This is a genomic window from uncultured Aliiroseovarius sp. (assembly GCF_947497285.1).
Taxonomy (GTDB): domain Bacteria; phylum Pseudomonadota; class Alphaproteobacteria; order Rhodobacterales; family Rhodobacteraceae; genus Aliiroseovarius.
In genome coordinates this window covers 57080-114750 of record NZ_CANMFT010000007.1, presented here as the reverse complement: position 1 = coordinate 114750, position 57671 = coordinate 57080, and the positions used below count along the sequence as shown (strand labels likewise).

Here is a 57671-nt window from a genome sequence, read left to right as displayed (position 1 = left end):
AAAAAAGCGATGTCGTCGACAAGGGAGCTTGGGTCTGCCACGCCGCGGACGATCAGGGTATCCCCGTTGTCGAAGGTAATTGTGGTGTCGGTTCCATCGGACTGGGCGCTATTTGCGATCAGATCGGCCGCATCCGTCACGACAACCAGATCAGCGTCGATGCTGATCGAATCCCCCCCGATGTCCGAGAAATCAGCGATGACATCATTGCCGCTTTCAAAGATAAACTCGTCTGCGCCAGAGCCGCCATGCAACAGGTCATCCCCCGCGCCGCCCGCCAACACATCATTCCCGGCACCGCCATAAAGCCTATCTGCCCCGCCCATACCTTGCAAAACATCATCGCCAGAACGGCCGGAAACCCAGTTGGCGGCTGCGTTGCCGATCAGGTTATCAGCGTGAACGGACCCTTCCACCCCTTCGATGGAGAGGAAGGTATCGCCTGACGCTCCGCGTCCAGACTGACCAGTTGTCAGATTGACATCCACGCCCGTAGCTTCGTAGCGATAAGACACACTGTCGAAGCCTGACCCGCCATTCAACACATCGGCGCCTTTGCCGCCCCGCAGTAAGTCATTGCCCAGGCCACCGATAAGCTTGTCTTTGCCATCGTTCCCATACAGGCGATCGTTCCCACCATTGCCGACAAGAATATCAGCCCCGGAATACCCGATCAGCTTGTTGACCAGCTTGTTGCCAATCAGCACGTCCGCTCCCTGCCCACCAATGGCGTTTTCAATCCAGGTTCCCTTTTCGATCTGCAGGTTTTTGGATTTCCCAAGGACATTCGAAAAGCTACCCGGATTCAGGTCAATCCGCTGGGATTTGCTGGTTTTGGACATGTTGATCGCGTCCGTGCCGCCTTGGTCAAAGATGGTGAAAGCGCCAACTGATTTCTGTTTGGTCAGATGCTTCACCGGCCCCTTCGCCTTTGAGCCAAACCCGTAGGTTGTCGAACCGGTGTTCACTTTTTTCGATCCGGACGGCCGACCATACAGATCGTGAATCGCCTCCAGGTCCGCGGGCATCGGGGTCAGGATGAACGCTTTCGACCCGCTGACCTTGGTGTTCTCGGTCTGCGAGAAATACGACATGACGCTCATTTGCCAGCTGTCGTTGGCAAACTTCGCGTCTTTAGGAAATCGGGCATTGCCGTTGTAATTTCCCGCGTGGCCAAGCCCCAGCGCGTGACCGGTTTCATGCAAGAAGGTCTGATAGCTATAGCTGGCAAGTTTGTAGGCCTCGCCTTTGTGCCACCACTTCGGAATATTCACCTTCGCCTTGGTGATATCGCCCTTCGAATTATAGTTCGTCACGGTGTAGGCGCCATCCTGATCACCTTGGACGTACTTGATGTCAGCCTTTGCAAACGGCACTTTCTTGAACTTGATACCCGTCGCCGCAGACCACGCCTGCAAGGACTTGTGCGCGAACCATTTCCCAGCCTTGGACAATTTATCGTGGTTGTAAGTCAGAACGCGACCAGGCCGCAGCTTGAACGACGCATCGACCGGCTCTCCGACATACCGCGAGAACCCGGTGGTCAATTGATGGGCAAACTGGTCAACGGACCCATAGGAACGGGCGTATTGGACCGATTGAGATCCAGAACCAAAAAAGTCTAGCGTATGTGCCGTCATTTGATCTTCCCTGCCCGGTTTGCGTTAGGCGCTATGAGTTCAAGCTCTCCGCTATAGAGCAACCGACTCTGGCTATATTAGGGAATATTGTTGTCAGCCGCAGTGTCACGGCTTTTTGACAATTGCGCTTAACAGACATTAACAACAAGTTGTCACCAAACTCCCAATTCAGGACGCATTTCCCAAAGTAGCCGTTAAGCCTTCTGAAGCACCTTAGTCATGCAAGTTTTTGCGTGGGTGAAAATCGGGGTGGTTGGGGTGACCAGTTTCGTGTTTTCCGGAACCCTTGTCGGGTCCGGGTTAGATTATGTATCAGGGGTGACCGATCTTGAAATCGTGTGGACGGGTGGCGCAGCTTACCTGTATTCCACCACCGGTTTCGGAGGCGGCGCCACTGCATTTTCCATCGCCTTGGATGGAACCACACAGGTCGTTCACCAGACCGCGTTCGACTATTCCCTTATGTCATCGTCCACGGCCCAGATTGAAATCGTAGAACATGACGGGCTGACCAAATTCGTGGCTTTTGGCCACCACGATTGGCTTCTGGATGGCTATACGGTCAACGCCAACGGCACGCTGACAACGCCCACGCAGTTTGATTGGGGCACCGGAGGGGAGGGCAACCTGTCAGGCTTCCACTCCCTTTCAATTGACGGCACAACGCATGTCTTTGGTGCAAGCGCGTGGGGTAGCGGTTTCAAACATTACGAGATCACGGGCGATTCCGTGTTCACGTTGCAAACCGACTTAACGACCAGCTCGGGCCAGAACAAAGCCGATATCGTTGCGTTCGAAAGCTTGGTGATCGACGGCGCTACGGTGTTGCTTGCGGCCTCAACGCATATCGACGGCTTGAAAAGCTACACGCTTGGCACCGATGGCAAACCTGTCGAGGCAAATGCGCTTAGCTCGGCCCAGGCGTTGCCAATTTCGTCACCGACAGCGATGGCAACCGGGTTTGTCGGCGACAAGGCCTTTGTTGTTGTTGCCGGCGCCGGCAGTTCATCGTTAACCGTGCTGGAGGTTGACGGGTTGGGCAACCTCGACCCCGTAGACCACGTGATCGACAACAAATGGACGCGCTTTTCAAAGGTGACCGAAGTCGAAACCGTGCAGGTTGGCGACCAGCTTTTTGTGATCGCAGGGGGGGCGGATGACGGGCTGTCGTTGTTCACCCTCATGCCGGACGGCTCTTTGGTTCATTTGGACACAATTGCCGATACGAACAACACCGCGTTGCAGAATATTGCATCACTTGAAGCGACCTATCTGAACGGCAAAATCCAGATTTATGCGACCAGTGAAACCGAAGCCGGGATCACTCAATTCGAGGTCGATCCGGGGTCGATCGGTCAGAACATAGTGGGCACCAATACCGCCGACACCCTGACCGGTGGGTCGGCAAACGACCTGATCGAAGGCGGCATGGGCAACGACACCCTGATCGGTGGGGCCGGCGACGACATCTTGCGCGACGGAACCGGGCAAGACCAATTGACCGGTGGCGCGGGCGCTGATGTCTTTGCGCTGGTCGCCGACAACGCGGCGGACACGATCACCGACTTTCAAGCGGGCGTCGATACGTTGGATCTGTCGGGCTACTACATGCTCTATGACGCCCGTCAGATGACCGTTCAGACGCGGTCCTGGGGCGCAGAGGTCACCTATCGAAACGAGGTCATCTATGTCCACAGCGCTGGCGGTGGTCCACTGACCGCCTCTCATTTCTCGACCGAGGGCACATTGTCCTTGGACCGTCCGCCAAATGGTTTCCAATTCATTCCCGAGGTGGTGAATGGCACCAATGGCAATGATGTTCTGGTCGGTGACGAAGGCACGGATACGCTGAACGGGCTGGACGGCGACGACATCATGTCGTGGTCCGAGGGGGCAGATATCTTCAACGGTGGCGCTGGCACCGATTGCGTATCCTACGCAGGTGCCTCGCTGGGCGCCGTCGTCAATTTGGAAAGCGGTCACGCCGATGGTGCTGCAGTTGGCGATCAGTTTGACGACATCGAAAACCTGGTCGGGTCCGATCACAAAGACGTCCTGATCGGGGACGCTGGTGCAAACGTTATTGAGGGCGGTCTTGACAAGGACCGTCTAGAGGGCGGCGACGGAGACGATCACCTGCTGGGCGGCGACGGAAACGACACCTTGGTCGGCGGAGCTGGGGCGGACATACTGGATGGCGGCGAGAACCGCGACACCGTCGGCTATTTCGACGCCACGCAGGGTGTCGAGGTTTCGCTTCTCACCGGCATGACGGCCGGTGGGGCAGCAGGCGATACGCTGATTGGGATCGAAATGCTTGAGGGCAGCAATCACGACGACACTCTGGAAGGCGACAATTCGAACAACAAGCTGTCCGGCAACAGCGGAGACGACACTCTGCACGGGCTGAATGGCCACGACGACTTGTTTGGGGGCGACGGCGATGACCACCTTGATGGTGGCACCGGGAATGATACCTTGTTTGGCGGGGGCGGGAACGATGTCCTGATCGCTGGCGATGGAAGCGACTATCTAGACGGCGGCGACGGGTTTGACTGGGTCGATTATCGCGCAAGCACGGCACAGGTCACTGTAAACCTCTTAACCGGACAAGGCAGCGACGCCGCCGCGGGTGACACCTTTGTTTCGATCGAAAACATATACGGAAGCCAATATTCCGACACGCTCCATGGTGACGCGTCAGACAACCGGATCATCGGCATGGAAGGTGATGATCTTCTGTTCGGGGGCGCGGGCAATGACACGCTGGAGGGCGGCGCGGGTGGCGATACGCTGGACGGCGGCGAGGGTTGGGACTGGGTGGACTATCGCAACAGCGGCGGCCCAATCATCCTTGACCTGCAGTCAGGACGGTCAGACGGCGCGGCGTTGGGCGACACGCTGATCTCGGTTGAAAACCTGGTAGGGAGTTTAGGCAGCGATTTCATCTTGGCGGATGAGGCCAACAACCGGATCCTTGGCCAAAGTGGCAATGACGTGATCGCTGGCAGGCATGGGCATGACCGTGTGGAAGGCGGCTCCGGGAATGATCGCCTGTATGGCAACGACGGCAATGATATTCTGATCGGTGGCAGCGGACGCGATAAGCTTAGCGGTGGGGCAGGATTTGATATCGCCAGCTATGAAGATATGTCGCGAAGCGTAGGGGTGAACCTTGCCAGAAACAAACACTGGGCCGGCGCTGCTGGTGACCGCCTTTATTCAATCGAAGGCGTCAAAGGCGGAAGCGGAAGTGATGCGCTTTTGGGCAACCGCAGGGCCAACTGGCTGTCCGGCGAGGCTGGCAATGACCGGCTGAAAGGGCAAAGCGGTCACGACAAGCTTTATGGTGGGTCAGGAAGCGACAGGCTTTATGGTGGCAATGGTAACGACCGACTTTATGGTGGGTCGGGGAGTGACCGGCTGGATGGCGGTAAAGGCAGCGACCGGCTGTATGGTGGCACAGCAAGCGACAGGCTGAACGGTGGCAACGGCAACGATCGGCTGTATGGTGGGTCAGGAAACGAAGTTATCCGTGGGGGCAGGGGCCGCGACGTGCTTAGCGGCGACGCCGGCAACGATCTTATGATTGGCGGTCAGGGTGCAGATACGTTCCTGTTCAGCGACGGTCGTGATCGCATCAAGGATTTCAACACCAGATCAGACACGCTTTTGTTTTCTTCCGACCTATGGGGCGGCGGCGCGATGTCAGTGCGCAAAATCATGTCCTACGCCAAAATTCAAAAGGGCAATGCTGTTTTCGACTTTGGACACGGAGATAAGATCATCGTCGAAAATGTCTCTAGCTTGTCCGACATACGTGACGATATCGGCTGGTATTGACCTGTTGCGTCGTGCGCTATGGGCGAACGCAGCCCCGACGGCAAATTAACCTATTCAACAGATCACTCAACCGGGAGTCCTAACACTGCGGAGACCCTTGATGACCGACACCTCTACTGTGCTGTCCCTGCCCCTGATCCAGCCCGCGCAGGCCCAGAAACACGTCACCCACAATGAAGCCATTCGCCTGCTGGATATACTCGTCCAGCTGGTCGTCAACAGCGCCGACGACACAACCCCGCCGCCCGGTGCCACCGATGGTGATCGCCATATCGTGCCTGTCGGGGCAACAGGGGACTGGTCAGGCAAAGATCATGACATTGCCTTTCTGGAAGCGGGCACTTGGCAGTTCGTTACCCCCCAGCCTGGTTGGCGGGCTGATGTGATCGCGACTGCGGGCCAAATGCGGTTCGATGGAAGCCAATGGTTGGCCGTCGTGCCACCCACCAACAACCTGAACATGGTGGGCATCAACACCTCGGCTGACCTGACAAACCGGCTGGCAGTTGCCGCGGATGCAAGTTTGCTGTCGCATGATGGTGCCTCGCATCAGCTAAAGATCAACAAGGCCAGCGCAGGCGACACCTCGACCTTGTTGTTTCAATCCAACTGGTCAGGACGGGCGGAAATGGGTTTGGCTGGTGGGGACGATTTTTCCATCAAGACCAGCGCGGATGGCAGCACATGGCAAGACACACTGGTCGCCACGGGTGATGGCGATGTTGGCATCGGCAAGTCACCTGCCGCGAAACTTGATATCGATGGTGTGATGCGACTGACACCCGTTGTCACCGCAAACCTTCCGGCAGCAGGCACCATCGGTGCGGGGGGGATCGCTTTTGTCTCAGACGCGACGGGTGGCGCTCAACTGGCCTATTGCGATGGCACCTCATGGCTGAAAGTCGCAGACGGCACCGCCATCTGACAAAAGCCTACTGGCGCGGGCCTTGGCGCAAAGCGTCAATCACGGCCTGCGCCAGATTACCTTCCATCTTGATGACATTCCCATTGTGCGCGGTTCGCACCGCATCGCCCTGCGCCCCAATGTCGAAAGCAAAGACGGGTAGACCCGTCGCCAGACATTCATGCGTTGAGTAGCTGAATGTCTCGGGCCAGATCGAAGGGATCAGCCAATCCGTGACCCCATAGCGACCGGCAAGTTCGGCGATTTCAGCGATCTGATAGGGACCATGGACGGTCAGACCGCGCGGCTTTGCAACCGCGGGGTCAAGCGTGCCGATAATGACAAACTTGATGTCGTCTCCAGAAGATGCAAGCCGTGCGGCTTTCGCCACCACCTCGGCCCCTTTGTGCAGGTTGATGCTGCCCAGAACCCCCACGACGCGGGTCTTCCCCTTCGGTCTGTCCAACGCGGGAAGCGGTTCCAGAATGCTGTGGGGTCGCACGTTGATGCGCGCGTCAGGAAAAGCCGCAGCCACCAATTTTGCACTGTTGTCTGAAAACACCGTGACCGCGTCTGCGCGCGCGATCAATGCGCCCCACGCCGCGCGCCATTCGGCCAGATTGACCCACGTCCCATCCGGACGGATGGCGATATGCGCTTTGTCCGTGTGGTCTGCGTCAAACGGGCCACGATAGATATTGTCGTGATCAAGCAGCGTTTGCGATGGGGAAAGGGGTAGGAAATCGTGGATCAACACCTCGACCCGATCCGACGACCCGGCCCAGTTTGACAAGATTGAGGGCAGCTCAACCGGATCAGAATCACCGACCCCGCAAGAATAGACAACATGCCGGAGGGTCAGGGGGCGCAGAATGTCGTCAACAATCGCAAGATCATCAGTTTCACCCAGTGTGGTCCCAAAGGGGGTCACAAGTTCGATCTGCCACCGCTTTGCACCACCAACGCGCACGACGATCGCGCCTCCGGTGTCGTGCAGGTCGGTCGCGAGCTTGCTTTGCAGCCACATCTCGGCCCCGCCACCCAGCGAGTGCGCCAGATAGACCGGAACAGCTTTCTTCGCGACAGTCGCCAACCAGCCAATGCCAAGGGTCAGACGGGGGGTGATCAGGGGGTCATTGCGCAAAAACGCCTGAACCTCACGATCGTAGGTGGGATAACGGGTCGAAATGACCGCGCCATTGGCCTGAATCAATCGCTGTTTTTCTGCTGACCCGAAGCTCTCTCCGCCCCGGTGTTCGACGAACAGCCACGGGCAGGCGACGTGACGCCCGCCCAGCGCGCGGGCTCTCTGGCACCAATCAACCTCTTCGCCATACCCGCGCCCGAAAACGGTATCCAACGCGGGGATCTTGTCGATGAAGGACGCGTTCATAGCCATGCAAAAGCCAACGCCTGTCGGGGCCTCGACCAGATCCGCGTTTTGGTCAAACGTGCAGGCGATCCGGTCAAGCGCATCCCCATGGCCGGGCGCAATCGTATGGCGTTGGCAAATCACCGGCGCGGTGAAGATCTCGGCATCGTTGGACAGGGGCGTGACGGTCGCCACATCGGCGTGCCGTGTGATTGGCAGAAGAAGGCGTGACGCCCAGTTTGCGGGAACCAAGGCATCCGAGTTCAAAAGCACGACATGGTCGCCATAGATTTGCGCGCGCTCCAGCGCCCGGTTCACGCTGCCGATGAAACCGCGATTGGTTTCGTTCTCAAGCAGTTCTACTTCCGCCCCACCATCAACCACATTTGCCACCCAGTCGCGCAACCATGGGCGCACGCTTTGATCGGTCGAACAATCTTCGACAATGATCAGGCGCCAAGGCAGTTCGGTATGGGCTGCAACACGGGACAAACAGTCCTTCACCAGATCGAAAGCGTTGTAGACCGGAAGGATGATCGTGATGGGCGCTGTGGGCGCGTCTTGCGGTTTCCCAGCAGCCCCATAGGGCGAGCTGCGTAACAAGTGATGTTCAGAGCGTTGTCCGAACCCCAATGCAGGCCCGATCTGCGACCGCAATACCGGGTCTTTGGTTCTGGAATACCGCCAAAGCAGCGGGAAAGATTTCAACAAGGCCGCCGCAAAGCCCATAGCGATACGCGCTTTGGCGAAGTTCAACGACGGGCCTGACCAACTGGGAACAGCAAAACGCGATGTCGTGCCGTCCGCAAAAGTTAGCTCGATCGTGGGGCTAGACCGACCAGCGGTCCGGGACAGGTGAAACTGCCGCGGCGCATCGGCCGAACCGACAAGAACGGCGGGCACCGTGCGTGTTTCATCCACAAGGGCGATCTGCTCTGCCGTTGTCCAGCCTTCAAGGTCCAGCCGCCCCGATCTCAGCTGTGCCTGTTCAACACGCCCGTCCGCACCTAAATCGAACGCACCGAAATCATGTTCAAGATGTTCGTCGAGATACCGAAGGAAGACACCCCTTATTCTGCTCAGCACAGCCGCCCCCTTAATGGCCAGAGCCAGGCCGGTTCGTCGTATCAAGCAGGCTGGTCAGATAACGACCATAGTCGTTCTTGTGAAACAGCTTGGCACGGGCGCGCAACTCATCCCGCGTGATCCAGCCTTTGCTGAACGCGGCTTCTTCCGGGCAACCGGTTTGCATTCCCTGGCGTTTTTGCAGGGTGCGCACGAAGTTTCCCGCATCCAGCAGGTTTCCATGCGTCCCGGTGTCCAGCCACGCGAAACCGCGGCCCATATGTTCGACCGTCAGTTCGTCTGACTCAAGATACATCTGAAGCAGCGCGGTGATCTCAAGCTCGGCACGCTTGGAGGGCATGACGCGACGTGCACGCTCTGGCGCTTTACCGTCCAACAGATACAGCCCCGTCACCGCGTAGTGCGACGGCGGAACTTTGGGTTTCTCGATAATCGCGATGGCTTTGCCATGGTCGTCGAAATCCACAACGCCATAGTTTTCAGGGTCTGCCACGTGATACCCAAAGACGGTGCCACCGGTGTCTTTGGCCGAGGCCCGGATCAGCATTTCGGGCAGCCCATGCCCGAAGAAAATGTTATCCCCAAGCACCATCGCCGAGGCAGCGCCATCCAGAAATTCTTCTGCGATAATATAGGCTTGCGCCAGACCTTCAGGCTTGGGCTGCACAAGGAAGGTCAGCGAAATACCCCATTGGCGGCCATCACCCAGAAGACGCTGGAACTGTTCTTGGTCTTCCGGCGTGGTAATCACGGCGATTTCACGAATGCCCGCCAGCATCAGCACCGACAAGGGATAGAAGATCATCGGCTTGTCATAAATCGGCATCAACTGCTTCGACACGCCTTGTGTGATCGGATACAGCCGTGTGCCCGAACCACCCGCCAGAATGATGCCCTTACGGTGTTTTGTCATGACTTCCCTCTTCCATCGCAAGCAGCACCTCGTCAAGCCCAACCCGCCAATCTGGTCGTTCAATACCGAACGCTTCAGTCGTGGTCGCGCACGCCATTCGCGAATTCAAAGGCCGCTTTGCTGGCGTGGGATACGCACTGGACGGAATGCGCGTCACTTCGACATCAAGGCCCGCACGGTCAAAGATATGGGTCGCAAAATCTGCCCAACTGCAATCAGGCGCACCTGCATAGTGATAGGTCCCCGACAGGCTGGGATCGTCCAGCAACGCGCGCACCATACGCAATGCCGTCGCCGCAATATCCCGCGCCGGTGTCGGCCCGCCATGCTGATCATCAACAATGGACAAGGCCGCCCGCTCGGCCCCCAACTTTAGCATCGTTTTCACGAAATTCGTGCCGGTTTCCGAAAACACCCAGCTTGTTCGCAATACGACATGCGCGCTGCCCACCTCGCGCACCGCGCGCTCGCCAGCCTCTTTGCTGCGCCCATATGCACCAAGTGGCGCAACCGGGTCAGAGGGGTTGAACGGCGTGTCACCGTCGCCCGCAAACACATAATCGGTCGAGATGTGGACCAGCGGAATGCCCAGCGCAGCACAAGCCCGCGCCATTTCACCGGGCGCATCGCCGTTGATCGCAGTCGCCAAAGCCTCGTCGCTTTCAGCCTGATCAACCGCGGTATAGGCGGCTGCATTGATCACCGCGACCGGCTTGAATTCGTCGATTGCCTGCGCGCATTTCCCCGGTATCGACAGATCGGCCTCTGCCCGCGACAGCACCGTCACTCCCTCAAGCCTCGCAAGCGCGGTGCCGACCTGACCGTTGGCACCGAAGGCCAGGACCGTCATGCGCCTGTCCCCAAACGTTTGCCGCCACCCGCGCGCCTTTGCGCGTCTTCGACCCATTCAGGGTTGTCGAAATACCAGTCCAAGGTGGCTTTCAAGCCCTCTTCAAGCGTGACGGATGGTTCCCAACCCAGTTCGTCCTTGATACGGCTGGCATCAATCGCATACCGGAAATCATGGCCCGGTCGATCGGTGACAAAACGGATCAGATCCGCATGCGGCGCAGCCTTGGGCGCGCGAGCATCCAAATAGGCGCAGATCAGGTGGACAATTTCGATATTCGATCGTTCCTCGTTGCCACCCACGTTATAGCTGCGGCCCAACGTCCCTTGGTCCAGAATACGCAAGAGCGCGGATGCATGGTCTTCCACGAAAAGCCAGTCGCGCACGTTTTCACCCGCGCCATAGACCGGCATTTCTTTACCAGCCATCGCTTTTAGCAGCATCAAGGGGATCAGCTTTTCAGTCAGTTGGTAGGGGCCATAATTGTTCGAGCAATTCGACAACACGACCGGCAGTCCATATGTCTCGCCCCACGCGCGCACCAGATGGTCAGACGCAGCCTTGGACGAAGAATAGGGCGAATTTGGCGCATAGGGGGTTGTCTCGTGAAACGCCCCGTCCTTGCCCAGCGTTCCGAACACTTCGTCGGTCGAGATATGGTGGAACCTGAACACGTCAGGTTGACCGCGGCGCTGCCAATAGGCCCGCGCAGCTTCAAGCAAATTATAGGTGCCGACAATGTTGGTCTGGATGAAGTCGCCAGGTCCATCAATTGACCGGTCGACATGGCTTTCGGCCGCCAGATGCATGATGGCATCGGGCGCATGATCCGCCAGCGCCGCATCTACGGCATGGCGGTCGCGGATATCCGCCTTAACAAGCACGTGGCGCGGGTTGTTGGCCACGTCCATCAAATTCATCTCGCTGCCCGCATAGGTCAGCGCATCCAACGTCACCACCTCGTCGCCCCGAGCGATGGCTTGGCGCACCACGGCTGACCCGATAAACCCTGCCCCACCTGTGACCAGTATCTTCATGTCGCCAGCCCTTCGTTCATGTCAAAGGGGGTTTCGAACGCCGCAAGCGATCCAGCTTGCGCGTCCTTTTCGCTAAGCGTTACCGTTGCCGGATCTACGCCCCAATCGATGGCAAGATCGGGATCGTCAAAGCGCACCGACATCTCGGTGTCGGGCGCATAATGGTCCGAGCATTTATAGAAAACGTCCACATCATCTGTCAGCGTTGCAAAACCATGCAGAAATCCCTGAGGCACCAAAAGTGCCGCACCATTGTCGTCGGACAACTCGACCCCAACCCATTCACCATAGGTCTCTGAGCCCGCGCGCACATCGACCGCAACATCCATGATCGCCCCTTTCAGGCATCGCACAAGTTTGGCCTGTGCGTGCGGTGGCGCCTGACAATGCAACCCGCGCACCGTGCCTTTAACGGCCGAGCGCGACAGGTTGTCCTGAACGAAAAGCAAGGGCAGACCAGCGGCCTCCATCGCGCGGGTCGAGAAGGTTTCGCTGAAAAACCCGCGATTGTCACCGAACCGCTGAGGGGTCACGATGACCACGCCTTGAAGCTTGGTTTCTTCTACCTTCACGCCTTGCATCCGCCTGTCTGCTCGCCCGTTTCGGGCGCATTGTCCATTGGTTTACTGGTTAAAGCGGATGGGCTGTGAAGGAAAGGCTTATCCCCGGATGCGCGCGGCGCGGCGCCCCGGCAAGGGAACGATTTTCGCTGCCGTCAGGTAGAGAATATAGATGTCCAGACGGATCGATTTGTTGTCGTGATAAATCCGATCAAGCCGCGCCTTGCGTGGAATGCAGCGGCGAATATAGACCGCCTCGGCCTGCGCCTGCGTTTTGCATTTGGCCAGCATCCGCTCTTCGTGCTTGTGAAAGATGATCGAGGCAAGCCCGGTAATCCCCGGCCGATCCTCCAGCACCACGCGATAAACCTCTGGGCAGGCTTTCACATAGCGCGGTTCAGGTGGGCGAGGTCCGACAAAGCTGATCTCGCCTTTGAGGACGTTCCAGACCTGTGGCAGCTCATCCAGACGGCGCGCGCGAAGCCAGTGCCCCACAGGGGTGATTCGATTCTTCTTGTGACCGCCAGTGATGCCAATGTTTTCGTGGGCAGGCACCGTCCGCATCGTGCGGATCTTGATCAGATCAAATTCCTTGTCCATCGTCGAATTGCGACGGGACCGGAACATAAAGGGCCTGCCATCCTTGGTGATGACAACGACATACAAAACTCCCAACGCTGGCAGGACCAACACGCACAAGGCAAGCGCCAGGACAATGTCGAATAGACGTTTCATCGTCAGTCGTTTCCGCTCGTTGGTCCCGTCGTTGCGGGGGTCTTAGCTGTCCCAGCCGTCGGGCCCGAAACCACGCCGGCCAACGGCACAATAGGCCTCGAATCCCGCACGTTTCGCATCCTTGGGCGAATATATATTGCGCAGATCGGCCATCCTTGGGGTTTCCATCCGTTTGGCCAGACGTTTCAGGTCCAGCGCACGGAATTCATTCCATTCGGTCAAGAGAACAACCGCATCTGCGTTCTGAGCCGCCTTATACGCATCTTCAAGCCAATGTGCACCCGGCAAAAGCGCCTCACCTTCAGCAAGCCCTTGCGGGTCAACCACCCGCACCTTGGCGCCCTGGCCAATCAGCGCGGGCACAATGGTCAGGCTGGGGGCATCGCGCATGTCATCTGTGTTGGGCTTGAAGGTGACGCCTAGAACCGCAATGGTTTTGCCCAAAACAGAGCCACCACAAAGATCAAGGATCTTGTCCACCATGCGTCGCTTGGCTTCCTCATTAACGGTGATGACGGCTTCGGTGATTTGCATCGGCATACCGTGTTCCTGACCGATCCGCGCCAAAGCACGGGTGTCTTTCGGAAAGCAACTGCCGCCATAGCCGGGGCCTGCATGCAAGAACTTGTTGCCGATACGCCCGTCCAGCCCGATGCCTTTCGACACTTGTTTCACATCCGCGCCGACACGTTCGCAAAGGGCTGCGATTTCGTTCACGAAAGTGATCTTTGTCGCCAAAAACGCGTTGGCCGCGTACTTGATCATCTCGGCGCTTTCCAGATCGGTTGTGACGATGGGAAAATCGCGCAGAAACAGCGGGCGATAAATGTCAGCCATCACATCCGAGGCCCGGTCGGATTGCACCCCAACAATAACGCGGTCTGGGCGCATGAAATCGTCGATTGCCGCCCCTTCACGAAGAAATTCGGGGTTCGAGGCGACATCGAATTCCAGTTCCGGATGCGATTTCTGGATCAGTTGCTTGATCTTGCGGTTCGTGCCCACCGGCACCGTCGATTTGGTGACGACGACGGTATATTCCTCGACCGAATCACCAATCTCTTCGGCTGCTGCAAAGACGTAAGTCAGGTCAGCATGGCCATCGCCGCGCCGTGTCGGCGTGCCAACCGCAATAAAAACGGCGCCGGCGCCACGCACAGCCTCTTTTAGGTTCTGAGTGAAGGACAAACGACCGGCGGCGACGTTCTTGGCCATCAGATCTTCCAGGCCAGGCTCATAGATCGGCACCTGCCCAGCTTCAAGCATCGCAATCTTTGCGGGATCTTTGTCAACACACACCACTTCGTGGCCGAAATCCGAGAAACAGACACCGGACACCAAACCGACATACCCCGTTCCGATCATTGCAATCTTCATGTGCTCAAAACCTCACCTTAAAAAACTTTCCAAGGGGATGGGACATACCAGACAGCCTGTCAACGGAAAGCGAAAGCCCGCTTATCCAACGATGGCCCCATTTCCGCCATGCCTGCGTCATGGCATTACGGCACAAGGGTAGGGTTGATAAGTTCTGGAGAGTTATAACGATGCCCCTGAATGCGCTCAAATCCCTTTCGGTCTTTGTCCTTGTTGCCTTCGCAGGGCTAACTGGCACAGCTGAGGCTGGATGCACCATCAAGAAAGTCGCTGGTGCAGAAAAATCCATTCCTGTCAAAGGCTTGAATCAAAGCTTGCTGGACCGCGTTATCGTCGAACGCGTCAACGCGGAACGATGCCGCCGCGGCTTGCCCGCACTTACCCCGACAAGCGGATTGCGCAAGCAAGCCACCCGGCATTCAGCCTGGATGGCTCGTAGCCAAAAGCTGTCTCACAAAGCCAACGGAACGAACCGGCGCAGCTTGACCGACCGCTTGCGCGCTTCTGGTGTGCGGTTCCGCACGGGTGCCGAGAACATTGGGATGGTTCACCTCTATGGAATAGATGGGCGCAACTTCATGATTCGGTCGTCAGAGCAATGCAGCTTCACAACCCGTGATGGCCGTCAAATCGGGCGCCACAGCTATAACAGTCTGGCAAAGCTGGTTGTGCGAAAATGGATGGAATCACCCGGGCATAGAAAGAATATACTGGCGCGCAAGATGCGCTATAGTGGCGTTGGCGCAGGCGTGCAGCCGCGGTCGGGCTATTGTGGTGCGGTTTTCCTTACCCACATCTTTGCCGGGTGACGTAGGGTATTGCATCGGTGCCACAGAGTGGAAATCTTCCGCCGAACAAGGGGTTCCAAAACAAAAACACACTTCCCATAGCGTCCGGTGTGTGCAAAACAAACATGGACGGCTCGCTAAATCGGCGGTGCCCGCGAATTAATTATGGAGTATGAAACATGAAAAAAGTGATGACCCTTGCCGCTGCTGGCATGATCGCCCTGTCCGCACCCGCTTTCGCTGGCGCATATGGTGACGCAGTTGTAGAAGAAGAAATCGTTGTTGTTGAAGAAGCTGGTAGCTCGCTGGGCAACACCGGTCTGGCTCTGCTGGGTCTGGCTGTCGTTGCTGGCATCATCGCTGCAAGCGATGACGACACCACGTCGACCACCAACTAATTCTGATCGCCTCTTCAGAGGCTTTCAAACGGAAACGGCAAGCCCAAGGGCTTGCCGTTTTTGCTTTCAGGGGTCATGATTCCAGCTAAGGCAAATCTGTCTGGCTTGAAGCGTGAAGGAAGCTCTGCGTTGCAAAAGATCGTCCCGATCATTCTGGCAGGTGGCGTTGGCACGCGGCTTTGGCCCTTGTCGCGCAAAAGCTACCCCAAACAGTTTCGCAAAATCAGCGACGCACCCAGCCTGTTCCAACAAACCGCGCACCGCTTTCAGGGTCCGCTGTTCCAGCGCCCTGTTGTGGTCACGCATGACGACTATCGGTTTCATGTGGTCGAACAGATGGGGGAAATCGGGGGCCTACCCGAGCTGATATTGCTTGAGCCTTTTTCCCGAAATACAGCACCCGCCGTTCTGGCCGCCGTTCTGGCCTTGGCCAAAAAAGACCCTGACGCGATTTGTCTGGTCACCCCATCAGATCATTTCCTTCCCGACACCGACGCGTTTGCTAAGGCGGTAGAAAGAGGTCTTGAGGCCGTGCGTGCCGGTCGCATGATCACGTTTGGCATCACGCCTGACCGGGCCGAGACCGGATACGGATATCTTGAGCTTGAGGGCTCGCATTCTGGTGACAACGCCGTTCCACTGAGGTCGTTCAAGGAAAAACCCGGGTTGGAAGCCGCCGCCCAAATGCTGGCCTCAGGTCGCCATCTGTGGAACGCAGGGATTTTCCTGTTTCGGTGCGCCGACATACTTGCCGCTTTCCAGGCGCACGCGCCAGAGATGTTAGAGCCAGCCAGAACGGCGCTTGAACAGCATAAACGCGACCTTGGCTTTACGCGCCTGTCTGAACAGGCATGGGCCACGCTGCCGGATATCTCGATCGACTATGCTGTCATGGAACACGCGAATAACCTTTCGGTCGTGCCCTATGCTGGGCGCTGGTCTGATCTGGGCAGTTGGCAGGGGGTTTGGCGTGAAGAAAGCAAGACAAGCCCCACCGGGGATGGCGTCGTCACCATCGGCAATGCCCATGCCGTGGATTGCGCGGGCAGTTTGCTGTTTGCCGATGACACAGGCCAGGCGCTGGTCGGCCTTGGGCTTCAAAACCTCGTTGCCGTTGCCATGAAAGACGCCGTTCTGGTCGCGGACAGATCGCGCGCCGACCAAGTCGGTGCTTTGGTTGAACACCTGAAATCGAACGGCATTTCACAAGCCGCCACCCTGCCCCGCGACAATCGCCCTTGGGGGTGGTTTGAAAGCCTTGTGTCTGGAACAGGGTTTCAAGTGAAGCTGATCACCGTGCACCCCGGCGGCGTGCTGTCGCTGCAATCCCACGAACACCGGGCCGAACACTGGATCGTTGTTGAAGGCTCTGCCAGCGTCACGATCGGCAGTGACACGTTCACCTTGGCCGCGAACCAGTCAGCCTATGTGCCGCAGGGCGAGGTTCACCGCCTTGAAAACACCGGACACACCGACGCGGTTCTGGTCGAGGTGCAGACCGGCCCATATCTGGGCGAAGATGACATCACGCGATACGAAGACGCCTATGCACGCGGTTAAACAGGCGCACCCGGTCGGTCAGAGGCGCAGGTTCTGAATGGCAAGGCTGCCGATCCGCTGACTTACCCACTGGCTGGATTTCAGGACGCGGCCACGCCCGTCGACCCAATACAGGTTGTCAAAACTGATCGCGTCTTTCCGGCACTGTTCTTTCAACACAACGGCATCTGCATTGATGTCACCAATGGCGACCCGCTCGGATTTCAGCCGGGACAACGAGCATTCAAGCACCAACCGTGTGCTTTGCCCCAGGTCTCCGAGGTAGTAATGCTCACGCTGATAGCTTGCCGCGCGACGCGATGTGATCGCAGCCACAGCGGCATCGATACGCGATGCCATCAGGTCTTCGCCCAGTCCGCGCGAATTTGAAAGAACGCCGCGCTTGAAGGTCAAACCTTGCCCGGCAGCACTGCCCCAAGTGACGTAGCCCGCGTTGCGTCCAACGGGGTTCATCGCAAGCACGGCATTGGTGTCGATGCGCACAACAAGCGCGATCGGCCCAGACGTTGCGGCAAGCGCTTTCGCGACAATGGCATTGGGGTCCGGTGCTTTTGCGCCGCCACCGGGGGCCGGTTTCGCTGACCCTGCGCCGCTGGCTTTCGTCGAAATCTTTTTGCCGGCCTCTTTCAAGAACTTGGCTGCAGCGCCCGATAGCTCGGTTTCACTGTCATCCGAACCGCATGCGGTCAGACCGATTGCGACGCAAAGGCCAAGCAGAACCGTCCGCAGTGACGGTTTGGAAAACTGGTCCACCACGATTACCTCCAGAACTTACCCCAACGGGATGACAAGGCATCGCCGTGACCGTCTTCAACCCATTCAAACAGTCGCCCATCGACATTCAGACGGGCGCCTCCGTCGCGGGCAAGTGAACGAATTGTTGCATCTGACGAATTGCGCGATGGCACGCCAAGCGCCCATTCCAAGGGCAGCGAAATCCGAATGCCTTTGTCGAATGAGCCTTCACCAAAATCTTCGGCAGACACATTGGTCTTGGTCACATAACCACCGACTTTCCAGCCGTTGGCGAATGTTCGGTCCACGGCCAGCGTGGCGCCATAGTCGCCGGCCAGATAACGGCCCGCATCCACACGGGTCGAGAAACCGTTGCCAAAATCGTAATAGGCCGAAACATGTCCGGTCACGATGCTGTAGTCGCGGAAGCTGAACAACTGATCATAGTCGCGCTTCTTCACCCAGTTCAGCTCTGCGCCGATCGCCAGCGGGCTATCCACGGGTTTCCAAAGCACCTCGCCCGAGACACCACCATACATCTTTTCAAGATAACCAACGGTTACGCGGCTATAGAGGTTTTCGGCCGGGCGCCCATACCAAGCCGCTGTCAGATGGTCGATCGCCGGGTCGCCCTGCGCTGCATACAGCGCGCTTTGCGTGCGCACCGGTGGCAGCTTCGAAGTGTTGGTATAGGTTGCGTCGTCCAGATTTCCCCAAATGCTTTTGGAAATGGCACCGGACAAAACGATATTCGGGGCAAGTTCGTATTGCGCGCTCAGCTTCAGGCCGACTTCGCCACGGATGGGGCTTTGTGGATCAAAGAAGCTGACGGCCATATAGGGCGCAAGCGCCCAACGGAACCGGTTTTCGGTGTTGATCAGCTCGGAATTGCGCACCGCTCGCGGGGTCGCTTCGTCGATCGTCACGCGTTTGAACATGTCAGTCGAGGGCGCGTGCTCCAACCTTTCGATATCGCTGCGACGCATGGTTATGGTCGACAATGGAATCCCATTTTCAACCAGCGTGATGACGAAGGTTTCAACCGACGGCGGCATCGCATGGGTCAGGACACGCGCGGTGCGGCCAACGGCCTGCGCTTGGGAATTGTAGCGGTTGTTTTCGACCTTCAATTCGGCGCGTGTCGTGCCAAGCGCCATGCCTTCCAGCGCGATCCCTTCTTTGCTCAACGCATCGGAAACAGCTTTGCGGATACCCGTTTCATTGGAGGGATCTGCGATCCAGTCCGTGCTCCACGCAGCCGCATTGCCACGCGCGGGGCGCGGTTTGACCGGCAGCGGGGCGCGTTCATTGCCCGACCGGGACTGCGGTTGGCGCGGGTTCAGGCGGATGGTGAGGCTTGCGCCAATCGTATCGCCCGCAAGGTAGAAGGCATTCAGGTGAAACGCTGGTGACACCTGATAATCGACGCCGAAGTTGAAAGGTGATTTGTGCGACATGACACCAGCCGCGACCTCTTGCACGAACGCATCTGAGGAATATTCTGCCTTGACCGTCAGCTTGTCGTTGATCTTGTAGGACACGCCAGCGAACGGGGCAAAATCCCCCTTGAACCACTGGCTTGCATTCAGTGTGCCGCCCTTGCCAAAGTCCCATGCCGGACGCGTGCCGCCGATCGAGCCAATTGGCTCGTAACTGCCCAAACGTCCCCAGCCCAGACCCCCGGTAACCCGCAAGCGATCACCGATGGATTTGGTGGCGACAATGTATTCGCCTGCGTAGATGCCTGTGCCAATAAAATCTCGAATGCCGACCGAAACAGCGGGCAGGTATTTCGTTTCATCCAGAACGCGATAGCGAAGATCAAAACTGCGGTCGAAATAGTCCCCGACCCGCGGATGAAAGTCTGCAATCTTCGTATAGCGAAAACTGCCCGAAAGCCGTGGCGTGATCTGGAAGGTCAGAGTCCCGCTGGCGTTGGGGCCATACTGCGAATAGGTGAAGGCAAGTTCGCTGTCCGCCGCCACTTCGGCCGTCGGCATCGAAATCAAACCGGGTGTTCCATAGAACGTATAGCTTGTGGATTGCGTTCCAACATCCGCCAACGCCGGCGTGGTCGCCGCGCAGGTCAAGCCCAACGCAGCAAGTTTACAGAAATCCACCCGTGAAATGCGCACCGCCATCTCCGTTCAACGTCTTTTTTGTTCCAATACGTGATCCAAGCCCACAAAGCACGTAAAACCGTCACTAGGCCGTTGTTTGTGGTGGATTGTCGCGCAATTGCACAACACGTGTAGCGACCCGTTTAGCGCCTGTAACGCCACGTTACCAGCCCAACTGCAGCGTGCTGGGATATAGTTGGGAAAAGTCCTTCAAATCGGAGCGCACAATGAGCCTTTTCACCCCCTCTGCCGCGTGGGTCAGCGACGAACACCGCATGTTTGCTGATATGACCAACCGCTTCTTCGCCGATGAGCTGACGCCCAATATCGAACGCTGGGTCGACCAGGGCATCGTGGACCGCGACTTCTGGCGCACTGCCGGGCAAGCCGGGATCATGGGCGGCGCCATTCCCGAAGAACATGGCGGCGCGGGCGGCGACATGGGGTTTGAAAGCGTCGTGATCTATGAACAAACGCGCACCGGCGATTGCGGTTGGGGCTATGGTATCCAGTCCATCGTGGTGCACTACATCACGGCCTATGGCACGGACGAGCAGAAGGCACGCTGGCTGCCCGGACTGGCCTCGGGCGAGATAGTCGGAGCCATTGCGATGACCGAACCAGGCACCGGGTCAGACCTTCAGGCGGTGCGCACGCGGGCGGAAAAGGACGGCAATCAATACAAGATCAACGGATCAAAGATCTTCATCACGAACGGGCAGGCGGCCGACCTGATCATCACCGTCTGCAAAACCGACCCGGAGGCAGGCTCGAAAGGCGTGTCCCTGATCGTGGTGGAACCGGACCAGTGCGAGGGCTTCAAGCGCGGCCAGAACCTGAAAAAACTGGGCATGAAGGCCAATGATACGTCCGAGCTGTTCTATGAAGATGTGAAAGTCCCCCAGACCAACCTGTTGGGCACCGAAGAAGGGCAAGGCTTCTATCAACTAATGAAACAACTGCCGTGGGAGCGGCTGCTGATCGCCATTCAAGCCCTTGGTGCGATTGATTTCGCTCTGGAGCAGACCATCGCTTATACGCAAGACCGCAAGGCTTTCGGACAACGTGTGATGGATTTTCAGAACACGCGCTTCAAGCTGGCCGAATGTAAGACCAAAGCCGAGGTTCTGCGCAGTTTCGTCAATGACGGCATCGCCCGGCTGATCGACGGGACACTGGACGCGCCCACCGCCTCGATGGCGAAATACTGGGGCAGCGAGGTGCAGAACGAGGTGATGCACGAATGCCTGCAACTGTTCGGCGGCTATGGCTACATGATGGAATACCCCATTGCGCGGCTCTATGCGGATGCCCGGGTGCAGATGATCTATGGCGGCACGAACGAGATCATGAAAGAGCTGATCGCGCGGTCGATTGATGTCTGAGGTCGCTGCAAACGGCCCGCTTCGCGGCGTCAAGGTCGTTGAAATTCAAGGGCTTGGCCCAACGCCCTTTGCCGCGATGTGGCTGGCCGACATGGGCGCGGACGTGGTGCGCATTCAACGCCCGAACCTCAAACCTCTGATCCCTCAGAAGGTTGATGTTCTGAACCGGGGGCGTGGGTTTGTCGAGCTGGACCTGAAAAGCCCTGCCGACCGCGACCACGCCCGCACGCTTGTCGGTCGGGCTGACATGTTGATCGAAGGGATGCGCCCAGGCGTGATGGAACGACTGGGACTTGGGCCAGAGCACGTTGCCGCAATCAACCCGAAACTGGTCTATGGGCGCATGACAGGCTGGGGCCAGTCCGGACCTCTGGCACAGGCGGCGGGGCACGACATCAATTACATTGCGATCACCGGTGCGCTTCATGCCATTGGGGGTGAACATCCGGTCCCGCCCTTGAACCTGCTGGGCGACTTCGGCGGCGGCGGAATGTATCTGGTCGCCGGAATGCTGGCCGCCTTACACGCCGCGCGTGAAACAGGACAGGGTGCGGTCGTGGACGCTGCGATCACCGACGGCACGGCCCACCTGATGGCCATGATCTATTCAATGCATGGGTCAGGGCTGTGGGTGGACACTCGCGAGGCCAATCTGCTGGATGGCGGCGCACCATTCTATACGGTCTATGAATGTGCATGCGGTGGACATATGTCGGTGGGTGCGTTGGAGGCAAAGTTCTATGCCGAATTGCTGGACCGTATCGGTTTGGCTGACGCTGGCTTGCCCGCCCAGATGGATATCGAGGGGTGGCCAAAGCTCCGCACAGCATTCGCGGACCGCTTCATGACGAAGACCCGAGACGAATGGGCCGCACTGCTGGAGGGAACGGATGCTTGCTGTGCACCGGTCCTGTCGTTGAAGGAGGCGCCGCACCACCCGCACAATCGGGCGCGTGGCAGCTTCACGGACATTTCAGACGTCACCCAACCAGCCGTCGCCCCACAGCTTTCGCATTACCCTGGCCATGCGACTGCCGGAGAAGACAATGACGCCTGCGCCTTCGAAGATGTGCTAAAGCGCTGGTCATAACCAATGGACGCTGCCCTTGGGGCAATACCGAAAGTGCAGGTGTCAGACAAACGCTGGTGACGCAGGAAAGAGTCTGGATTTATCCAATTTCGCCCTTGCAAACCCAGCGCCGGGTCGGTAAATCCCCGCCTACCGCGCTCTGGTAGCTCAGCTGGATAGAGTACCTGACTACGAATCAGGGGGTCGGGGGTTCGAATCCTCCCCAGAGCGCCATTTCCTCTTTGTTGAATGTCATACGAACCTGACCCAAGTGTCATAACGTGACCCAATTCCCGTTTTCGCCCGTGTGGCCTGTTGCGTTGATCTGACCTCCCTTTCGGAAAATCAGCGCTGATTTGCAGGACAGACGCCGTAGGCGCCTGTTCTTGCTGATCTGCCACGTGGCGAATGCGGGTGGGGGCGAGGCAATGCAATTCGACAGGGGTGGTGCGGCCCGCAGGCGCAGCCGAGGACACGGCCCTGTCTAATTGGGTTGCCCGAGGGGGCAGGTCACTCAGATTACGTAAATGTGTTCCGTCGAAATCAATGCAGTCTCATATCTGGGAACGCTTTCTTCTGAACAGCGCAGGTCTTAAGTCAGCCTTAGACCCAGCCCTATCTCGGTTGCATAACAATCGTAGCGGCACACTCTGCGGGCGCGCCATTCAACGCTGCGCCATCGCCATAAGAGGGGGCAATGGACTCGTTCCGGACCTTCGCCGCAACCTTTGCGAATGGCCGCTTCTCAATTTTGGGTCAGAATTGCTCGACGTTTGGCTTAGAATTGAATGACGTGGGTCGCTGATTTGATTCAGAAAATCCGTCGCATTGAGTCAAAAGTTCGCGACGTTCCACACTCTTTGTAGAACGTCAGATGAATTTGACCTTTGCGTCAAAGATCTGGTCCAATCTCATCCTGTTGACCCTTAGGCAGCTTCGTATGATCTGATCAGCCACGAAGCGAACGCGGACGGGAACGAGCCCAGACAGACTGATGCCGCAGCATGACTGGATGACTGTTTTGGCAATCTCAGTGTGCCAGCTGGCTATAGGGGCATACATCTTCGTCGAACGGAACATGGCGACGACGAAAGCTTGTGCCTTCGGCGGCGGCTGGGTTGCTGATCCGATCCATCCGAAAGTGCCGAAAGGCCGCTCGCGTTGGATCCCAAGCAACCAGATACCAAAGCGGCGGTAGGATGAGCATTGCTTGCGGCTCGACCTCTCGCTTGGTCTTGCGATCTTTTGCGTCACGGTAGTCGAAGCGGATGAATTGGCGGTTCAGGAATGTGGTCTCGAACACAGGTAAAAGTTGGGGGTCCATACTGCCCATTTCTGACAGGTCCTGAAGCGGAGAGAGCTTTCCGATATGCAGACAGTCAAGAAAAGCGCGCAGGTCGCGGACTTTGTCGCCGGGGAGTGCTTTCTCGATCTTGGCGAGGCCAGCGTCGGCCAGATCCGAGAAAGGCAGATTGCCAGCAGCCCGCATCGCCGCGACACTGATCAGAAGGGCAAACACCTCGGGGACCGAAAGCCTGGCCGTGGTTTGCATGGATTGTGGATCAAGCTGCAGGCCACCACCCCGCCCGACATCAGAATGAATGACAAAGCCCGCGTCGCGCAACGCACTGATGTCACGAAGGACGGTGCGGCGTGACGCACGAACCTCATCGGCAAGGTCATCAACTGTCGTCGTTCCGTTGCGGCGAAGGCTACGCACGATGGCGTCATGTCTGAGTCGAATGTTCATGGCTGGATCATAGCATAAATGGTGACATATTTTGGCACCTTTTAGTTCTAGACCGACTTCAGAAACATCAAACAAGGAGAATCATGCGATGAAACGTACTGCTGTGAACCCCTGGGACTGGTCGTTGAAGCTGGGCTACAATCAGGCTGAAATAATCGAAGGTGCTACGCGACGGGTTGTCTGTGCTGGTCAGACCGCCGTGGACGACCAAGGCCATCCGCAGCATCCGGGCGATATGCGTGCCCAGATCAGTCTGGCACTGGACAATTTGGAGGCTGTTCTCGAACAGGCCGGCTTCGATTTGAGCGATGTGACAAAGCTTGGCGTCTATGCAACGGATGTGGATGAAGCGTTGAAGAATTTTGACGTGATGGGGATGCGCTTTGGACCGCATCAGGTCGCCCCGCCCATGACGCTTCTGGGTGTCACGCGCCTCGCAATCCCCGGACTGCTGTTCGAAATTGAGGCAACGGCAGCGGCCTGAGTGAAAACCGTGAAGCGGTCATTCGAGCGCTTCACGATCAACCGCGCGGCGGCTGCCAGGTTGCCACGGGAGCGAATACATGTGGTGACCGTCGGCTGAAGCAACGAAACCAGCCTTGGTCGCCCAACTGACTGCAGCTAGCTTCGACCCTTCCACGGCACCAGAAGATTTTCGGCTTTGCTCATCAAGATATCGATGGCAAAGCCGATGACGCCAATCAGGATGATCCCCATGAGCACGATATCGGTCAGCTGGAACTTCGACGCGACCATGATCATCATGCCCGCTCCCTCGGACGCGGCGACAAGTTCGGCGGCGACAACAGTGCCCCAACAGACACCCATTGCCACCCGCGCGCCCGTGAATATCTCGGGCAGAGAGTTGGGCATTATGACATAGCGCATGATCTGAAATTTGCTTGCGCCCAACGAATAGGCTGCATGAACCTTCGAGATATTCACGCCAGAGACGCCCGCCCGCGCCGCGATCGCCATGATCCAGAGCGAGGCAAGGAACAACAGGATGATCTTCCCGGTTTCACCGATGCCGAACCAGATGATCACCAGTGGGATCAGGGCCAGCGGTGGCACCGGGCGCATGAATTCGACGATCGGCTCGAACCAGCCGCGGAACCAGTCCGACAAACCCATCGCATAGCCCAGCGGGATCCCCAAAAGTGCGCCAAAGAAGAAACCAAGGATCACGCGAAACAGGGAATAGCCCAAGTGCTTCCAAAGCGTGCTATCGCGGTAACCTTCATTGGAAATCTCGACTGCACGGCTCACCACTGCTTCAGGCGGTGGTAGCCAAATCGGTTCCATTTGCAATCCGCGCGGCGGCGCAAAGCTGATGGCGCCCTTGTCAGTCAGAGAGAAGCTGCCAGCCGGCGATTTAACCCTGCGACTTCCGTTGAATTCCACGCCATCAATTGCCACGACGCGTGCGCCGTCACTTCGTTTGACCTCGTCGTTCTTGTCAAACAAGATCGTCGTCGAGCGCGAGGCACTCATCGCAACAGCATCGTCCTTCGCGATACCATCGCCTTCATCAACGTCGAATTTCTGCGCTGTTTCACCAAAATCGAAAACACGGACATGGACTGTCGCATCGTCGCGTGTGCCGTCTTCGGTCTCAAGCGTGTAGGTGAAGGATGTCTCGCCTACAAAAGGCCCGGGCGCGTGAAGAAAACCTGGCACCCAATTGGAACCAGTGAAGGACCCCCAGATCAGGAAGATCGTCACCACGGAGACAATTGAGGCAACGCGGTTGGACGTCACAGCGCTTTCGTCACCAAACGTCACTGTTTTCAATGACGTGTAGTCTTGCGTCGTCCGTCGCACAAGGAACCTGACCACCAGAAACGAAACGAAAAAGATCGCGACATAAACGGCGAGGATGAGCAAACCAATCATTTTGTGTCCTCCGAACGTCCCATGATTTCTTCTTCCATGTCCCAGATCATTTCGAGGATTTCTTCGCGGGTTTCGGCATAGCCTTCGGCCTGCTTTACCTCGCGCAGATCCGCGCCAACACCCATGTCAGCGAATGGCAAATTGTATTCCTTGTGAATTCGCCCCGGACGCGGTGCCATCACCAATAGACGCTCGCCTAAAAGGATCGCCTCTTCGACCGAGTGGGTGATCAGGATGATGGTCTTGCCGGTCTCTTTCCACAGCTTCAGAACAAGCCCCTGCATCTTTTCGCGCGTCAACGCGTCGAGCGCGCCAAGCGGCTCGTCCATCAAAATCACATCCGGGTCATTGGCAAGACAGCGGGCCAAAGCCACACGCTGTTGCATACCACCGGACAGTTCGTAGATCGCCTTGTCCTTGAAGTCGCCTAAACCAGTGACATCAAGCAAGTGGTCCACATGTGCGCCCCATTGCGCCTCGTTCTGGCCCTTCATACGGGGACCGAAGCTGACATTTTCGCGGACATCCATCCATTCGAACAACGCACCTTGCTGGAACACCATGCCACGCTCGGCGTCTGGGCCGGTAACAGTGTGCCCATTCAGGATAATCTGACCCTCGGTCGGCGCAAGAAAACCGGCGACGATGTTCAACAGCGTTGTCTTGCCACAACCGGATGGACCCAAAACACTCAGCAGTTCGCCGGTATTTAGTTCCAACGAAACGTCTTTAAGCGCCTGTACGTGGGTGCCGTTCGGAAGGTCAAACCGCATGGAAATATTTTCAATTGAAAGCGTGGACATGGGGTCTCCGGAGCTGCTCGCAGAAAAAGATGGCGCAAGAAAAAACAATCTTGCGCCATCGAGGGTAGGCTCGCTTACATGCCGCCGACAGCGGCCAGCGGCCCCGTATTCACCGCGTTCTCGTACGTATCAAGCGCACTATCAATCGACCCGGCTTCAACAAAAACGTCAGCGACGCCTTTCATGAACTCCTGCGCACTGCCACCAAGCCAAGTGGCGCTCAGTTGCTCTTCAACTGTCGGGAAGCTGAAGGTCGCCATGGTTTCCATGGTCGCTGCTTCGTCCATGCCAGCATCCTTGGCGATCAGCGGCAGCATTTCGGCATGGTTGGCTGGATCAGCCCACATCGCGTTCGCGTCAGCTGTCACCGCAAGGAACTTGGTAACCATGTCGCCGTTCTCGGCCACCCAATCAGCCGGGCCCGAGGTCACATCAAACACAAGAATACCAAGTTCGGTCTTCTCTGCGCCGGTGATGAGCACGTTGCCATGTTCCAGCGCACGGCGCAGTGAGCCGCCCCAACCGCAGAACATATCGACAGCACCCTGCGCGATCGCGGCGGCACCATCGGGGGGATCCATGTCGACCACGTCCATGCTTGCAACATCAACGCCAAAATGGCTCATTTGCTTGAGGAACCCATAATGCGCTGCCGTGCCAAGCGGAACGGCGACCTTTTTGCCCGCAAGTTCCCCGGCGTTGGATTTGTCGATCTCAAGCTCGGACCGCACAACGCAGTTGTCGTTGTCGGCATAGGACACGGCCACATCAAGGATCTGCAGATCCTGACCGGCGGACGTTGCCACAACGAACGGCGGCACGCCTTGGCTGACTGATAGATGAACGTCGCCGGACGCCATCGCAGCCGACATTTTTACACCGCTTTCAAAGCTGACCCAATTGATGTCGACGCCCAGCGCTTCTTCATAGGTGCCCATTTGCTTTGCATATTCAAACGGCATCGGCCATTCGAGGAAATACGCGACCGTAATTTCTTCCGCCGAAGCTTGCGCTGCGCTTAGCACTGCAACACTGGCTGACAACGCCGCAACGATGTTGTTTCTGATCTTTGCTTTCATAGTTTTCTCCCTGTGGATTTGGTGACCGTTCCACCTTGCTGGCGGTTTGGTCGATTTATCAAAAGTTTCCAGCATCGTCAGTATGCTGGGTGCCCGAAAGAGCCACCACTCTTGTGCAACCTTCAGGCCATGTTTGAATTAATACCATATCTCGGCCTATCGTGGCGTCCTTTCATCACAGTGCGATCACGAACTAAATGCGCCACGGGCCGAAGGCTTCCACATATTCCCGTAACGATAGACGCAAATCTTTCAATTTCGAATTCTTGATACTAATATTCTCACGTAGCGCTATTAATACGGCTCTTCCAAAGACATTGGAACCACCGACATGCCACAAAAAAACGTTCGCAAAGAACTGAGTCTTAAGTGGCTGGAACTGTTCCAGATATGTGCGCAAAAGGGGTCTCTGCAGACTGCCGCCAAAGAGGCCGGTCTGACGGTCAGCACCGTTTCCCACCATCTCAGAAGTCTCGAAGACCATTTGGGGGTTGAGCTGTTCAATCATTCCCGAAGACCCATGGTGCTTACACAGAAAGGTCAGATTTTTCTGCGGAACATTGATGATGCCTTATACGCAATTCGCAAAGCCGCGGCGGAGGCATCGACCAGCAGCATATCCGGGGCAAGTTACCTGAGGTTGGGCACGGTAGAAGACTTCGATAGCGATATTATTCCCGAACTGGCCGCCTATTTACTCGAGAGCATGCCGCATTGCGATTTTCTCTACCACACGGCTTCCAGCCATACGCTCATTGAAATGATGCGCAATCGTCAACTGGACCTTGGTATCGCGAGCAACCCGACCGAGCAGTTTCGCGACCTGCAAGAACGCCAGCTGCTGCAAGATCCCTATGTCTTGGTCCTTCCGTTGGACATCGAGCAATCAATATCCGACATTTTCGAAGGCCAAACGAAGCTGCCCTTCTTACGGTTCTCCAGCGACCTGATCATCGCACGCCAGATTGAATCACAGCTCAGGCGCTTGGGCGTTTCTTCACCGCCAAAGTTTGAATGCAGCAACAACCAGACACTGATGGCGATGGTGGCGGCTGGGGCTGGTTGGACCATTTCAACCCCGCTTCTGTTTTCACGTGCCAAGCGGTTTCACCCGAAACTGCGAATGCACCGCTTTCCAAGCAAAGGTTTTGGTCGGACTTTGGCGCTCATGAAAACACCTGACTGCTCTCAATCGTTGTTTGAGCTCGTTGACGACAAGGTGCGGACCCTGATGAGCACGCACGCGATCGCGCCCATTCATAAGAGCTATCCATGGCTTGCGGACAGCTTCAAGCTCATCTCATAACGCCGCCGCGCGCTATTATGAGATATTGATAAGTAATATTTTATTTTCTCTGATAACTGTCTGTAGCGTTGCGATCTAAGGCAAGGCGCGACCCTATCATTGGAGTTGCTTGTTGGAGGCACGCTCTATGAAATCGCGCACCAAGGTTGTGGTCATCGGAGGCGGCATCGCCGGTTGCTCGACGCTTTATCACCTGACCCAGGAAGGCTGGAGCGATGTTGTGCTCGTGGAACGCAACGAACTGACATCTGGCACCACCTGGCATTCTGCCGCGCAGGTTACGAACTTCGGGGCGAACCAGACGATGGTCGGGCTGAAGTCCCATTCGATCAACCTGTATAAAGAGCTCGCGGAAGATCCTGACTATCCCATAAATTACCACCACGGCGATGGCGGCATCCGGCTGGCCAACACCGAAGAACAGATGCAGGGCTATCGCCATTTTGCGTCAATGGCGCGCGGGATGGACGTGCATTTCGAGGTGATCGACGCCGCAGAATGCGCGCGTCGTCATCCGTTGATTTCCACGGACAATTTGATTGGGGGGCTGTGGGACCCACTGGACGGCGACATTGATCCGGCGCAATTGTGCCAATCGCTTGCGCGGCGGGCGCGCAAGGCCGGGGCTGAGGTTTATCGCAATACGCCCGTCACCGGGTTGACGCAGCACAAGGACGACACTTGGACGGTGCACACCGAACACGGTGACATTGACTGCGACATCGTGGTGAATGCCGGTGGCTATCGGGTCAATGAGGTGGGCGCGATGATGGGGGTTCATCACCCCGTCGCATCGATGGAGCATCAGTATTTTCTAACCGAGGAGATCCCCGCGATCAAAGAGGCTGACCACCGAATGCCCCTTCTGCGCTGCCCGATCTCGGATTATTACTGTCGGCAGGAAAAGAACGGATTGCTGGTCGGTTTTTACGAACAAGACTGCAAGACATGGGGCATGGACGGGATTGATCCGAAATTCGTCAATGCGCTTTGCCCGGATGATCTGGACCGCGTAACGGACGTTCTGGAAGGCGCGTTTGAACGGATGCCCGCGTTGATGGAGGTGGGCATCCATACGGTTGTGAATGGTCCGATCACCTACACGATTGACGGCGCGCCATTGGTCGGGCCGATACCGGGCAAACGCAATGCGTTTTGCATCATCGGCCTGCGCGCAGGACTTGGCGAAGGCGGTGGACACGGGTGGCTTTTGGCCCAGCAAATTGTCCATGGCGAGGCGTGTTATGACACGTGGTGTATCGACCCGCGCCGCTTTACAGGGCACACCAATGTCGAACTGACGGCGCTGAAAGCGATTGAAGATTACCAAAACGAGTTTCGGTTTCACTTTCCTCACGAGCATCGCCCGGCAGGCCGCCCGGCCAAGACCACCCCGCTGACACCCGTCTTTGCCGCCGAAGGCGCGGCGTTCACCGTCGTAAACGGATGGGAGCGCGTCGACTACATCAAACCCAATCCCGAGTTTCACCCGACACTCAGCTTCAACTTCGACGAGACCTTTGACGTGATCGCTGCCGAAGTCAAAAACGTGCAGGAAAACGTTGGCTTGTGCGAGGTCAACGGCTTCAATCGCTTCGAAATCACCGGGGCGGACCGGCACAGGTTTCTTGACCGGATGTTCTGCGGCACCGTGACCAGACGCGAGGGCCGCGTCGGGCTGGGCTATCTGCTGAACCATCACGGAATGGTCAAGGCCGAGGCCACGGTGGCCAATCTGCCCGCCAGCGACCGGGGGGCAGAGCGCGTCTGGTATGGCTCGGCGGCGGCAAGTGAAGTCCACGATATGGATTGGCTGCAAATGCATCTGGAACACGGCGAAGACGTCACGATCCGCAGCCTGACAAATGATCAAACGATCCTCGTTCTGGCGGGCCCCAAGGCGCGTGACGTTCTGTCAGCCTGTTCACGCGGAGACTGGTCGCGTGAGGCTTTTCCATGGCTCAGCGTGCGCGAATGTTTCATCGGTTTCGCCCCGGCGACTGTGCTCGGCGTCAGCTTTTCAGGAGAATTGGCATACGAAATTCATGTGCCGAATGCCTCGCTCTATGCTGCCTATCTGGCACTGCGCAAGGCTGGCGAAGCGTATGGGCTGACGCTTTTCGGCGCGCGCGCGGTCGACTCGATGCGGATGGAGAAAGGTTTCCTGCACTGGAAGTCCGATCTAATCACCGAGTTCGACCCGTTTGAAACGTCACTCGACCGCTTCGTGAAGCCCAACAAGGGCGACTTCATTGGCAAACAGGCGCTGCTGAAGCGTCGCGAACAGGGTCCGCGCAGAAAGCTGGTGACGCTCAAGATCGACGCCACACATGCGCCCGCCCATAGCGGTGCTTCGTTGATGCAGGGAAATGCTGTGATTGGCACCGTGACGGCGGGCGATTGGGGTCACCGGGTCAATCTGAACCTCGCCTATGCCTTCGTCGATCCGGCGCTCGCAGGGCCAGGCAGCACCATGCTTCTGGACCTATGTGGTGATTTGGTCGGGGCCGAAGTGATAGAAGACTCGCCTTACGATCCGGATTTCGTCCGGATACGTGGATGAGCGCGCCATGACCCGCAAACTTGTCGAAAGACCGGAGGGCATTGGCCACGGGGCCGCCACCACCAATCCACCGCTGCATAGGATCGACCCCGCAGTGGCCCGCACACTGCAAAGCTTGGATAGCGTTTCGAGCCTTGGGGTATCGGCTTCGCCTGCGGTCCGTTCGGCTGGTGCCTTTGACACGGTCCGTGGCATCAAGGCAAACGGTCTCACGCCCAAGGCGCGCCGCATTCTGTCGCAAGCCGCATACGACCTGACGGGCCGAGACGCGGCGCTTCTTTGGATCGCTTGCTCTGAATTCTCGATGCGCGCGCCCAAACTGGGTTCGACCGCGCCAGTTTTCGACACCATCAACGTGTTGACGGACGCGATACAAACCCAATCTCTGACGAAACCGAGGTAACCAATGGCCATCACTTACCTGAAATCAGCCGATCCTCGTCCGGAAGTCGAAAACAACGACATCCGCGATATCGTCGCCATCATGCTGGCCAATATCGAACGTGGTGGCGAAGCGGCGGTGCGCGATTATGCCATGAAGCTCGATGGCTGGACCGGCGAAATCGTGCTGTCAGAGGATGAACGCAAGGCCGCCTGCACCCGCGTGCCCGAAGACCTCAAGGCAGACATCCGCTTTGCCCACGCCAATATCCGCCGCTTCGCAGAGGCGCAAAAAGCGACGATGGGCGAATGCGAAATCGAAGTGATGCCGGGCCTGATTGCCGGCCAGAAACAAATCCCGGTGTCGAGCGCCGGGTGCTATGTTCCCGGCGGCCGCTACAGCCATGTCGCCAGCGCGTTGATGACAATCACCACGGCCAAGGTCGCGGGTGTCCCCCATATCACTGCAGTGTCCCCGACGCGCCCTGAGGTTGGCATCCCCGATGCTATCGTCTTTGCGATGGACCTTTCCGGCGCGGACCTGATCCTGAACCTTGGTGGCGTGCAAGGTATCGCTGCCATGGCAAAGGGAATGTTCGGTGGAAAACCTGCGGATATCCTTGTTGGTCCGGGAAACAGCTATGTCGCCGAGGCCAAACGGATGCTTTTTGGCAGCGTCGGGATCGACATGTTCGCAGGCCCTACGGATTCGCTTGTCGTTGCCGACCATACTGCCTCTGTCGAAACGGTCGCCTGGGATTTGGTCAGCCAAGCCGAACACGGTAAGGACAGCCCGGTGTGGCTGGTGGCAACCGACAGGGCGCTGGCCGAGGGCGTCATCAACCGCGTCTCGGCACTAATCGACAGCCTGCCGGAAACCAACGCCGCCGCGGCCCGCATCGCATGGGACGAACGAGCCGAAGTGATCCTCTGCGACAGCCGTGAGGAAGCCGCCGAGGTCGCGGACCGATACGCCCCCGAACATTTGCAGGTGCAAGCGGCTGATCTGGATTGGTGGCTGGACCGGCTTACGGCCTATGGCTCGTTGTTTCTGGGGAAGGAAACGACCGTGGCCTTTGGGGACAAGACCTCGGGCCCGAACCATGTGCTGCCAACCAGTGGCGCGGCGCGCTATACTGGTGGTCTGTCGGTGCACAAATTCACCAAGACCGTGACCTGGCAGCGCTGCAATGACGTCGCCTCGCACGAGTTGGCCCTGCGCACCGCAAGGATCAGTCGGGTCGAAGGGATGGAGGGCCATGCCCGAGCGGCAGAGTTGCGCAAGCGGCCTTAACTTGCCAAAGACCGCAGCCGTCAATCGCACCCCGATCCGTCGCTCGAATACGGTAGACCGCGCCACCGTTGACCTCATCTGACGTGGTCCCGAAGGGTGTGTATGCTCGCGCATAAGAGCGGACATTGCCGTCAATGACGGATGCTTTGATGAGATTGACGATCTCACCCGTATGCCGTGGCAGCAATTGAAGCGTCTCACGAACGCCTTGCAGACCCGAAAGACCTGCAATCGGTGATCAGCATCGGGTTTGCTGCCTTTGGTCACGACTATTCTGCGGATCTGTCCGTGGCACCCCCTTACAAAAACCGGCGCCCGCATCGGCGCTTTTGTGAAGAATTTCTTGGAAAACCTCACGCACACCGTCTCGTTGCTTGTGTTCCTGCTGCTCGTATGCGGAGGTGGGTCGGCAATCGGCGTGTCGACGTGGCCGGGGTGTCGTTCTATAGTTCTTGGAACAACGCGGAGTTACGAAGTTACATGGTGCAAACACCGATAATCATAGCAGAAGGCGTTGGAAAATATTTTGGTGATTTCAAAGCACTGACAGATGTAGACCTGATCGTGAACCAAGGCGAACGCGTCGTGATCTGTGGCCCGTCGGGGTCAGGAAAATCAACTCTTATTCGGTGTTTCAACGGGCTCGAGAACCACGATACAGGGCGGCTTTGCGTGGACGGCATGGAATTGCGCGAAGATGCGCCGGGTATGCGGCAGCTGCGGCAGGATGTCGGTATGGTGTTTCAACAGTTCAACCTGTTCCCGCACCTGACCATTCTTGAAAACCTGATCATCGGGCCGATGAAAGTCCGCAAGCAATCCCGCGCTGCGGCAGAAGCAACGGCGCGCAAGTATCTTGAGCGGGTCCGCATTCCAGAACAGGCCGATAAACGCCCCGCGCAATTGTCTGGTGGACAGCAACAGCGGGTGGCCATCGCGCGCGCGCTGTGCATGCAGCCGCGGGTGATGCTGTTTGACGAGCCGACCTCCGCCCTGGACCCGGAGATGATCGGCGAAGTGCTGGATGTGATGGTAGAGCTGGCAGAGACGGGCATGACGATGGTTGTCGTGACCCATGAGATGGGATTTGCCCGCAAAGTCGCCGACACGATGGTGTTCATGGAGGCGGGGCGCATCGTCGAGGTTTCCCCGCCCGAAACATTCTTTACCGCGCCCAAAAGTCAACGCGCGCGCGTCTTTCTTGACCAGATACTGGAGCACTGAAGCGTGCGCATGGCGGCTCTGTTCACCCTCAAACGCGTCTTGAACGCCCCGGCGGTCGCCGTTTCACTCTATGCGGTCATCGTTGCCGCGATCGCGTGGGCGTCCTATACGGGCGCCCAGCAGATGGGTTATAATTGGCAGTGGTATCAGGTTCCCGGCTATATCTATACATTCACCGATGACGGGTTCCAGGCGGGTGAGATTCTGACCGGCCTTTGGGCAACAATTCTGTTGTCGCTGACCTGTTTTCTCCTCGCAACCTTGCTTGGCCTTGGCGTGGCATTGCTGCGCTTGTCGGGGTTGATTGTGGGGCGGGCGGTTGCGATCGGGTATCTGGAGTTTGTGCGCAACATCCCCCTGCTGGTGCTGCTTTATCTGTTCTACTACGTGCTTGGCCCTATATTCGGCTTTGACCGCTGGGCGGCTGCGGTGCTCACGCTCAGCGTCTACCACTCGGCCCTGATTTCCGAGATTTTTCGCGCAGGCATCAACTCCGTCGCTGTCGGGCAATGGGAGGCCGCAGCCTCGATCGGGATGAGCAGGGCGCAGGCGTATCGCTATATTATCCTGCCCCAATCGGTCCGCTTCATGTTGCCACCGCTGACCGGTGAGATCGTCAATCTAATCAAGTCATCCGCAATCGTCAGCGTGATCGCGGTGGCGGAGTTGACCACCGTGGGCCGCAATATCATCTCGGACACATATATGAGTTTTGAGATCTGGTTCACCGTTGCCGCCGTATATTTAGCACTAACCCTCGTGTTGTCTTTTGGCGTCTCGGCGCTTGAGCGACGTTTTGCAACTGAAACCTGAACCCCACCCAAGGAGAGATCTATGTCATTTACACGAAGAAAAATCATGACAAACGCGCTGGGATTGGCATTCGCCGCCCTGACAAGCACAGTCCTGACGCTACCCGCCCTTGCCCAGAGCGCGACACAGGACCTTAGTTCTGAATCCGTGATCGAGACCATCAAGAAAGACGGCGTCATCCGTATCGGCCTGTCGATCTTCACACCGTGGTCCATGCGCGATGTGAACGGTGAATTGATCGGCTTTGAATTGGACGTTGGCCGCGAGTTGGCCAAGGATATGGGCGTGGACGTAGAGTTCGTGCCCACTGCATGGGACGGCATCATCCCCCAGCTTGTGTCGGGCAACTTTGACGTGATCATCTCTGGCATGTCGATCACGCCTGCGCGCAACCTGACCGTCAATTTCACCGACCCTTACGCCTATTCCGGCCTGACCATATTGGCCAACACGGCGATGACCGAAGGCTTCACACTTGATGATTACAACAGCCCGGAGGTTACGTTTTCCGCGCGCCGAGGGGCCACGCCAGCGACCGTCATCGCACAGCTTTTCCCAGAAGCGACGCTGTTGCTTTTCGACGAAGACGGTGCCGCGACGCAAGAAGTGCTGAACGGCAACGCCCACGCCACCATGCACGCAGAGCCGACACCTTCGATCGAGGCGCGCCGCTATGCCGATACGCTGTCGGTGCCGTTTGACCAGACCTTCCTTGCGTCCGGTGAAGGGTTTGCGCTTCGCAAAGGGGACGCAGACGCGCTGAACTTCTTCAACAATTGGATCGCGGTGAAACATGCCAGCGGTTGGCTCAAGGAACGCAACGACTATTGGTTCAAGGGCAATGATTGGGAAGATCAGGTCACCCAGTAAGGACCTGGAAGCGTGCCCTCGTTCCTCAAACGCCTGAAATGGGCCGACTGGCTGATCCTCATCGTTCTGGTCGGGGCCTTCGGTTATGTCGGCCTGCGTCTGGAGGGCACGCTTAACTACACCTGGCGGTGGGAGCTGATCCCCGATTACTTCATCCGCTACCGCGAAGACCGGCAGGAATGGTTCGCCAACCTATTGCTACAGGGGCTGTTCGCGACACTTCGCATTTGCATCTACGCGGGGATACTGGCCGCCATTTTTGGCACAATTCTCGGTGTGGCACGCTGCGCCGAGAACCTGACGATCCGTCTGCTGGCGCGCACCTATCTTGAATTGCTGCGCAACATCCCGCCAGTCGTCATCATCTTCATCTTTTTCTTCTTTCTATCGCAGCAACTCATCGACGCGCTCAACATGAACGCATGGGCACGCGGCATCGCCCGCAGCGACAGCGCACCCGCGTGGGAATTCTTCTTTGGCGACATGCGCCGTTTCCCGTCGCTTGTCTCGGGCGTGCTGGTTCTGGGGCTGTTTCAGGCGGCTTTTGTCGGGGAAATCGTGCGCGCGGGCATCCAATCAATTCCAAAAGGCCAATTCGAGGCCGCCCGTGCCATCGGGATGAGCCGCTCTCAGGAAATGCGCTATATCGTGATGCCGCAGGCGCTGCGCAAGGTCGTCCCCCCGATGGCAAACCAGTTTATCAGCCTTATCAAGGACAGCTCGATCATCTCGCTGATCTCTGTTCAAGAACTGACCTACAAAACCGTAGAGCTGGTCGCGTCGACGCGGCTGATTTTCGAGGCATGGCTGACGACGGCCGCGTGCTATTTCATCCTCTGCTTTGGACTGTCGCTTCTGTTTCGACGGCTGGAAAAGCATTAGAGCCGGTGCGTCCACCGGGTCTGCATTTTTGTATCATCGCATTCAAAGAACCGCTCGTTCTACTTTTCAAAAAATGGCGACGACGTCACGGCGCACCCGCCTCGTTTGGAAACCAATGTTTCGTCCGGTTGGCGAAGGCGACGAGGGACAGCATCACCGGCACTTCTACCAACACACCGACCACCGTCGCCAGGGCGGCGCCCGAACCAAGCCCGAACAGGCTGATGGCGACGGCCACGGCCAGTTCGAAGAAGTTGGACGTTCCGATCAGCGCGCAGGGGGCTGCAACGTTGAACGGGATGCCCCATGCGCGCGCCGCACCGTAGGCCACGAAGAAGATGCCGTAGGACTGGAGCAACAGGGGGACCGCGATCAACGCGATGACAAGCGGGCGGTCAAGTATGACCTCGCCCTGAAAGCCGAACAGCAAAACCACGGTCACCAGAAGGCCGAAGATGGAAAAGGGTTGAACACGGGACTTGAAGTTATCCACCGCCGCTTCGCCGCCCTTTGCAATGAGGTTTCGGCGGGTGAGATATCCGGCAACCAGCGGCAACATGACGTATAAGCCCACCGACAGCAGCAACGTGTCCCAAGGCACAACGATATCCGTGACACCCAACAAGAAAGCCACGATAGGTGCGAAGGCGAAGACCATGATCACGTCATTCACGCTAACCTGCACCAGCGTGTAGGTGGGATCGCCTCGTGTCAGGTTTGACCAAACGAAGACCATAGCGGTGCACGGGGCGGCACCCAACAGAATGACGCCCGCCAAATAGGCCTGCGCTTCGTCCGGCGGGATCAATCCTGCGAAGACGTATTCAAAGAACAGCACGCCAAGGGCGGCCATCGTGAAGGGCTTGATCAGCCAGTTCACCACAAGCGTTACGACCAACCCTTTCGGCTTGTCCCCGACCTGTCGCAACGCGCCGAAATCGACACCAACCATCATTGGGTAGACCATCGCCCAGATCAGCACCGCCACGGGCAGGTTGACAGACGCGACCTCCAACGACGCCAAGACGGAAAAGAGGCCGGGAAGCAGATTGCCAAGCACCAGCCCCGTGCCGATGGCAAGCGCCACCCACACAGACAGCCAGCGTTCAAAGGTTCCCAAGCCTGCCGCAGCGCGAAGCGGTGTATCGGTCATATCAGTCTCCTAGCAGGCACAGGCAAGTTCGTTGATGACGGGTTGGCACAGGTCGGGATTGCCGCCGCAGCAGTCCTCCATCAGAAAGGCAAGCAGACCGCGCATCCCGTCCATGTCAGCGAAGTAGCGGATGCTACGGCCTTCCCGCTCGTTTCGGATCAGACCAGAACGCGCAAGGATCGAAAGATTGGCTGACATTGTATTCTGGCGAACATCCAACGTGTCGCTAATGTCCCCGGCCAACATCCCCGCGTCACCGGCCTTGATCAGCAGCCGGAACACATCAAGCCGCGTGGACTGACTGAGTGCGGCGAACGCACCGAGAGCATGATTCTTATCCATATATCGTGAATTATTGATATTAACACGGGCGGTCAAGCCTGCTGAGTTCGCCCAATGGGTGTTGGGGTGATCCAGTCGCCCTTAACCCGTCACCGCCTGGATTTTCATACTCCCTTCTGGTGGCCGGGATTTGAAAATCCGTGACGCGTCTTCCAGCAATATCTGATGCGAAACAAGACGGCCGATGTCGGGGCCATAAGCAATGATCGACGCCAGTTCGGTTGGACCGGTGGTTCGCACGCTGCAGTCGACCATAGAATTTGGGAACGCGACGTTCTGTTCGGTCCATCACGCAAGGGTCGGGTCTGACACGAGGCCATATGGGCTCTTGCCCAAATCGAAGCCGAAATGGCTGTCAGACATCCCTCGAAGTTGCGCGAAATCGTTGAACAGCGGATGAGCGATCAGCCCGCATATTGGAAAGACCACGACAACGGCTCAATAGCCGCGGTGTCGCAGCTGCGGGTCAAAAGCTACAGCGACCGCATCCGTTAGTACTGGAGAGATCCCGACCAACGCCGCTAACCTGCTTGCCCACCACATCAACAGATGTGTCGCGAGGTATTTCAAAGCTGCGGGCATGCCCCAGCCGTGAAGCGACATTGGTGGCACCAATGCAAAATTCAGGCGGCGAGTCACATACTCGCATCGGTATGAAACCCATCGGCTCAGACGTGAAACAGATTGCCGACACCATAGGCCAACGCCGCCGCCGCGCCACCGATCAGCATCGTTTCCCCGGCCGACCGCCACCACGGCGTAAGCGACCAGTGGCTTTTCAGGGCGCCAATACCAAAGAAGGTCGCCAAAGTCATTCCTGCGGACAGACCGAAGGCATCCTCCATCCCAAACAGGAACGGCAGCACCGGGATCATCCCGGCAATCAGGAATGACAGGAATGTCGTGATGGCAGATCGCAACGGGCGGGGATCAATGCCACCCAACCCATACTCGCCCTCCATCATGAGAGCGATCCAGCTTTCCCGATCCTGTGTTATCGCGTCGGTCGCCTGATCCAGGACACGACCTTGCAGACCCTTTCGCGACAGGATTTCGCGCACTTCCAGCCATTCACCGCGCGGATGTTCGTCAATGTGCTTCTCCTCAATCTTGCGGATGCGCAAAAAGTTGTCCTGCTCTGCTTTGATCCCCGAGTAGTTTGCCGCCGCCATTGAAAAGCCGTCTGCCAGCACATTGGCCAAGCCCAAAACGACGACAACAAACGGAGAAAGCCCAGCCCCCGCCACGCCTGCGACGATGGCGAAAGTCGTAACCGTGCCGTCGATGGCACCGTAGACCGCATCGCGAAGCACACCTCTGCCTTGCGGCGCGCCGATACGCTCTGAAATTCCCTGACGCGTGTGAGAATGCTCAGCCATTCTGTTGTTCCTTCCAGTTTCAGTAACGATCAGCGCAGCAGCCGACTTGGCTCGCGGGGTCGAATTGGCGGACAATAGCAATTGGTGGCGCTCTACCAGCTTCGCAGCTGAAAAAACGCCCCAAACGAAGCGTATTTTACGCCCTTTCTGGGACGTTTGCCATGATCCGGGGCAACGCGAACGTGTCCGCTCAGTGCTAGACTTAGGGGTCTTCAAAGCGAAAGGAGAAAGCCATGCCTACCAATGCTCCAGAAGTTCAGCATCACATCATTGGCGGTGGAATTGCCGGTCTGGCAACAGCCGTTTTTCTAGTGCGAGACGCGGGCGTTGAAGGGGGCGCCATCCAAATCTATGAACAGCTCGATGTGGCGGGTGGGTCGCTTGATGGGGCTGGCAATTCAGACGACGGTTATCTGATCCGTGGTGGTCGCATGTTTGAAGAGCACTTTGCCTGCACCTTCGACCTTCTGGACTCAATTCCGTCAGCGGACGACCCCAACATTTCTGTTTCCGAAGATATCATGGCGTTTAACCGCATGGTGCCTGGGTCTTCAAATTGCCGCCTTGTGCGTGACGGAAAACCCGCCGAAGATCGCTATGATCTGACGCTGAGCGCCCGTGACATCGTCGATATCAACCGGCTGATATTGCATTCAGAAAGCGGGCTTGGTCCGCAGCGGATAGACGAATGGTTCAAGCCATCATTCTTTGACAGCAATTTCTGGATGATGTGGTCCACAATGTTCTCGTTTCAGCCTTGGCATGCATTGGCCGAGATGCGTCGCTACCTAAGGCGTTTCATCCACCTGTTCCCCGGTTTTTCCCGGATCGCCGGGATCTTGCGCACGCGTTACAATCAGTATGATACGTTGATCGCCCCGATCATGATCTGGCTGCGCGACAGGGGCGTCAAGATCACCACTGGCGCGCAAGTCACTGATGTCACCATCGAGGGGTCGCGGCAGGACCGCTGTGTCACTGGCTTTGCGCTGGCCGACGGCCGCACAGTTGCGGTTTCCAAATCCGACCGCGTCTATCTGACGCTCGGCTCTATGACGGATGGATCTGTTTTGGGTTCGAATGACCGCGCGCCGACCCTAGAGGATCGCGAAGGCGGTGCTTGGGCACTGTGGCGTGGTCTCGCAGCCCAACATGAAGGTTTCGGTCGCCCCGAAACCTTCTGCGGCGACCCTGGCAAAACGGCTTGGCATTCCTTCACGGTCACGCTTGATACACCCGATTTCTTCGAATTCATGGAGGATTTCACCAACAACCGGACCGGAACCGGGGGGCTGGTCACCTTTGCTGACTCGGGCTGGACCCTTTCTATCGTCCTGTTCCACCAGCCCCATTTTCGCGGTCAAAAGCATGGCACCTATACGCTTTGGGGCTATGGGCTGCGCGGGGAGCGGACCGGAGATTTTGTGACCAAACCGATGTGGGAGGCGACGGGGGACGAAATCATTTCGGAGCTTTGCGGACACCTGAAACTGAGCGAAGCTCAAAAGGCATGGTTCAAAGGCGCGCGCGTCATACCCTGCCGAATGCCGTTCGTCACCAGCCAGTTCATGCCACGCCACCCCGCAGACCGCCCGGATGTGCGCCCAAGTGGCGCGCAAAACTTCGCTGTAATCGGGCAGTTTTGCGAACAACCGCGCGACTGTGTGTTTACGGTTGAATATTCGGTGCGGTCCGCACGCACGGCCGTTTCAAGCTTGACGGGCAGGACAGACCCGCCACCCCCAGTGGCGGCCACTGACCATGATCCAAGGGTTCTGGCCAAGGCTGCGCGTGTCTTGATCGGGATGTGATCATTCTGAGCGCCGTCGGACATCACGAACCGTCCTTCGGCGCCGCGCCTGCTGACTACTTCATCGCGTCCGTCAGATACGCAACGGCCAAAGCAACGGTCGCGATCTGCGGATAATCTTTTTCGGGAATATCCACACCCGTGCGCTTGTGCAATGCGGTCACAAGATTAAGGACGTCCATCGAATCCAGCTCAAGGTCATCCTGAATATGATCATCATCGCTGACGGTATCGGTGTCGATGTCGGGCGCAATACTGGCAAGTTCTTCCAGATAGGCCGCGCGGATTTCTGCTTCTGTCATAGGCTCTCCGGTTCGTTCAAGAGGGTCTCAAATTCAGTAATGAAGCGGGCGACCTGACGGCCGTCACTTACGCGATGGTCTGCAGATATGGAAAGTGTCACAACGCTGCGCGGTATGACCTGATCGTTCAACACCCACGGCCTGACCTGCGGTGATCCAAGCCCGACAAGGGCGACTTGCGGCGGGAATATGACGCCGGTCATGACGTCGGCGCTCGTATCACCCAGACTAGAGATCGTAATGGTGCCTTGCGTCATTTCCGAGCCCTTCAACCGTCCAGCCCGGGCCCGTGAGACAAGATCCCGCATACCTGCCATCGTCTGATCAAGGTCAAGCGCCACGGCGTCCATCAGGGCAGGCGCGACCAAACCACCACCGCGAAGGGCAACGGCAACGCCGGGGTTCACGGCCTTTGCAGCGTGGAATGCGCCATCTGTGAAATGTCCGTTCATGGTCTTCACCTTGGCAGCAGCCAGCGCTGCGGCCCGAACAAACAAGGCGCCCAGCAATATCCGTTCAGCGGGCGGACGACCGGCATTCAGCTTGGCAAGGAAATCGCTCGCGGGTTGAACGTCGATCGTCTGGGACAGATAGAAATGGGGAATTGTCTGCTTCGAGCGTGTCATCGCCGCAGCAATTGCCTTGCGCATCTCTTCAATTGGCGATCCCGGTTTTGCAGCGGCTTGTGGCGACTTACTTGGCGCGCCGTCGACATCACCCAGAACGATGACCCCGCCGGGTCCGCTGCCGCGGATCGTGCTGAGGTCAAGGCCAAGCTCGTGTGCCCTGACCCGTGCTGCGGGCGACGCTGCGTTCGGGCTTTGCGGTACAGAAGTCGGCGCGACTGTTGGCGGTGCTGGTGCCGTGGCAGGTGCTTTCACTGCTTCCCTTTCGAGAGCGTGTGGTTCGGCAGGCGGTCGCTCGGCCGCAGGCGCTGCTTTGGCAGGTGGGGGTTCAACCGATGGCTCCGCTTTCGCGGGTGGTGCCTCTCCTTCCGCCAGCAAAACAGCAAGCGGCGCACCGACCGGTAATTCGGTTCCGAGCTGCGCCACTAGTTCGTGAACTGTCCCGTTTTCGAAGACTTCGATCTCGATGGCGCCTTTCTGGGTTTCGACCACAGCGACCACATCACCCCGAGCGACCGTGTCGCCGGGTTGAACCAGCCATTCGACCAAGGTGGCGGCCTCCATATCGGCGCCAAGCGAGGGCATGTTGAAAATACCCATCTCAGCGCCCCAACAGTGCCCGCGCCGCCGCGACGATACCGGGCGTTTGCGGGATGGAGGCATCCTCCAGATGTTTCGGATAAGGGATCGGCACTTCCTCGGCGCAGACACGCCCGACCGGTGCATCCAGCGACCAAAGCGCCTGCTCCATGATCCGCGCCGAGATTTCGGCCGAAATGGATCCGGTGCGCCAGCCTTCGTCGATGATGATCGCGCGGCGGGTCTTGTTAACCGACGCCATGATCGTCGCGTCATCAAGCGGGCGCAAAGTCCGAAGGTCGATGACCTCTGCGCTGATCCCGGCCTCTGCCAATTCTTCGGCGGCCGCAAGCACCTTGAAGAGCGACCCGCCATAGGTGATCAGACTGATGTCGGTGCCTTCGCGCCTGACCGCGGCCTTTGATATGTCGACCGGCCCGGCAGCTTCGTCGATTTGACCCGTGTTGTTGTAAAGCATGACATTCTCGAAGATCAGGACGGGGTCCGGGTCTTCCAGCGCGGTCCAGAGCATCCCGCGCGCGTCTTCCAGCGTTGCAGGCGTCAGCACTTTCAGCCCCGGAATATGTCCATACCAACCTTCAAGGCTGTGGGAATGCTGCGCGGCAAGTTGCTTGCCCGCGCCGGTGGCCATGCGGATAACGACCGGCACGCCGAATTGACCGCCCGACATATGCCGGATCGTGGCCGCCGTGTTCATGATCTGGTCAAGCGCCAACAGCGAAAAGTTGACTGTCATCAATTCGACGATCGGTCGCATCCCGACAGCAGCAGCCCCGATCCCTGCCCCGGTGAAGCCGCTTTCAGACAGCGGTGTGTCGCGGATACGGTCTTGGCCAAATTCGTCCATCAATCCCTTCGAAACGGCATAACACCCGCCGTAAGCTCCCACATCCTCGCCCATCAGGAATACGCGGTCATCGCGGATCATCGCGTCGCGGATCGCCTGTTTCACGGCTTCGCGGTAGGTTATTTCGACCGTCTTACCAGACAGAGCGGGGGTGGTCGGCGGGTCAGGCTGCGGGCCAAGGATGTGTTTGGTCAAGTCCTCGACAGGTTCCCAGGTCCCGGCCTCGGCAAAGGCGACGGCCTCAGCAACTTCTGCGTCCACCGCGCGTTCAATCTCGGACACGTCGCTGTCATGGATCAGGCCGTTTTCAAGCAGCCAGCCCTGAAAGCGGACAATCGGCCCTTTCTTGCGCCATTGCTCGATCTCAGCTTTCTCGCGATACAGTTGGGCGTCGAACATGGAATGGGCGCGAAACCGGTAGGTCCGGCATTCCAGAAACACTGGCCGTCCCGTTTCGCGGATCTGCGCAATCGCTTCGCGCGACGCGGCTTCCACTGCGACGACATCCATGCCGTCCACAACGCGTGACGTGATGCCATAGCTTTCGGCCTTTTGCTGGATATCTGTCTGCGCCTCGGTCCGGGCCAAGGCCGATCCCATCGCATACCCATTGTTTTCGCAGACGAAGAGCACCGGCAAATCCCAAAGCTCGGCCAGATTCATCGACTCGTGGAATTCGCCCTCGGCCACGGCACCTTCACCGAAGAAACAGGCGGTCACATTGGCCTCACCTCGCATCCGGTCGGCCAGCGCAAGCCCAACAGCCAAGGGCAAACCGCCCCCTACGATGGCGTTGCCACCGAAAAAGTTGGTGGCCGCATCAAACAGATGCATCGATCCGCCCCGCCCGCCGGAACACCCTTCGGCTTTGCCATACATCTCGGCCAGGACTGTTGTCATCGGCACGCCCCGCACAAGCGCGTGGCCGTGCTCGCGGTAAGTTGCGACGATACGGTCCTGCGGCCCCAGCACAGGGATCACACCAGCGGCGATCGCTTCCTCTCCGTCATAAAGGTGCAGGAAGCCGCGAATTTTTTGCTGCGTATAGAGCTCGGCACATTTTTCTTCGAACATCCGGACACGGATCATGTCGCGTAGCAGGGCCAGAACGTGCGCTCTATCAAGGTGGGGTTTGTCGATCAAACTCATGTCTCGTCTGTCTCCAAAGTGGAAATGTCGCCTTCAGGCAGGCCCAGTTCACGGGCCTTGAGAAGCCGTCGCATGATCTTGCCCGACCGGGTTTTGGGCAACGTTTTGCGAAAGATGATTTCGCGTGGGGCAACCGCTGCGCCCAACTTCTTGCGGGCATGGCCGCGAATGTCGCGCTCCAGCTCGTCGGAAGGGTCTATGCCGGGGTTCAGCGTGACATAGGCCTTGATGATCTCACCCGCTGTTTCATCGGGGACGCCGATCACACCGGCCTCGGCGATGGCCTCGTGTTCGATCAGCGCGCTTTCAACTTCGAACGGCCCAATCAAATGACCGGACGTCTTGATCAGATCGTCGGCGCGACCAACGAACCAGAAATACCCGTCCCCGTCGCGCATCGCGAGATCGCCAGAAAGATACCAGCCATCGACGAAGCACTTCTGAAACCGGGCCTCTTCATTCAGGTAGGCGCGCATCATTGACGGCCAGCCGGGGCGCAGTGCCAGCTCTCCTATCTCGTTATCCGCGACTTCGCGGACCGTCCCGTTTTCATGCTCTACGATCCCCGCTTCAATTCCCGGCATCGGCTTGCCCATCGAGCCGGGCTTCACCTTCATTCCGGGCTGATTGGCGATCATGATCCCGCCGGTTTCGGTCTGCCACCAATTGTCGTGGAAGGGCTGGCCAAAGACTTGTTCCGACCAGATCACGGCCTCTGGATTCAGCGGCTCGCCGACGCTTGCCAGAAACCGCAACGAAGAAAAATCAAAAGGTGCTGCGGTCTTGGCCCCCGCGCGCATCATCATACGAATTGCCGTCGGGGCCGAATACCAGACCTCAACCTTCTCTCGCTGAATGGTTTCATACCACCGTTCAAGGTCGAACTCAGCCTCATCCACTATCATCGTCGCGCGGTTCACCAGTGGCGAGATGATGCCGTAAGACGTGCCGGTGACCCAACCGGGGTCTGCGGTGCACCAATAGATCGTGCCGGGCTGCAAATCCAAGGCCCGGTTGCCCGAAAACGCGTGATAGACAACCGCGTTATGGACATGCACCGCCCCCTTGGGCTTGCCAGTCGTGCCCGAGGTGAAATGGATCAACGCGGGGTCTTCAGGTGCTGTTCGCACCGGCTCAAACTCAGACGACGCCGCTGCAAGCGCGGGGCCAAGTGCGACGCAGTCGTCAGGCGCGTCGTCGCCAACAATAAGCACCAGTTTCAGTGTATCTATCTGATCGCGCCAAGCGGCGATCTTGCGTTTGTAGATTGACGCGGTGGTCACCAGCACATTGGCGCTTCCGATTTCCATACGCGTGCGAATTGGTTCCGGGCCAAAAGCCGAAAAGAGTGGCGTGAAAACCATACCCGCCCTGAGTGTTCCCAGCGCGCAGGCATACAGTTCGGGAACGCGCCCCATCAAGACGAAGACACTGTCGCCTTGGTGAAGCCCATGGTCGTGCAACACCGACGCAAACCGGGATGAAAGGTCTTTCAGATCACTGTATGTCAGCTCTTGGCGGGACCCATCTTTGCCAAGCCACAACAGCGCGACCTGATCGGCATGCCCGCCGATCACATGTTGATCAACGGCTGCGTAGGCTATGTTTATGGACCCATCCCGCTTGCCAACTGATCCGCCCATTTCGAAACGAGAATTGGCTTCACCTGATTGACCGTCAACATACCCTTTCTTGGATACATCGCGTCCCGATAGCTCTGGCTTGCGACGCTGTGGCATTGTTTCTTCCTCCACAACAATTATGAACGATGCGTCAAATAGTTGTATGAGTTAGATCAATTCTCGTGCGGATTTGTGCCCTGCAAGCGTGACCGTTGCGTGAGGTTGGACCCAATTTCCCACGGCCCTTCAACGCAAACGCGCATTCTGCCTGCGGTCGCGGCAAGGATGGGCTTTGGCACAGCGCGACACATGGCATCCGCGAAAGACCGCCTACTCATATTGCGACTCGCGTAAATGGTGTATTCTGAGTGTGACGGCATTGCCCGTCCACCACTGGTGGTAGGTATCGCATCTTACCTGCAAACTGCAATTTGGCCGCAAGGCGCTCTCAAAATGCCTGTTCATCGACAGACGATCCGTCCGTTTCCAGCTTTCCTCCATGTCGTTCGCTCCACGATATGGGGCGGGTTGTTTTTGCTGTTTCTTCCCGTCTTCGGGCTGGCGCAGACGCTTACCCTAGAGATGTCGCGCGGCCCCTTGGAAGACGGGCGGTTGCGCGAAGCTATCGCGCTTTCGACTGACTGGATGCGGGCAGCGGAACGCACCGGCCTAAATATCCGTGGCGTCATCATTCGACACGCAGACGAGATGGAAACCAAGCGGAGAACGCCGCAGGATATCAGGAAGGCCAAAAGTCTTCTGGCTGAAATGGGGGGCGTATCGCGTAACACCCAGCTGATCGTTTTCTTTGATCCGCAACGAACGCAAAAGCTGGCCCAGTTGGCGGCGGCGAACATGCGGTCGCTGGGGCTTGCGCCACGACTGGTGCCGTTGCCAAACGAAGCGCGCGCCGAGATGCAAAGGATGATGCGGACACGCTCTGACATTTCGGATTTGGAGCCTGGGTTCATCATGCTCACGTGGAGCTTCGCCGAGATGCTCACCCCTTTTCCACGTGTGCCAGAGATCGTGCCGCCGGACCGCGTGCGGCCTGACAATCTGACCCCGGTGACGCTGCCTGATCTTGTCGTTTCTGAGTTCCGCGTGGATTTCGATCCTCGCACCAAAATTCTATCCGCGAAGGCTTTGGTAAGAAATGCCGGGCAGAAAGAGGTGCCAGTTCGCTTTGCCGTGACTTTTCCCGACAGCGCTGGCGTGATCAGAGACCAGCTTGGCCGTTCCGTCGCGGGACCATTGGGTCCGGGTCAGGCGCAATGGGTGGAAGCCGCGGTTCGCGTCAACGATTCCGCGCTCGGGCAAACGGTGCGCCTGCACGCGGTTGCGGATGCCGCCCTGACGATCCACGAGACAAACGAGCGTAACAACAATAGCGTTGAACGAAGCGTATATTTGGAACGTCCGACTCCACCCCCGCTGGATTTGGCTGTTGCGAGGTTTGACCCGACCTATGACCCACTCTCGCGCCGCCTGACGCTTCAGGTCACCGTGCGGAACGTTGGCGGCTCACCCGCCGGACCGTCCTCGCTGCAGGTGTTCGAGACGCAAAGGCTTTTCCCTATTCCCGCGATCTCAATTTCCGCAATCGCGCCGGGCGATCATGCGATTGGCGTGGCCAAAATCATTGTCCCCGAAACGGCATTGGGCAAGGTGGCGCAGTTGGAAGCCGTCGCGAACGCGGACAAAAAGCTGCGAGAGGTCAATTTCAACAACAACAGCTTTGGACCCGTTCGTATCAGGCTGGAGCCACCACCTGAACCAGAGCGTGCCGATCTGGCGCTGGTGGCGTTCAAGGCCCGCTACGATCCGGCATCACAGGAGATCGCCGTGAGCCTCGCAGTCCGCAACGAGGGTCGTGGAAATTCTGGCCCGTTCGAGGTCGGCGTTTTTGACCACACCGGCTTTATCAACGCCACCACATTGCGCTCGGAAGGGTTGGCGTCAGGGCAAAGCACAAGCCGGTCCTTGCGCATCCCGGTGCAAGCCGTGACCACAGCGCGCACGATCGTGCTGCAGGCCGAAGCAGATCCGGGCGATCGGGTGCGCGAAAGCAATACTGACAACAATTTCTCGCCCCAAATCAGGCTGCTTTTGGAACCTCCTCCCAAGCCGGAACAGCCGGACTTGCAGATCGCGCGGTTGTTTGCGGAATATGACCCGGTGCGGAACCGTATCGTGTTGCGCGCCGGTGTGGTGAATTCCGGGCTGGCCCCATCAGAGGCAACGCGCGTCCGATTTTCCGAATTGGACGGTCAGGTGCCGGCGACAAACATAGCCCTGCAAGCGTTAGTTCCCGGGCGGTCCATCATTGTGCAGTCCGAGGCGCCGCTGGCGCCTTCGCCTGAAAGCCGTCTTATGAATTTCGTGGCATGGGTCGATGTCGATCGGCGCGTCGATGAAAGCCGCGAAGACAATAATGAAAGCCATGTAGCGACGCTGCGCATTCCGGCATCAGCTGCGCAATTGCCCGACCTGGAGGTAAGGTCGCTTGCCATCGCTCAGACGCAGGCGGGCGCTCCGATAAGCGTGACGGCAGAGATCGTGAACACGGGCGGATCCGGCAGCGCTGCGACCGATTTGGAACTGATCGTTGCCGGTGCAGGTCCGATCATCAGGCCGCTGCCTGCCCTTGGTCCAAACGAAAGCTACACGCTCCGACTGGAGGTGCCGGTTCGGGTGACGCTGTTCGACGATACAGTAGAGGTGTCACTTGAAGCCGATCCGGCGGGGCGCAACACCGAGGTCACAAAAGCAAACAATCTGCGCCGCGCACAAGGGGCGCTTCACGCGGCGCGTTGGCCCTGGATTGCGCTTTTTGGCGGCGGCTTGGCAGGGCTGCTTATGATATCACGCCTGTTGTCGCGGCTCGGTCGCGGCCGACCTGACTCGAAATCGAAGATCCCCCCCCATCTCGTCCGGCTGCAACCAAGTGTTCATGCCGGTCAACAAGTCGTAACACCCGAACCCGGCAAACCCGGGATCGAGTTTGAGCTATCGCTGCGCCCTAAAATCGATTCCGGCAACGTGGCAGTGGAGCCCCTTGCAGACACGGGAGACCCAGATTCATGACCGAAACCATGACCACCGAACCGGCTGCGACGCTGACGCTCGCCAAGCTTTACGCTTCCGATAGCGCCGCGTTCTCCAAGCTCGAACCCGATCAATCATCAAAAGCGGCCATGCAGAAAGATGTGGAGCAAATGGGGTCTGGGTTGATCGAGGCGTTCACCTTCGCCGCGGCGCTCGCCGTGCTCTACGAAGCGCTTGATGTGGCCTTTTTGGATATCTTGAAGTCCGGCTGGAAAACCATGGCCGAACTACAGGCCTATCGTGATCTGGAAAAGCATCCGCCAGAAGAAAAGAGCTGGGTTAAGCTAGGGCGGCACAAGTTGACCTCGGCCCATGAACCCAAGGTAGAGGTTTTGTTCAACGGCAAACATCTGGGCCAGTTGGACTTTGACGCCAAGCTGACCCTGAACGTGACAGACGCCAAACTGAAGGTGCAAAATGGGCGCATTTGGGAGGTGACAGGACCCGTGTTCGAAGGCGAGGCGACCCTGTCTTACAAGGGCTTTCTGCTGCTGAAGAAGAACTTGGCGCGGTTTACCCTTCCCAGCGGCGTCACCTTCGAGAAGGGCGTTCCAATCATCCCGATGCCGGTTTCCATCGGTTGAACGCGTGCGTTGAAAAAGCCCACACTGGGCGGGCATTTTCAGCGATTTGTTAAGGTCGGATCAGTCGTTCGACCAACCGGACACGGCTTTGACCTCAAGGAAATCCTCGATCCCAAGGATACCACCTTCGCGTCCATTGCCAGATTGCTTGTAGCCGCCGAAGGGCGACCCTGCCGCGCGCGATGTGCCGTTCATCTCGACCATACCCGACCTCAGGTGGCGGGCCACGCGGTTGGCGCGGGTGCCGTCTTGGGTCTGCACATAGTTTGTCAGGCCATAGACGGTGTCATTGGCGATCTCGACCGCGTCATCCTCGGTGTCGAAGGGGATCATCGCCATCACCGGTCCAAAGATTTCTTCGCGCGCGATGGTCATTTGGTTGTTCACATCCGCAAAGATGGTCGGCTTGACGAAATAGCCTTTGTTCAGACCTTCGGGTCGCCCTGTGCCACCGGCAATCAGGCGCGCGCCTTCATCAATCCCGACTTGGATCAGATCCTGGATCTTGTTCCACTGAAGCTCGCTGACCACGGGGCCAATGTGGCGACCTTCCTTGCTGGCCGGTCCAACCTGCACTTTCTCGGCCGCTTCGCGCGCGGCTTCGACCGCTTGATCATAAACGCCGCGTTGCACCAGCATTCGCGACGGCGCGTTACAGCTTTGCCCGGTGTTCTGCATCATATGCATCACGCCACGCTTCACGGCCTTTTCGTCGGCGTCGTCAAAGATGATGTTGGCGCCTTTGCCGCCCAGCTCAAGGCTGACGCGTTTCAAGGTGTCGGCGGCGGCCTTCGAAATGGCGATGCCCGCACGGGTCGAGCCGGTGAAGCTGACCATGTCCACATCGGGATGGGTGGACAGTTGCGTGCCGACGCCCATACCGTCGCCGTTCACCATGTTGTAGACACCGTCCGGGAAGCCGACCTCGTCAACAATCTCGCTCCAGACGATCGATGATAACGGGGCGATTTCGGATGGTTTCAGTACCATTGTGCAGCCCGCAGCCATCGCGGCCACAACCTTCAGCGACACCTGGTTCATCGGCCAGTTCCAGGGCGTGATCAGCGCGCAGACCCCGATGGGTTCATACAGCAGCCGGTCATTCGGCGCATGAGCACCCAACATCTTGTCGAATTCGAAATCCTTGAACGCCGTGATGAAGTTCTGAATGTGGAACGTGCCCGACCCCACCTGCGACGTGCGGGCCAGATCAATGGGCGCGCCCATCTCGATGCTCATCGCTTCGGCCAGATCGTCCGAGCGTTTCTGATAGACCGCCAGTAGCTTCTCGATCAGAGCCAGCCTGTCTTCCTTTTTCGAGAAACCCCAGTCGGCAAAGGCGGCCTTCGCAGCAGCGACGGCGGCGTCAGTGTCCGCCTGATCACCCAGCGAAATGACCGCGCAAACCTCTTCGGTCGACGGGTCGATGACGTTCAAGTCTTTGGCCGCCGCCGGGGCGACCCATTGACCATTAATATAGAAATCGCGCTTCTCGATCATTCCAGTCTCCTTGGTCGGATTTGCGTGCACTCTGGCATTGCGATTTGTCCGACGCAACCCACGGAAACAAAATTTGATCAAATTTTTAGGTGCGACGATTTGGTTGCGTTTGAACCCAGTCAGGGTCTTTAAATGCGCATAAGAGATCGTAACTTAAGATCAACCGAAATGCTTGGACAGGAGAGACCAAATGGGACTTCGCATTAACGACATCGTGCCAAATTTCACAGCCGAAACAGATCAGGGCAAAATCACCTTCCACGACTGGATCGGGGATAGCTGGGCGATTCTTTTCTCGCACCCCAAAGATTACACGCCTGTCTGCACGACAGAGTTCGGCGCGGTTGCGCAGCTTGCCGACGAATGGGCCAAGCGCGGCACCAAGGTGATCGGGCTGTCCGTCGATAGCGCGGAGGAACATGTCAGCTGGAAAAAAGACATCGAGGGCTATTCGGGCGCCAAAGCGGGCTTCCCGATTATTGCCGACGAAGACCTTGCCGTGTCGAAAGCCTTCGACATGCTGCCCGCCGAAGCTTACCTGCCCGACGGTCGCACGGCCGCTGATTCCGCCTCGGTGCGGTCGGTGTTCATCATCTCGCCGGATAAGAAGGTTCAGTTGATCATGACATACCCAATGTCCGTCGGCCGGAACTTCGCCGAGGTTCTGCGCGCCCTTGATGGCCTGCAGGCCACTTACGGCACACCGATTGCCACCCCTGCGAACTGGATCAAAGGCGAAGACGTGATTGTCGCCCTGACGCTTTCGGACGACGAAGCGAAAGCAAAATTTGGCGACGTGGATATCAAGCTGCCCTACCTGCGGACCACTGCAGACCCAAGCTAAATCCAAGCTGGTTTACCAATGGAAAAGCCCGCAACTTCGGTTGCGGGCTTTGTCTTTTCTGCGAACTGTCCACCACGGCTATCCGGCGTCTTGCGCAGCCTTTATCGCCTGAGACAACACGGCTCGACCACCGATATGGTTGGCCAGAATCAAGACTAGGCGCGCATTCAGAGCATCGCTTTCTTCTTTCGACAAGTTTTCATGCGCCGCCAGAAGCTCGGCATAGAAATCGTCGGCACGATTGATGTTCGGCGTCAGGATAAGGTCGGTCATCGGCGTTACTCCTTGCCAGTTGCACGGCGGATGGCCGCGCGGAACAAGTTTTCGTCAAAGCTGGGGCGGCGTGCGGCCACATGCTGATCTGGCCTGATCAGATAGACGGCACTTGGCGCATCGCCCAGATACCGCTCTTGCAGCGCTCCCGTCTTGTCATCTTTTACGGACAACGCCAACCGCGTGACCTCGACCTCTGCTTCTTCGATCACGTCCGGCGCCTCTGCGTCAATGGTCAGAAGAGTGAACTTGTTGCCCAGCTTGGGCAGCAGGAATTCGTCGCCTAAGGGCGCATCGGGGCAAGACGATCCTGGGCGGGTCTTTATCGGCCCATCCAGAGCGTCGGCTGAGTTCAGCGGCGATCCGTCGTAGGTGCAGGGCACGGACAAGCGGCCCGAATTCACAAGCGGCCGGGCAAATTCATACTTTTCGGATAGGTCCAGAACCGCATCGCGCAAAAGGCGGCTGGTCGTGGATTTGGGTGTGATGAAATCTGTCGAACGCGTCGAATTCAGGATGTTTTCATCGGCGCCGTGAATACGTTCCACGTCATAGCTGTCAAGCAGCGCTTCATCGGCCGTGCCATCAATGACCAACTTCAGCTTCCAGCCCAAGTTGTCAGTGTCTTGCAGGCCCGAGTTCGCACCGCGTGCGCCAAAAGGTGACACTTGGTGCGCGGCGTCGCCCGCAAACAAAACGCGACCGTGGCGGAATTTCTCCATCCGGCGGCATTGGAACGTGTAGATCGAGACCCATTCAAGCTCGAACTCCACATCGTCGCCAAGCATCGCCTTAAGGCGCGGGATCACATTCTCGGGCTTCTTCTCTTCTTCCTTGTCGATGTCCCAGCCAAGTTGCAGGTCAATGCGCCACACGCCATCGGGTTGCTTGTGCAACAGGGCAGATTGGCCGCGGTTGAAGGGCGGATCGAACCAGAACCAGCGTTCGGTTGGAAAATCAGCGTCCATGATCACATCGGCAATCAGGAAGTTGTCTTCGAACACACGCCCTACGAAATCCAGCCCCAGCATTTGACGCGTCGGTGATCCAGCGCCGTCACAAGCGATCAGCCAATCGGCCTCGATGTTATACGGTCCATCGGCCGTGTCGATTTCCAGCGTGGCGTGATCCGGGTGGGTGCCAATTGCTGTGACCTTGTTGCCGCCCCGAATTTCAATCGGCGCGCCCTGGGCTTCCAGCTCGCGCACGCGGTTCACCAGATACTCTTCGAAATAGTATTGCTGAAGATTGATGAAGGCCGGGCGTTGGTGGCCTTCTTCTGGCAGCAGGTTGAACGTATAGACCTCGCGTTCATCAAAGAAGACTTTGCCGACGTCCCATTTGACGCCCTTGTCGACCATCGGTTGACCGCACCCCAGACGGTCAAGAATCTCAAGCGGCCGTTTGGCAAAGCAGATCGCACGAGATCCGCTGCTGACCTTGTCGTTGTCGTCAACAATGACGACCTTGACCCCCTGCTGTGCCAGATCAATCCCCATGGCCAGCCCGATAGGACCGGCCCCGATGATCACGACCGGGTGGCGCACGGGCGCCGATGCATCCTGATCGGAGCTGTGTTGATAGGGATACAGCGGGACTTCAAAAATCTTGTTCATAGGTTTTCCTCCGGCTGGCGGCGCGCTTGTGCCAATTGTAGCGCATTTCGTTGCGAAAACAACGAAGCTGGTCGGGATGCGCTGATATGCGCGTCAACGCACCCCTTGCGCTTAGCCCTGCAGGGCGTCCCACATCTCCAGATCGCGCTGGGCGGTCCAGATACGGGGCGTATCAATGCCGCGCGCCTCGTCATAGGCACGGGCGACGTTGAAAGGCAGGCAGTGCTCGTAAATCGCGTAGTCGGCAAATTTGGGGTCACATTCGGCGCGACACGCGTCCCATGCCTCTTTCAACGATCCACCCCGCGCGGCAACCTTGGCCACCGGGCGATAGGTGCTTTCCACGAAGTCGCGGGTGTTTTCGATAGCGGCGTTCACCATATCTTTGCCGACCAGAGCGTCACCACGCCCCGGCGCAATCGCGTCAACGTCGAAAGCAGCGATACTGTCCAGTGTATCGCCCCAGTCGCTGAAATGCCCGTCACCGCAATAGCAGGCCGAGTGGTATTCGACGATGTCGCCGGTGAACATCACGTTCTGGTCCGGCACATGGATCACGATATCACCCGCCGTGTGCGCACGCCCCAGATGCATCAGATCAACGCGGCGATTTCCAAGATAGACGGTCATGTCATCGGAAAAGGTGGTGGTTGGATAGGTCAGGCCGGGGATGCTTTCGTGCCCCTCAAACAAGCGCGGGAAGCGTTGGAATTCGCTGTCCCAGTCTTCCTGCCCGCGCTCAACAACCATCGCGCGGGCGGCGTCGCCCATAATGATCTGATCCGCGCCATAGGCTGACGCGCCCAACACGCGCACCGCGTGATAATGGGTCAGGACAACATGGCTGATTGGTTTGTCGGTGACCGTGCGCACGCATTCGATGACCTTGTTGGCCAGCCGTGGCGTCGCCTGAGCTTCCACAATCATCACGCTTTCATCGCCAATGATGACGCCGGAATTCGGGTCACCCTCGGCGGTGAACGCATAAAGCCCCTCGCCGATCTCATCAAAGGTGATTTTCTTTTCCGTCATGTCGCCTTGCGACGCGAATGCCTTTGCCATGGTCCGGTTTTCCTTTCTGGACAGGGGTGGGGGATCGTGATTCCCTCACCTCATGTTTGATCGTCGATATCTGCCCTATTGGGGCGTTGCTTTTGTCACCATCGCCACGCTTATCACGCTGCTGGCGATGGGTCGGAATATCTCATGCCCCTGCGGTTACACATTGCTTTGGTATGCAGGTGATGACACCGGGCAAGGGTCGCAGCATTTGATGGACTGGTATACACCAAGCCATCTGATCCACGGTTTCCTGTTCTACGGCGCAACCTTCCTGCTGATGCGCCGTTTTGCCCTTGGTTGGCGGCTGCTGGTCGCCACCATCGTCGAAGGGGCGTGGGAGGTGGCCGAGAACACCGAGGCCGTTATCAACCGCTACCGCGAATTTACCGTATCCGGTGAATACTGGGGCGATAGCGTGGTAAATTCCGCTGTCGATCTTGGTGCCATGTTCTTGGGCTTCTGGCTGGCGTTGCGCCTGCCAATCTGGGCGAGCATCTTGATCGTCGTGGGCTTCGAGGTGCTGACAACCTTTCTGATCCGCGACGGGTTGGCGTTGAACATCATCATGCTGCTGGTGCCATCCGAGGCGATCCTCGAATGGCAGTCTGCAGGGGGATGATGCCCAAACACGCATTTACTTGGGCCACTTCACGGCGGGCAGGATTTTCCCAACACAATCGCCGAACCCGATCTGAAACCCGTCACCCTTGGCAGCGCCGCGCAGGGTCAGGGTGTCGCCATCTTCGATGAAGCTACGCGTCTCGCCGGTGTCCAGCGTGAAGGGCTCGCGGCCCGCCCAGCTCATCTCCATCAGTGAACCATATTCCGTCTTGGTCGGGCCAGAGATCGTGCCAGACCCCAAAAGGTCCCCGACATTCATGCCGCAACCCCCGATGGCGTGGTGGCACAGTTGCTCGGCGGCAGAATAATACATGCGGGTGTAGTTGGTTTCGCCCACAACGCTGGCTTTGTTCGCGCCGTCGGGCTGCATCAGAACCTGCAGCGAGATGTCGTAAAGCCCGTCCTTCGACCCATCGAGATAGGGCAGAAGTTCCTTTTCCCGCTTGGGTGTCGGCGCGCGAAACTCCTCCAGCGCGGCAGCAGTGACGATCCATGGGCTGATCGAGGTGCCAAACGCCTTGCCCTGGAACGGGCCGAGTGGCTGGTATTCCCAACCCTGAATGTCGCGGGCGGACCAGTCGTTCAGAAGGACATAGCCGAAGATCATATCGTCGGCCTCGTCCACCGTTATGGGTTGGCCAAACTCGCAAGGCTTGCCGACGATGGCCCCCATCTCAAGTTCAATGTCCAGACGCATCGAGGGGCCGAAGCTTGGCATCTCGGCGTCGGGCGCTTTGCGTTGACCGTTGGGGCGGTGGATAGGTGTGCCGGAAACAACGACCGAGGACGCGCGGCCATTATAGCCGATCGGAATGTGCAGCCAGTTGGCGGGCAGATCGGGCGAGCCGCGCAAGATCGCACCCATATTGGCCGCGTGCTGACGACCGGCATAGAAGTCGGTGTATTCCGACACGAGGAACGGCATGTGCAGGTCCGCGTCGGCTTGTTTGACCAGCAGCGGTTCAACCGCCGCGCGCTCTGATGAGCCTTCGCGCAGCAG

Annotated in this window: 48 protein-coding genes and 1 tRNA gene (2 of these 49 running past the window's edge); 23 read left to right on the top strand and 26 right to left on the bottom strand. The window is 58.0% G+C overall.

All coding sequences use genetic code 11. The annotated features are described in order from the left end of the window. Nucleotides 1–1640, bottom strand: partial view of a M10 family metallopeptidase gene (locus Q0864_RS13045; RefSeq protein ID WP_298570638.1) — the 5' portion only. The gene continues 4 nt to the left of window position 1, outside the view; 1640 of the gene's 1644 nt are visible here — the first part of the coding sequence; its start codon is at nucleotides 1638–1640; the stop codon falls past the left edge of the window. A 219-nt stretch (nucleotides 1641–1859) separates the two neighbouring features. On the opposite strand from Q0864_RS13045, the gene Q0864_RS13040 reads away from it, so the two are divergent. Together Q0864_RS13040 and Q0864_RS13035 are read left to right on the top strand one after the other, a co-directional pair. Then, complete coding sequence (locus Q0864_RS13040) at nucleotides 1860–5483, top strand: hypothetical protein (protein WP_298570636.1); 3624 nt, start codon at nucleotides 1860–1862, stop codon at nucleotides 5481–5483. Nucleotides 5484–5583: 100 nt separating this feature from the next. Continuing rightward, nucleotides 5584–6408, top strand: coding sequence for a DUF2793 domain-containing protein (locus tag Q0864_RS13035; RefSeq protein ID WP_298570634.1), 825 nt, complete (start codon nucleotides 5584–5586; stop codon nucleotides 6406–6408). 7 nt (nucleotides 6409–6415) lie between these two features. On the opposite strand, the gene Q0864_RS13030 is transcribed toward Q0864_RS13035, so the two are convergent. From Q0864_RS13030 to Q0864_RS13000, 7 genes are all read right to left on the bottom strand, one after another. Beyond that, the gene (locus tag Q0864_RS13030; protein ID WP_298570632.1) at nucleotides 6416–8845 is read right to left on the bottom strand and encodes a glycosyltransferase; all 2430 of its coding nucleotides are present in this window, start codon (nucleotides 8843–8845) and stop codon (nucleotides 6416–6418) included. A gap of 10 nt (nucleotides 8846–8855) precedes the next feature. Then, nucleotides 8856–9758 (bottom strand): glucose-1-phosphate thymidylyltransferase RfbA, encoded by a 903-nt coding sequence (gene rfbA, locus Q0864_RS13025; protein ID WP_298570630.1) that lies wholly within the window; start codon nucleotides 9756–9758, stop codon nucleotides 8856–8858. Beyond that, nucleotides 9742–10608, bottom strand: a complete 867-nt coding sequence (rfbD, locus tag Q0864_RS13020; protein WP_298570628.1) for a dTDP-4-dehydrorhamnose reductase — start codon at nucleotides 10606–10608, stop codon at nucleotides 9742–9744. The genes rfbA and rfbD overlap by 17 nt, the downstream gene beginning before the upstream one ends. Next, nucleotides 10605–11645, bottom strand: a complete 1041-nt coding sequence (gene rfbB, locus Q0864_RS13015; RefSeq protein WP_298570626.1) for a dTDP-glucose 4,6-dehydratase — start codon at nucleotides 11643–11645, stop codon at nucleotides 10605–10607. The genes rfbD and rfbB overlap by 4 nt, the downstream gene beginning before the upstream one ends. Then, a complete protein-coding gene (gene rfbC, locus Q0864_RS13010) occupies nucleotides 11642–12226 on the bottom strand; it encodes a dTDP-4-dehydrorhamnose 3,5-epimerase (RefSeq protein WP_363317623.1) in 585 nt (194 codons plus the stop codon). Before rfbC ends, rfbB begins: the two co-directional genes overlap by 4 nt. Before the next feature lie 78 nt (nucleotides 12227–12304). Next, nucleotides 12305–12940, bottom strand: a complete 636-nt coding sequence (locus Q0864_RS13005; protein WP_298570622.1) for a sugar transferase — start codon at nucleotides 12938–12940, stop codon at nucleotides 12305–12307. A gap of 42 nt (nucleotides 12941–12982) precedes the next feature. Next, a complete protein-coding gene (locus tag Q0864_RS13000; RefSeq protein ID WP_298570620.1) occupies nucleotides 12983–14317 on the bottom strand; it encodes a UDP-glucose/GDP-mannose dehydrogenase family protein in 1335 nt (444 codons plus the stop codon). A 170-nt stretch (nucleotides 14318–14487) separates the two neighbouring features. On the opposite strand from Q0864_RS13000, the gene Q0864_RS12995 reads away from it, so the two are divergent. The 3 genes from Q0864_RS12995 to Q0864_RS12985 all read left to right on the top strand — a co-directional run bounded on the left by Q0864_RS12995 (nucleotide 14488) and on the right by Q0864_RS12985 (nucleotide 17063). Further along, a complete protein-coding gene (locus Q0864_RS12995; RefSeq protein ID WP_298570618.1) occupies nucleotides 14488–15126 on the top strand; it encodes a CAP domain-containing protein in 639 nt (212 codons plus the stop codon). Nucleotides 15127–15284: 158 nt separating this feature from the next. Further along, nucleotides 15285–15503: a hypothetical protein gene (locus Q0864_RS12990; protein WP_298570616.1), complete on the top strand. Its 219-nt coding sequence runs from the start codon at nucleotides 15285–15287 to the stop codon at nucleotides 15501–15503. Nucleotides 15504–15632: 129 nt separating this feature from the next. Beyond that, nucleotides 15633–17063 carry a mannose-1-phosphate guanylyltransferase/mannose-6-phosphate isomerase gene (locus tag Q0864_RS12985; protein ID WP_298570614.1) on the top strand — a complete coding sequence of 477 codons (1431 nt, stop codon included), beginning with the start codon at nucleotides 15633–15635 and terminating at the stop codon, nucleotides 17061–17063. Nucleotides 17064–17081: 18 nt separating this feature from the next. Here Q0864_RS12985 and Q0864_RS12980 read toward each other — a convergent pair whose 3' ends face one another. Then, the gene (locus Q0864_RS12980; protein WP_298570611.1) at nucleotides 17082–17819 is read right to left on the bottom strand and encodes a YjbF family lipoprotein; all 738 of its coding nucleotides are present in this window, start codon (nucleotides 17817–17819) and stop codon (nucleotides 17082–17084) included. Nucleotides 17820–17821: 2 nt separating this feature from the next. Further along, on the bottom strand, nucleotides 17822–19933 hold the full coding sequence (locus Q0864_RS12975) for a YjbH domain-containing protein (protein ID WP_298570609.1): 2112 nt from the start codon (nucleotides 19931–19933) through the stop codon (nucleotides 17822–17824). A gap of 212 nt (nucleotides 19934–20145) precedes the next feature. On the opposite strand from Q0864_RS12975, the gene Q0864_RS12970 reads away from it, so the two are divergent. The 3 genes from Q0864_RS12970 (at nucleotide 20146) to Q0864_RS12960 (ending at nucleotide 22606) form a co-directional block, all read left to right on the top strand. After that, complete coding sequence (locus Q0864_RS12970) at nucleotides 20146–21303, top strand: acyl-CoA dehydrogenase family protein (RefSeq protein ID WP_298570607.1); 1158 nt, start codon at nucleotides 20146–20148, stop codon at nucleotides 21301–21303. Beyond that, on the top strand, nucleotides 21296–22393 hold the full coding sequence (locus Q0864_RS12965) for a CaiB/BaiF CoA-transferase family protein (protein WP_298570605.1): 1098 nt from the start codon (nucleotides 21296–21298) through the stop codon (nucleotides 22391–22393). The genes Q0864_RS12970 and Q0864_RS12965 overlap by 8 nt, the downstream gene beginning before the upstream one ends. Nucleotides 22394–22529: 136 nt before the next feature. Further along, a tRNA-Arg gene (locus Q0864_RS12960) sits at nucleotides 22530–22606 on the top strand. A gap of 796 nt (nucleotides 22607–23402) precedes the next feature. Here Q0864_RS12960 and Q0864_RS12955 read toward each other — a convergent pair. Further along, nucleotides 23403–24122, bottom strand: coding sequence for a WYL domain-containing protein (locus Q0864_RS12955; RefSeq protein ID WP_298570603.1), 720 nt, complete (start codon nucleotides 24120–24122; stop codon nucleotides 23403–23405). An 88-nt stretch (nucleotides 24123–24210) separates the two neighbouring features. Between Q0864_RS12955 and Q0864_RS12950 the strand changes: the two genes are divergently transcribed. Further along, nucleotides 24211–24606: a RidA family protein gene (locus Q0864_RS12950; protein WP_298570601.1), complete on the top strand. Its 396-nt coding sequence runs from the start codon at nucleotides 24211–24213 to the stop codon at nucleotides 24604–24606. 137 nt (nucleotides 24607–24743) lie between these two features. On the opposite strand, the gene Q0864_RS12945 is transcribed toward Q0864_RS12950, so the two are convergent. The 3 genes from Q0864_RS12945 to Q0864_RS12935 form a co-directional block, all read right to left on the bottom strand. Next, entirely contained in the window at nucleotides 24744–26009 is a 1266-nt protein-coding gene (locus tag Q0864_RS12945; protein ID WP_298570852.1) for an ABC transporter permease subunit, read from the bottom strand. Between the two features lie 5 nt (nucleotides 26010–26014). Continuing rightward, nucleotides 26015–26821, bottom strand: a complete 807-nt coding sequence (locus Q0864_RS12940; protein ID WP_298570599.1) for an ABC transporter ATP-binding protein — start codon at nucleotides 26819–26821, stop codon at nucleotides 26015–26017. Nucleotides 26822–26895: 74 nt separating this feature from the next. After that, complete coding sequence (locus Q0864_RS12935) at nucleotides 26896–27900, bottom strand: ABC transporter substrate-binding protein (protein WP_298570597.1); 1005 nt, start codon at nucleotides 27898–27900, stop codon at nucleotides 26896–26898. Nucleotides 27901–28231: 331 nt separating this feature from the next. On the opposite strand from Q0864_RS12935, the gene Q0864_RS12930 reads away from it, so the two are divergent. The 8 genes from Q0864_RS12930 to Q0864_RS12895 all read left to right on the top strand — a co-directional run bounded on the left by Q0864_RS12930 (nucleotide 28232) and on the right by Q0864_RS12895 (nucleotide 37233). After that, nucleotides 28232–29206, top strand: coding sequence for a LysR family transcriptional regulator (locus Q0864_RS12930; protein ID WP_298570595.1), 975 nt, complete (start codon nucleotides 28232–28234; stop codon nucleotides 29204–29206). Between the two features lie 127 nt (nucleotides 29207–29333). Further along, nucleotides 29334–31769, top strand: coding sequence for an FAD-dependent oxidoreductase (locus Q0864_RS12925; RefSeq protein WP_298570593.1), 2436 nt, complete (start codon nucleotides 29334–29336; stop codon nucleotides 31767–31769). A gap of 7 nt (nucleotides 31770–31776) precedes the next feature. After that, nucleotides 31777–32172: a hypothetical protein gene (locus Q0864_RS12920; protein ID WP_298570591.1), complete on the top strand. Its 396-nt coding sequence runs from the start codon at nucleotides 31777–31779 to the stop codon at nucleotides 32170–32172. 3 nt (nucleotides 32173–32175) lie between these two features. Continuing rightward, nucleotides 32176–33444, top strand: coding sequence for a histidinol dehydrogenase (gene hisD, locus Q0864_RS12915; protein WP_298570589.1), 1269 nt, complete (start codon nucleotides 32176–32178; stop codon nucleotides 33442–33444). A 480-nt stretch (nucleotides 33445–33924) separates the two neighbouring features. Further along, entirely contained in the window at nucleotides 33925–34668 is a 744-nt protein-coding gene (locus Q0864_RS12910; RefSeq protein WP_298570587.1) for an amino acid ABC transporter ATP-binding protein, read from the top strand. A gap of 9 nt (nucleotides 34669–34677) precedes the next feature. Further along, nucleotides 34678–35481 (top strand): amino acid ABC transporter permease, encoded by an 804-nt coding sequence (locus Q0864_RS12905; protein ID WP_298570585.1) that lies wholly within the window; start codon nucleotides 34678–34680, stop codon nucleotides 35479–35481. Between the two features lie 45 nt (nucleotides 35482–35526). After that, nucleotides 35527–36351 carry a transporter substrate-binding domain-containing protein gene (locus Q0864_RS12900; protein WP_298570583.1) on the top strand — a complete coding sequence of 275 codons (825 nt, stop codon included), beginning with the start codon at nucleotides 35527–35529 and terminating at the stop codon, nucleotides 36349–36351. A 12-nt stretch (nucleotides 36352–36363) separates the two neighbouring features. Continuing rightward, on the top strand, nucleotides 36364–37233 hold the full coding sequence (locus Q0864_RS12895; protein ID WP_298570581.1) for an amino acid ABC transporter permease: 870 nt from the start codon (nucleotides 36364–36366) through the stop codon (nucleotides 37231–37233). Between the two features lie 85 nt (nucleotides 37234–37318). On the opposite strand, the gene arsB is transcribed toward Q0864_RS12895, so the two are convergent. After that, entirely contained in the window at nucleotides 37319–38386 is a 1068-nt protein-coding gene (arsB, locus tag Q0864_RS12890) for an ACR3 family arsenite efflux transporter (protein WP_298570579.1), read from the bottom strand. Nucleotides 38387–38395: 9 nt separating this feature from the next. After that, nucleotides 38396–38728 (bottom strand): helix-turn-helix domain-containing protein, encoded by a 333-nt coding sequence (locus Q0864_RS12885; protein ID WP_298570577.1) that lies wholly within the window; start codon nucleotides 38726–38728, stop codon nucleotides 38396–38398. A 318-nt stretch (nucleotides 38729–39046) separates the two neighbouring features. Between Q0864_RS12885 and Q0864_RS12880 the strand changes: the two genes are divergently transcribed. Beyond that, nucleotides 39047–39223 carry a class II D-tagatose-bisphosphate aldolase, non-catalytic subunit gene (locus Q0864_RS12880; protein ID WP_298570851.1) on the top strand — a complete coding sequence of 59 codons (177 nt, stop codon included), beginning with the start codon at nucleotides 39047–39049 and terminating at the stop codon, nucleotides 39221–39223. A gap of 173 nt (nucleotides 39224–39396) precedes the next feature. Here Q0864_RS12880 and Q0864_RS12875 read toward each other — a convergent pair whose 3' ends face one another. After that, on the bottom strand, nucleotides 39397–40107 hold the full coding sequence (locus tag Q0864_RS12875; protein ID WP_298570575.1) for a VIT1/CCC1 transporter family protein: 711 nt from the start codon (nucleotides 40105–40107) through the stop codon (nucleotides 39397–39399). A gap of 233 nt (nucleotides 40108–40340) precedes the next feature. Between Q0864_RS12875 and Q0864_RS12870 the strand changes: the two genes are divergently transcribed. Beyond that, nucleotides 40341–41918 (top strand): oleate hydratase, encoded by a 1578-nt coding sequence (locus tag Q0864_RS12870; protein ID WP_298570573.1) that lies wholly within the window; start codon nucleotides 40341–40343, stop codon nucleotides 41916–41918. 55 nt (nucleotides 41919–41973) lie between these two features. On the opposite strand, the gene Q0864_RS12865 is transcribed toward Q0864_RS12870, so the two are convergent. Genes Q0864_RS12865 through acsA form a run of 4 tightly spaced genes read right to left on the bottom strand, consistent with a single transcriptional unit; the run spans nucleotide 41974 to nucleotide 47180 of the window. After that, entirely contained in the window at nucleotides 41974–42219 is a 246-nt protein-coding gene (locus Q0864_RS12865) for a phosphopantetheine-binding protein (RefSeq protein ID WP_298570572.1), read from the bottom strand. Next, nucleotides 42216–43445 carry a dihydrolipoamide acetyltransferase family protein gene (locus Q0864_RS12860; protein ID WP_298570571.1) on the bottom strand — a complete coding sequence of 410 codons (1230 nt, stop codon included), beginning with the start codon at nucleotides 43443–43445 and terminating at the stop codon, nucleotides 42216–42218. Before Q0864_RS12860 ends, Q0864_RS12865 begins: the two co-directional genes overlap by 4 nt. Nucleotide 43446: 1 nt before the next feature. Beyond that, the gene (pdhA, locus tag Q0864_RS12855) at nucleotides 43447–45441 is read right to left on the bottom strand and encodes a pyruvate dehydrogenase (acetyl-transferring) E1 component subunit alpha (protein ID WP_298570569.1); all 1995 of its coding nucleotides are present in this window, start codon (nucleotides 45439–45441) and stop codon (nucleotides 43447–43449) included. Then, nucleotides 45438–47180 (bottom strand): acetate--CoA ligase, encoded by a 1743-nt coding sequence (gene acsA, locus Q0864_RS12850; RefSeq protein WP_298570567.1) that lies wholly within the window; start codon nucleotides 47178–47180, stop codon nucleotides 45438–45440. Before acsA ends, pdhA begins: the two co-directional genes overlap by 4 nt. A gap of 336 nt (nucleotides 47181–47516) precedes the next feature. On the opposite strand from acsA, the gene Q0864_RS12845 reads away from it, so the two are divergent. Together Q0864_RS12845 and Q0864_RS12840 are read left to right on the top strand one after the other, a co-directional pair. After that, nucleotides 47517–50150 carry a CARDB domain-containing protein gene (locus Q0864_RS12845; protein WP_298570565.1) on the top strand — a complete coding sequence of 878 codons (2634 nt, stop codon included), beginning with the start codon at nucleotides 47517–47519 and terminating at the stop codon, nucleotides 50148–50150. Beyond that, on the top strand, nucleotides 50147–50755 hold the full coding sequence (locus tag Q0864_RS12840; RefSeq protein ID WP_298570563.1) for a hypothetical protein: 609 nt from the start codon (nucleotides 50147–50149) through the stop codon (nucleotides 50753–50755). The genes Q0864_RS12845 and Q0864_RS12840 overlap by 4 nt, the downstream gene beginning before the upstream one ends. A 60-nt stretch (nucleotides 50756–50815) precedes the next feature. On the opposite strand, the gene Q0864_RS12835 is transcribed toward Q0864_RS12840, so the two are convergent. Next, entirely contained in the window at nucleotides 50816–52255 is a 1440-nt protein-coding gene (locus Q0864_RS12835; RefSeq protein ID WP_298570561.1) for an aldehyde dehydrogenase family protein, read from the bottom strand. Nucleotides 52256–52445: 190 nt separating this feature from the next. On the opposite strand from Q0864_RS12835, the gene Q0864_RS12830 reads away from it, so the two are divergent. Continuing rightward, the gene (locus Q0864_RS12830) at nucleotides 52446–53099 is read left to right on the top strand and encodes a peroxiredoxin (protein ID WP_248366882.1); all 654 of its coding nucleotides are present in this window, start codon (nucleotides 52446–52448) and stop codon (nucleotides 53097–53099) included. Nucleotides 53100–53177: 78 nt separating this feature from the next. Here the strand turns inward: Q0864_RS12830 and Q0864_RS12825 are convergent, their stop codons facing one another. The 3 genes from Q0864_RS12825 to Q0864_RS12815 form a co-directional block, all read right to left on the bottom strand. After that, nucleotides 53178–53372, bottom strand: a complete 195-nt coding sequence (locus Q0864_RS12825; RefSeq protein WP_298570556.1) for a DUF2783 domain-containing protein — start codon at nucleotides 53370–53372, stop codon at nucleotides 53178–53180. Nucleotides 53373–53377: 5 nt separating this feature from the next. Next, nucleotides 53378–54988, bottom strand: coding sequence for an FAD-dependent oxidoreductase (locus Q0864_RS12820; protein WP_298570554.1), 1611 nt, complete (start codon nucleotides 54986–54988; stop codon nucleotides 53378–53380). A gap of 111 nt (nucleotides 54989–55099) precedes the next feature. Next, nucleotides 55100–56050, bottom strand: coding sequence for an MBL fold metallo-hydrolase (locus Q0864_RS12815; protein WP_298570552.1), 951 nt, complete (start codon nucleotides 56048–56050; stop codon nucleotides 55100–55102). Nucleotides 56051–56102: 52 nt separating this feature from the next. On the opposite strand from Q0864_RS12815, the gene Q0864_RS12810 reads away from it, so the two are divergent. Further along, nucleotides 56103–56669 carry a DUF2585 family protein gene (locus Q0864_RS12810; protein WP_298570550.1) on the top strand — a complete coding sequence of 189 codons (567 nt, stop codon included), beginning with the start codon at nucleotides 56103–56105 and terminating at the stop codon, nucleotides 56667–56669. A 15-nt stretch (nucleotides 56670–56684) separates the two neighbouring features. On the opposite strand, the gene fahA is transcribed toward Q0864_RS12810, so the two are convergent. Then, nucleotides 56685–57671 carry the 3' portion of a fumarylacetoacetase gene (gene fahA / locus Q0864_RS12805; protein WP_298570548.1) on the bottom strand. The gene runs 273 nt beyond the window's last position, so the window shows 987 of its 1260 coding nt (coding positions 274–1260); its start codon lies off the right edge, out of view; the stop codon is at nucleotides 56685–56687.

Excerpts from the sequence above, each read along its gene's own strand:
- hisD (WP_298570589.1), top strand. The coding sequence starts at position 32,176 with ATGGCCATCACTTACCTGAAATCAGCCGATCCTCGTCCGGAAGTCGAA.
- Q0864_RS12905 (WP_298570585.1), top strand. The coding sequence starts at position 34,678 with ATGGCGGCTCTGTTCACCCTCAAACGCGTCTTGAACGCCCCGGCGGTC.
- Q0864_RS12970 (WP_298570607.1), top strand. The coding sequence starts at position 20,146 with ATGAGCCTTTTCACCCCCTCTGCCGCGTGGGTCAGCGACGAACACCGC.
- Q0864_RS12835 (WP_298570561.1), bottom strand. The coding sequence starts at position 52,255 with ATGATCGAGAAGCGCGATTTCTATATTAATGGTCAATGGGTCGCCCCG.
- Q0864_RS12845 (WP_298570565.1), top strand. The coding sequence starts at position 47,517 with ATGCCTGTTCATCGACAGACGATCCGTCCGTTTCCAGCTTTCCTCCAT.
- Q0864_RS12870 (WP_298570573.1), top strand. The coding sequence starts at position 40,341 with ATGCCTACCAATGCTCCAGAAGTTCAGCATCACATCATTGGCGGTGGA.
- Q0864_RS12840 (WP_298570563.1), top strand. The coding sequence starts at position 50,147 with ATGACCGAAACCATGACCACCGAACCGGCTGCGACGCTGACGCTCGCC.
- Q0864_RS12925 (WP_298570593.1), top strand. The coding sequence starts at position 29,334 with ATGAAATCGCGCACCAAGGTTGTGGTCATCGGAGGCGGCATCGCCGGT.
- Q0864_RS12910 (WP_298570587.1), top strand. The coding sequence starts at position 33,925 with ATGGTGCAAACACCGATAATCATAGCAGAAGGCGTTGGAAAATATTTT.
- arsB (WP_298570579.1), bottom strand. The coding sequence starts at position 38,386 with ATGACCGATACACCGCTTCGCGCTGCGGCAGGCTTGGGAACCTTTGAA.
- rfbC (WP_363317623.1), bottom strand. The coding sequence starts at position 12,226 with ATGCAAGGCGTGAAGGTAGAAGAAACCAAGCTTCAAGGCGTGGTCATC.
- Q0864_RS12885 (WP_298570577.1), bottom strand. The coding sequence starts at position 38,728 with ATGGATAAGAATCATGCTCTCGGTGCGTTCGCCGCACTCAGTCAGTCC.
- Q0864_RS13040 (WP_298570636.1), top strand. The coding sequence starts at position 1,860 with ATGCAAGTTTTTGCGTGGGTGAAAATCGGGGTGGTTGGGGTGACCAGT.
- Q0864_RS12955 (WP_298570603.1), bottom strand. The coding sequence starts at position 24,122 with ATGAACATTCGACTCAGACATGACGCCATCGTGCGTAGCCTTCGCCGC.
- Q0864_RS12995 (WP_298570618.1), top strand. The coding sequence starts at position 14,488 with ATGCCCCTGAATGCGCTCAAATCCCTTTCGGTCTTTGTCCTTGTTGCC.
- Q0864_RS12815 (WP_298570552.1), bottom strand. The coding sequence starts at position 56,050 with ATGGCAAAGGCATTCGCGTCGCAAGGCGACATGACGGAAAAGAAAATC.
- rfbA (WP_298570630.1), bottom strand. The coding sequence starts at position 9,758 with ATGACAAAACACCGTAAGGGCATCATTCTGGCGGGTGGTTCGGGCACA.
- Q0864_RS12865 (WP_298570572.1), bottom strand. The coding sequence starts at position 42,219 with ATGACAGAAGCAGAAATCCGCGCGGCCTATCTGGAAGAACTTGCCAGT.
- Q0864_RS12810 (WP_298570550.1), top strand. The coding sequence starts at position 56,103 with ATGTTTGATCGTCGATATCTGCCCTATTGGGGCGTTGCTTTTGTCACC.
- pdhA (WP_298570569.1), bottom strand. The coding sequence starts at position 45,441 with ATGAGTTTGATCGACAAACCCCACCTTGATAGAGCGCACGTTCTGGCC.
- Q0864_RS13000 (WP_298570620.1), bottom strand. The coding sequence starts at position 14,317 with ATGAAGATTGCAATGATCGGAACGGGGTATGTCGGTTTGGTGTCCGGT.
- Q0864_RS13005 (WP_298570622.1), bottom strand. The coding sequence starts at position 12,940 with ATGAAACGTCTATTCGACATTGTCCTGGCGCTTGCCTTGTGCGTGTTG.
- Q0864_RS12965 (WP_298570605.1), top strand. The coding sequence starts at position 21,296 with ATGTCTGAGGTCGCTGCAAACGGCCCGCTTCGCGGCGTCAAGGTCGTT.
- Q0864_RS12950 (WP_298570601.1), top strand. The coding sequence starts at position 24,211 with ATGAAACGTACTGCTGTGAACCCCTGGGACTGGTCGTTGAAGCTGGGC.
- acsA (WP_298570567.1), bottom strand. The coding sequence starts at position 47,180 with ATGCCACAGCGTCGCAAGCCAGAGCTATCGGGACGCGATGTATCCAAG.
- Q0864_RS12930 (WP_298570595.1), top strand. The coding sequence starts at position 28,232 with ATGCCACAAAAAAACGTTCGCAAAGAACTGAGTCTTAAGTGGCTGGAA.
- Q0864_RS12820 (WP_298570554.1), bottom strand. The coding sequence starts at position 54,988 with ATGAACAAGATTTTTGAAGTCCCGCTGTATCCCTATCAACACAGCTCC.
- Q0864_RS12860 (WP_298570571.1), bottom strand. The coding sequence starts at position 43,445 with ATGGGTATTTTCAACATGCCCTCGCTTGGCGCCGATATGGAGGCCGCC.
- Q0864_RS13035 (WP_298570634.1), top strand. The coding sequence starts at position 5,584 with ATGACCGACACCTCTACTGTGCTGTCCCTGCCCCTGATCCAGCCCGCG.
- Q0864_RS12990 (WP_298570616.1), top strand. The coding sequence starts at position 15,285 with ATGAAAAAAGTGATGACCCTTGCCGCTGCTGGCATGATCGCCCTGTCC.
- rfbB (WP_298570626.1), bottom strand. The coding sequence starts at position 11,645 with ATGAAGATACTGGTCACAGGTGGGGCAGGGTTTATCGGGTCAGCCGTG.
- Q0864_RS12935 (WP_298570597.1), bottom strand. The coding sequence starts at position 27,900 with ATGAAAGCAAAGATCAGAAACAACATCGTTGCGGCGTTGTCAGCCAGT.
- Q0864_RS12920 (WP_298570591.1), top strand. The coding sequence starts at position 31,777 with ATGACCCGCAAACTTGTCGAAAGACCGGAGGGCATTGGCCACGGGGCC.
- Q0864_RS12940 (WP_298570599.1), bottom strand. The coding sequence starts at position 26,821 with ATGTCCACGCTTTCAATTGAAAATATTTCCATGCGGTTTGACCTTCCG.
- Q0864_RS12830 (WP_248366882.1), top strand. The coding sequence starts at position 52,446 with ATGGGACTTCGCATTAACGACATCGTGCCAAATTTCACAGCCGAAACA.
- rfbD (WP_298570628.1), bottom strand. The coding sequence starts at position 10,608 with ATGACGGTCCTGGCCTTCGGTGCCAACGGTCAGGTCGGCACCGCGCTT.
- Q0864_RS12825 (WP_298570556.1), bottom strand. The coding sequence starts at position 53,372 with ATGACCGACCTTATCCTGACGCCGAACATCAATCGTGCCGACGATTTC.
- Q0864_RS12900 (WP_298570583.1), top strand. The coding sequence starts at position 35,527 with ATGACAAACGCGCTGGGATTGGCATTCGCCGCCCTGACAAGCACAGTC.
- Q0864_RS12875 (WP_298570575.1), bottom strand. The coding sequence starts at position 40,107 with ATGGCTGAGCATTCTCACACGCGTCAGGGAATTTCAGAGCGTATCGGC.